Origin of the sequence: Streptomyces xiaopingdaonensis (genome assembly GCF_000262345.1) — a bacterium.
GTDB lineage: Bacteria > Actinomycetota > Actinomycetes > Streptomycetales > Streptomycetaceae > Streptomyces > Streptomyces xiaopingdaonensis.
On record NZ_AJTQ01000186.1, the window covers coordinates 1 to 57,438 of the forward strand.

Below are 57,438 nucleotides of genomic sequence, written 5' to 3' on the forward strand. Positions count from 1 at the left end.
CAACTCGGTGTCCTTGGCGGTGATCGCGCCGCCCGCGCTGTGCGTGTTCACCGAGACGGCGAGGGAGTCGTAGCCGAGCGTCTGCTCGGAGTGGTGGTCCAACTCCTCCTGGATCGCCGATACATGGACGACCATCGCGGCGGCGGCGAGGTGTCCGGGGAAGGAGTAGGTACGGCGCAGCGCGCCGCCCGAGACCTCCCAGCCGGGCAGCGCCCCGAGTGCCTCAGCGGTCTCCTGCTCGGTCAGCGGCTCGGGTGGCATCACGGCCCCCTTTCCGGACGTACGCACGCCCTGTCGGCTCCCGCGGGCCGCCCGACGCGGGGCAGCCCGACTCGCGACGCCACCCTGCCATGCGCGCGGCGGTCCGACGGGCAGGCGGGAGCGGGGAGTTCGGCCGTCACCGTCGACACCCGCCCACCCACCGAGGGTGACCGCCCAGAAGACACGCGTCCCCGCACTGGTGCCAGCCCCCCAACCGATGGGCGGGCCAAGCGGCTGTCCGCGACCTCCCCTCGGCGGAGAGGCTCGACGGCATGACGACAGCACCACACCTGCCGCCGCCTGCGAGCGAACAGCCCCCGAGCAGGGGAAGCGACTTCGCCGGCCTCTCCCGACAGATCGGCGCCGCGGACCTGCTCCGCCGCCGCCCCGGCTACTACGCCGCACGCATCGCCCTCGTGGTTCTCGCGGCGGCCGGATGCGGCGCCGCCTTCCTCCTCCTCGGCGAGAGCTGGTGGCAGCTCGCGGTCGCCGTCGTACTCGGACTCGTCTACGGGCAACTGGCACTGCTCGCACACGACGTGGCGCACCGGCAGGTGTTCGCCTCGCGCGCCTGGAGCGAGCGCGCCGGCCGGCTCCTCGGCAACCTCGGCATCGGGATGTCGTACGGCTGGTGGATGAACAAGCACACGCGGCACCACGCCAACCCCAACCACGAGGAGCACGACCCGGACGTCGCGCCGGACATCCTGGTCTGGTCGCGCGAGCAGGCGGCGCAGTCGCGCGGCGTCCCGCGGTTCATCGGGCGCCACCAGGCCGCATTCTTCTTCCCGCTCCTCACGCTGGAAGGGTTCAACCTCCACGTCTCCAGCGTCCGCGCGCTCCGCCGGCGGCACATGAAGCGCCCGTTCCTCGAAGGTTCGCTGCTCCTCGTCCACTTCGCCGGCTACCTCGCCGCGCTCTTCGTCCTGCTGCCGCCCGGCACGGCCGTCGCCTTCCTGCTGGTGCACCACGCCGTCTTCGGCGTCTACCTCGGCTCGATCTTCGCGCCCAACCACAAGGGCATGCCCACGCTCAAGGGCGACGAGCGCCCGGACTTCCTCCGCCGCCAGGTCCTCACCTCGCGCAACGTGCGCGGCGGCCCCTTCACCGACGTCCTCCTCGGCGGCCTCAACTACCAGATCGAGCACCACCTCTTCCCGAGCATGCCCACACCCCACCTGCGCCGCGCGCGCCCGCTCGTCCGCCGGCACTGCGCCGAACTCGGCATCCCCTACCACGAGACGGGGCTGTTCACCTCGTGGTGCGAGGCGCTCCGGCACATGCGGGAGGTGGGCGAGCCGCTGCGGAACTGAGCGGGGCCCGGAGGCGACCGCGCCCGTCAGGACGGGCGCGCCGTCCGCTTCTCCGGCTCCCGCACCGCCGTCGCGCCCCACAACTCCCCCGCGTAGGCGGCGGACTCCGAGAGCCAGCGCCGCAGCACCGCGTGGATGCGCTCGGCGCCGACGAGTTCGTCGCCGTCCTCGGTGGGCGGGGAGAGCGTGAGCGGCGAGAGCAGGAACGGCTCGCTCTGCTCGCCGCCGAGGCCGCCGTGGGAGCCGATCTGCTCCTCGAAGGCGTGCACGGCACCGCTCCCGTCGACCGCCGAGTTGACCATGACGTCGGCCACGTGCGGGAACCCGGCGGTACGCCGCACCGCCGCAGCGGCACCGGGCCCGAAAGGCGCGAGCGGATCGCCCGGTCCGACGACCTCCCCGGTCGCGAGCCGGTGCTCGCTCCCGCCCGCACCGAGGACGACGGGCCCGTGCCGCTCGCTCCGCACGAGGACGAAACCGACGCCCGGATGGTCCGCGAGGGCGCGCAGCAACGCCGGTGAGCGCATCCCGAGTTGCTCGCGGGTCATGCGCCCCGGCACGTCGGGGAAGGAGACGAGGCCGAGGTTGCCCGAGCAGAGGACGACGGGCCCCGCCGACCGGGGCGGCTTGCGCGGCACCTCCTGCCCGTCCTCCTCGGGCCGGTGGAGCGCCGTGCGGGCCGCGGTGCGGGCCTCGGACCCGCTCACCGTCCGCCGCGCGCGGCGCCGTACGGGCAGGCCGCAGCCCGCGCGCACCAGCTCCTCCAGCGTCAGCCCGTACGCGCTCTCGAAGGTCTCGCCGAAGCTCTGGCCGTGGTCGGAGAGGAGCACCAGCCGGTAGGGCCGCGGGGAGCGTTCGGCGACCTTCGCGATGAGCGCGATCGACCGGTCGAGCCGGCGGAGCACCTGCCGCGCGTCGCGGCTGCGGGGGCCCGAGTGGTGCGCCACCTCGTCGTAGGCGACGAGGTCCGCGTAGACCGCGGTGCGCCCGCTGAGGAGGTCGCCGAGCACGGCGGTGACGACGACGTCGCGCTCCACGACGGTCGCGAAGGCGCGGAGGAAGGGGTACAGCCCGCCCCTGCTGACGCGCGGCGCCTCCCGCCGCAGCCGCGACCGCGTGGCCTGCGCCAGCTCGCGGAACACCTCGGCGACGAACGAGACGACCGTGCGCGTCGCGTTGGCCGGGTCGGAGAAGTAGGCGAAGTACCCGGCCCTCGAACGGGTCTCCTTGCCGCGGCGTGCGGCGATCGAGAGGACGAGCGCGACCTGTGCGGCGCCGCCGCTGAAGAGGTTGCCCCTGCTCGCCCCGTCGAGCGCGAGCAGCCCGCGGTCCCCGGTGCGCGCGACGGCCCTGCGCTGGAGCTCGACCGCGCTGGAGGGCCGGTTGCTCACCATCACCTCGCCCGTCTCCTTCTCGTACCAGCGGAAGGCGGGGACGTCCTCGTTGCTGCCGTGGAGGATGCCGAGCTGGCTGGCGCCGGTCTGGCTCGACCAGTCGGTGCGCCAGCGGCTGAGCCGGTGGGTGCTTCCGCACATCGCGGCGACCGTCGGCATCAACGGCTCGGAGCCGTCGGGCGGCTCGACCGCGTCGCGGAGGACGGCGTGGCCCACGCCGTCGAGTTGGAGGAAGACGATGCCGGGCGTGACCGGGCCGCGGCGCGGTCCCTCGCGTCTGCGCCTGCGGTAGGCGAGGCGGGAGAGGCGGCGGCGGTACGCGCCGTCGTCCCTGACCGTGAGGAAGGTGCTCGTCGCCGAGGAGGTGGCGGACATCACCGCGGCGACGACGACGGCCGTCGTCGGGTCCGTGCTGCCCCGCCCGTAGGGGATGAGGTTGATCGCCAGCCACAGCAGCGACCCGTTGAGGAAGAAGACGAGAGCGCCGAGGACGGCCGCGGGGACGAGCAGCAGCGCCCGCACGAGGACGGGCCACACCAGCGCCCCCAGCAGGCCGAAGGCGCCGGCGCCGATCGCCGCCGTGATGCCGATCCGGGTGGCGCTGTCGCCGTCGGCCGACTGGAGCCGGAAGTCCGGCAGGACGGCGGCGAGCACCAGCATCGTCAGCGTGCCGACCGCCCAGACGGCGCAGACCCGCAGGAGGCCCGCACCGAGGGTGCGCCACGGTGGCAGCCGGCGTCGCACTCCGTCTCCCCTCTGGGGTACGGCACTTGGGCAGGGGGCCGTACCGTCGCGTTGCGGTCTCGATCAGGCACCCGGCTCCTCCCCGACGCGGGCACTACGTCCACTTTTTCACAGTCCGGTGCGCTGCCGGGCCCCACCCGGAGCCGCGGGGCCGGTCCCGGTGTGCGCGGGGGCGCCGTAGGGTCGTGGAGTGGAAGGGTCGGCCGGGCAGCGGCGGCCGGCGGCGCAGGAGGAGGTTCCGTGGCGGTCGAGGTCACCTGGTGGGGTCACGCCACCGCGACGGTGCTGGACTCGGGGACGACGGTCCTCACCGATCCGCTCCTCGTCCACCGCCTCGCCCACCTCCGGCGCAGGCGGGGCCAACTGCCGCCCGCGCGGGCCGCGGAGGCCGACCTGGTCCTCGTCTCCCACCTGCACGCCGACCACCTCCACGTCGGCTCGCTGGCGCGGCTGGCGGCCGGTACCCGTGTCGTCGTCCCGGCCGGAGCGGTGCGGGCGGTGCCGGGGCTGCGGCGGCTCGCCAAGGTGCTGCGGTTCGAGGAGGTCGCCGCCGGCGACCTGGTGCGCGCGGGAGCGCTCACGGTGCGCGCGGTGCCGGCGGCGCACGACGGCCGGCGCCTGCCGTACGGCCCGCACCGTGCGCCCGCGCTCGGCTACGTCATCGAGGGCGAGGCCCGCACCTACTTCGCGGGCGACACCGGCCTGTGGGACGGCATGGCGAAGGCGGTCGGCCCCGTCGACGTGGCGCTGCTGCCGGTCGGCGGCTGGGGGCCCTTCCTCGGCAGCGAGCACCTCGACGCGCGCCGGGCCGCCGACGCCGCGGCGCTCCTCGCGCCGGCGTGCGCCGTGCCCGTCCACTACGGCACGTACTGGCCGATCGGCCTCGACGCGGTGCGTCCGCACGAGTTCCACTCGCCCGGCACGGAGTTCGTGCGCATGGCAGCGCACCATGCGCCCGCCGTCGAGGCCCACCTCCTCGGGCACGGCGAACACGTGCGGTGGGGTGCTGCCGGGTGACCGAGTTCCTGGAGCAGCTCGCGCGTACGGGCCGCGAGCTGCTCGCCGCCGCGGGCGAGGCGGCCGTGCCGCCGGAATCCACGCAGCAGGCGGTGGGGTATCCGTCGCTCTTCCTTCTCGTGGTGCTGGGTTCGCTCGTGCCCGTCGTGCCGACAGGGGCCCTGGTGAGCGGTTCCGCCGTGGTGGCGCTCCACCAGAGCGTGCCCGTCCTCTCGCTGCTGACGGTCTTCGGCGTCTCCGCCTTCGCCGCGTTCCTCGGCGACCTCGGACTCTACTGGCTGGGGCAGCGGGGCGTCGGCTCGAAGAACGGCTCGCGGTGGCTCTCCCGACTCCGCGAACGCGTCGCGCCCGACCGGCTGGCCCAGGCCCACGACCAGCTCCGCCGGCACGGCGTACTCGTCCTCGTGCTCTCGCGGTTGCTGCCCGCCGGGCGCATCCCCGTGATGCTCGCCTGCCTGCTGGCGCGGATGCCGGTGCGCGAGTTCGTCCGCGGCGACGTGCCCGCCTGCCTCGTCTGGGCCGCCGCCTACCAGGCGATCGGCATCCTCGGCGGCGCGCTCTTTCCCGAGCCGTGGGAGGGGGTGGCCGCGGCGGTCGGGCTGACGCTGCTGGTGAGCGCGGCGCCGTCGCTGTGGCGGCGGCTGCGCCGGGGCCGGAAGAGGACGGGCTGATCCGGCGGGTCCCGACACCCGTGCGCCGGGCGGCAGTCGGCCGCCCGTCCCGGTGAGAGAGAGCCGCGGCCCGCGGCCGCCGCCGTTCTCCTACAGTGCCGGGCCCCGAAGCAGAGGAGGCTCGCGTGTCCGAGAGCCGGGACGCCACCGCGACCGCGGCGGCCCTCAGAAGAGGCGAGACCGACGCGCGCACCGTGGTGGAGGACGCTGTCGCGCGGATCGAACGGCTCGACCCCGTCCACAACGCGGTCGTCCACACCCGGTTCGAGGAGGCGCTCGCCGAGGTGGACGCCGGGCTGCCGGACGGCCCGCTGCGCGGTGTGCCGGTCCTCGTGAAGGATCTCGGTACGGAGGTCGCGGGGGTGCGGGCGACGGGCGGCAGCCGGCTCTTCGCCGAGGAGGTCGCGGCGCGCGACAGCGAACTCGTCGCGCGCTACCGCCGCGCCGGCATGGTCGTCCTCGGTACCACCAACACACCCGAACTCGGCCTCAGCACCAGCACGGAGCCGACGCTGCACGGGCCGACCCGCAACCCGTGGAGCGCCGTCCACTCGGCAGGCGGTTCCAGCGGTGGCTCCGCGGCCGCGGTGGCGTCCGGCATGGTCCCCGTCGCGCACGGCAGCGACGGTGGCGGCTCGATCCGCATCCCGTCGGCGGCGTGCGGGCTGTTCGGCCTCAAGCCGAGCCGCGGCCGGATCTCGCCGGCACCCCGGCCGACCACCCTGTCAGGGCTGGTGTCGGTCCACCACGCCCTCACCACGACGGTGCGCGACAGCGCGCTGCTCCTCGACGTCGCGGCAGGACCGCTCCCCGGCGACGCGTACGCCGCTCCCACGCCGGCCGCTTCGTTCGCCGCGCTCGCCCGCCGGGAGCCGGGGCGGTTGCGGATCGGCCTGCTCGCCGGGCTGCCCGACGGCCCCGAGGTGCACCCCGAAGCGGTCGGTGCGGCGCTCGCGGCGGCGCGGTTGTGCGAGGGCCTCGGCCACGAGGTGACCGAAGCACCCGCGCCCTACCGGCCGTCGGAGGTGGCGGCGACCTCGTCCGTGCTCATGGGGTGCGAACTGCTCGCGCTCCTCGACGAGCGGCTCGGCAAGCTGGGACGGGCGCTCGCCGACGACGACGTCGAACCCTTCACGCGCGTCGTCCACGAGCACCACCGCACGCAGTCCGCCGCGGACGTCGGCCGTGCGCTGCGGCGCGCGCAGCAGATCGGCTGGGAGGTCGGCGCCGCCTTCCGGACCTACGACGTGCTGCTGGGCCCGACCCTCGCGCAGCCGACCCCGCGGCTGGGCGTGCTCGACACGCGGCGGCCGGAGACGATCTACCGACACGGCGCCACGTACTCCGCGTTCACCAGCGTCCACAACGTCACCGGCATGCCGGCGATGTCCGTCCCGTTCGGCCACGGCGCCGAAGGGCTCCCGCTCGGCGTCCAGTTCGCCGCCGACCTCGGCGGGGAGGGGCTGCTCCTGTCGCTCGCAACGCAGTTGGAGCAGGCGGCGCCGTGGCGTCGGACCGTGGACGGCTGAGGGGATCGACGACGGACGCGAACTCGCGGGCGTGGCAGTCCGGCCCGAGCCTCCCGGTACGCGGTCGGCCCGGTTCACGCCGCACACCGCAACTTCCCTGCACCCAGGCGAAGTTCGACCGTCCCGGTAGCCGGGACCGAAGGCGAGCGCGTCCGCCCTTCTGTGTCTCACTGAGTGTCCCGCCCCGACCGACGGCATCGCCCCGCTCTCCGCGGTCCGGCAAGGCACCCGCGAGCCCGCCCGTCTCCTCGACGAAGGATCACGATGGCACCCCACTCGAAGACCGTGCTCGGCGAAGTGCCCAGGCGCCGGGTGTTCGCCGTGCTCGCGCTGATCGTCCTCTTCTCCGAGATCGCCACCTTCGAAATCCTCATGGTCTACCCGGCGCTGCCCGCCATGACCCGGGAGTTCGAGACCGTCCACATCGCCTGGGTCTCCTCGATCCTGACGCTGGCGGGGGCGACGGTGATGCCGCTGATCGGCAAGGCCGCGGACAAGTGGGGCAAGAAGCGGGTGATCGTGCTGCTCGGCGGCGTCTTCGTCGCCGGGAGCGTCGTCTGCGCGGTGGCGCCCTCGCTGCCGGTGCTGCTGGCGGGCAGGGCGCTCCAGGGGTGCCTCGTCGGCGTCGTGACGATGTCGTACAGCCTCGTGCGGGACATCATGCCGCGGGAGTTCGTGCCCATCGCGCTGGGGACCGTGGTGACCGGCGTCGGCATGTCCGGCATCGCGGGGCCGTTCCTCGCCGGCTGGCTCCTCGACGACTACGGGTACACCGGCATCTTCTGGTTCCTCGCCCTCTACGTGGCCGTCCTGCTGCCGCTCTTCGGAGCGCTGGTGCCGGAGAGCCCCGTCCGCGTCTCCCGGCCCATCGACTACCCCGGGACCGCGCTGCTCGGCCCCGGGATCGGTGTGGTGCTGCTCGGCGTCACCCAGGGAGGCGACTGGGGCTGGAGCTCGGCGCGCACCGTGGCTCTCCTCGTCGCCGGGGTCGCGATGCTCGCCGGCTTCGTCTGCTGGGAACGCGTCTGCCGCAACCCGCTGATCGACCTGAAGGTGCTCACGGGACGCAGGTTCGGACCGACCGTGCTCGCCGTCTCCTGTGTGGCGTACATGATGAACGCGCACTCCTTCCTCGTCCCCACGATGCTGATGACGCCGGGCGAGACCCCGGGGATCGGCTACGGCGCCGGGCTGTCGGCGACCGAGTACGCGATCTGGACGTGCCCCATGGGCCTCGCGGGGATGTTCCTCGGGCCGCTCGGCGGCTACCTGTCCAAGAAGGTCGGCGCGCGCCAGGTCCTCCTCGCCTCCGCCGTGCTGTTCCTGCTCGCGATGTACCTGGGCTCGCGGTTGTTCACCGTGCAGTGGCAGGTGGGGCTCGTGAGCCTGACCGTCGGCTGCGCGGTGGGCTTCCTGCACTCCTCCAACGCCAACCTCGTCCAGGACGCGCTGCCCGAGTCGCAGAGCGGTGTGGGCAACTCGATAGGCGGCATGAGCGCGCTGTTGACCGCCGGGATCGCCACGGCCGTCACCGGGGCGATCATGTCGAACGACGTGCTCGGCGTCGATCCGCGCACCCACTCGGTGCTCTACGACGACCGTGCGCTGACCAACGGCTTCCTCGCCGCGGCGGCCGTGGGCACGGTCGGCCTGGCGGTCGTCCTCCTCATGCGGCACGGGCGGGCTCCCGCGCAGGGGGGCCTCGTCGAGCAGGAGGACGGCGTCCGCGGGACCTCCCCCGCCGAGCCCGTCGGGTGACCACTGACTCGCGGGGCCACCGGCCGGACCGCCGAGACCGGAAGCGCCCCTCCGTCTCCGGGCATCCGCCCGCGGGGCGCGCGCCGTCCGGCGACGCGCCGCACGGCCGGTGCCGGACGTCCGACCCCGACCGGGCGCGAGTATCACCTCCCGGGACCCGAACTCCCCTGCCCCCGGCCGCCGTCGGGCGTCCCGTGGACGGCTCCGGCCGGCTCCAGCACGCGCGAGGCTCCGACCGGCAGGTCCCACAGGTCGTCCCGGTCGAGGCCGGCCGCGCGCCAGGCGGCCCGGACGCGCCGCAGCGGCTCCAGCGGCGGCTCGGCCGAGAGCAGGAACGTCGCCCAGTGCATGGGGGCCATGCGCCGTGCACCGACGTCGAGGCACGCCTGGACGGCCTCCTCGGGATCGGTGTGGACGGGTCGGAGCATCCAGCGCGGGTCGTAGGCGCCGATCGGGAGCAGGCCGAGGTCGATCCCGGGGAAGGCTTCGCCGATCTCGCGGAAGAAGTGGCCGTACCCGGTGTCGCCCGCGAAGTAGACGCGGCGGCCGTCGGGTGCGGTGAGGACCCAGCCTCCCCACAGGGAGCGGCAGGTGTCGGTGAGCGTCCGCTTCGACCAGTGGTGCGCAGGGACGAAGTCGAACCGCACACGGGGCCGCTCGCCGAGTCCCGCCGCGCCCTCGGCCGCGGGGAGTTCGGCGCCCTCCCACCAGTCGAGCTCGGTGACGGTGGTGAAGCCGCGCTTGCGGCACCAGCCGCCGAGCCCGGCCGGGACGAAGAGCGGTGTCGCGCGCGGCAGGCGGCGCAGCGTGGGCGCGTCGAGGTGGTCGTAGTGGTTGTGCGAGAGCACCACCGCGTCGATCGTCGGCAGGTCCTCCCAGACGAAGCCGACGGGCGTGATCCGCACCGGTGTACCGAGGATGCGGCGGCTCCAGACCGGGTCGGTGAGGACGGTGAGCCCTCCGATGCGCAGGACCCAACTGGCGTGCCCCGCCCAGCCGATCGCGAGCGCACGGGCGTCCACCTGGGGGAGCGGCGCCGGCGCGTACGGCAGCTCGGAGAGCTCCGCGCGCAGGGACGTCGCGCTCGGGCGCATGGCGCCTTCGCGCGCGAGGCGCGCGAACGCCCGTACGCCGGGCAGCGGATCGGTGAGGCGGTCGGCGAAGGAGCGCGGCCAGTGCCGCTTGGCGCCGAGCGGATGCGCCTCGTCCGACGGGCGCTTGGGCGCGGGGTGCGCCGACGGGGCGCGGTCGCGCTCGGCGGCGCGGCTTACGGAGTCGTCGTGCGCACCGCAGCCGCACGGCTCTTCGGCCCACCGCAGCTCCCGTGGCTGGTGGGTGCCTTCGGGCAGGCCGGGCGCCACCCGCCCGGCGCCGCCCGTTCCGTCCGCCGGACTGCGGGGGTCCCGGTCGCGGGCGACCCGGGGGTCGGTGCTTCCCGGGTACTCGGGGGCGCCCGGGTGCTCGATGTCCTTCCGGTGGCCTTCCGCCTGTCCGTCCGCGCGTTCTGTCACCGAGCAGAGCTCCCATCCGTGAGTGCGCCGAGTGCGGTGTGCGCGGCGGCGAGCGCCTCGGCCACCGCCGGCTCTTCGAGCGGGTCCACTGCGGGGACCGCGTCCCACGCCTCCGGTGGCAGGCCGGCGGCGAGCGCATCCGTGGAGAGGCGGACGCGGAGGGCCGCCGGGTCGTCGCCGAAGCGGTGCCCGCCTTGCACGTACGGGCCGAGGCAGCTGACGAGCGCCGCCTCCAGCCGGGGCGCGTCGGTCACGCCTGCGGACGCCAACTCGCCCCTGCACGGCTCGAAATCGGCGTAGAGCCCGCGCGCCGCTCGCGGGGGCCGGCAGACCGCGCCGGCCGCGGTGACCGCGCCGTGCAAGGCGCGGGCGAGGGCGCCGTGGAGCGCGGCCGACGCGGTGCGCCGGGTGCGCAGCGCCGGAGGCTCCGCGAGCGCCTCGGCCGCCTCCCGCTCCGCCTGCGCCGTCGGCTCGGCACGCAGCGTACGGAGGACGCCGGCGGCGCCGGCGTGGAGCGCCTCTCCCCGCTCGGTGTCGGGGAAGCGGGCGAGCCCGGCGCGCCCGCCGGGCGGCAGGAGTGCGGCACCGAGCTCGACGAGGACGACGACGGAGCCGGCGTACACGGTGTCGTGGAGCATCTCGGCCGGCGAGACGGTGACCGTGCCGTGCGTGTCGTGCGAGGCGTCGCGCCAGCTCTCGTCGCTGACGACGAGGAGGCCCTCGTCGGCGGCGGCTTCGCAGACCTCGTGGAGGAGCTCGGGCGGTACCGCGGTGCCCGTCACTTCATCGGCGATCGAGAGGACGAGGACGCGAGGGCGCTCGCCCTCCGCGCGCGCCCGCCGCACCGTCTCCAGCAGCGCGACCGGATCGGGTACGCCGCCGCACTCCGCGGGGGTGGCGACCCTCCGCACCCGGCGGTCGAGGAGCCGCGCCTGCGTCGCGTACCACGCGGGGCAGGGACTCGGGAGCAGGACGGCGCCACGTCCCGTCTCGCCCGGGGGTGCGGAGGCGGCGGCGGACGCGAGCGTGGCGAGGAGGAGCAGCGGGGCCGAAGGCGCTGCGAGGGTCTGCGCGGGGGCGGTGGCGATCCCTCTCCGCTCCCAGTAGGCGCAGGCGGCGCCCGTCACGGTGTGCGGCGCGGCGGGTTTGGGCACCGTCTTCTTCTCGCTGCTCCGCATCGCCTGCCGCCTCCGTCCCGCCTGCGACCGTACGGGCGCCCGTAGATCAGACAAAACGCCCAGTGGCACCACCTTGGCAGAACCCCATGGCACGCGGAACGGCGACACCGCCCCGTTCACCCGCCGGCGCGCGCCGGGGTGCCGTCCGCAAGCGGGGCACGCCGGGGCGCGGGGCCACCCAGGGGATCGACCTGACGAGGCGCCGAGACGCCAACTACCCTGCTGGGCATGGATATTCTGGGGACCTCGCTGCGAGTCTGCGTCGACGATCTGGATGCCGCCGTACCGGTGTACGAACGGCTGGCGAACTCCGAGGCGGCCAGATTCCGCCAGGGCCCCGTCGAGGTCGCGGCGGTGGGGCCGTTCTTTCTGATGAGCGGGCCCGAGGGCCACCTCGCCGTGCTCGGCAAGGTGGCGGCGACGCTCGCCGTGAAGGACGTCGGCGAGGCGGTGAGCGATCTCCAGGCGGTCGGCGCGGAGATCGTCGCGGGGCCGAGTGCGACGCCGATCGGGCGGAGCCTCGTCGCGCGCCACCCCGACGGCACCTTCTTCGAGTACGTGGACCGGCAGGGCGGCTGAACGCCGCAGCGCACCGGCGCCGGCTCGGGGGCGGCGCCGGTGCGCGGGAACCCCCCGCCCCGCGGGCGGGGGATGCGGCGTCAGGGCTGGACGACGATCTTGCGTCCCTGGCCCGCGGCGAACCGCTCCATCGCCTGCGGGTACTCGTCGAGCGGCATCCGGTCCGAGATGAAGACCTCCGGGTCGAGGACGCCCGTCGCGAAGAGTTCGGCCGCCCGCTCGTAGCTGTGGAGCACCGCCATCGAGCCGGTGATGGTGATCTCCTGGTTGTAGATCCGGTACGGCTCGATCGTCGCCCGCGTCGCGTAGTCGGCGACGCCGAACTGGAGGAAGGTGCCGGCCTTGGCGACGCGTTCGAGCCCGTCCTGGATCGCGGTGCCGTTGCCGGTCGCGTCGATCACCAGGTCCCAGCCGCCGGGGCGGTCGAGCTCGTCGGCGCCGGCCGCCACTGCGGTGCACCCCAACTGGTCGGCCGTGGCGAGGCGTTCGGGGTTGACGTCGAGGACGTCGACGGTCGCGGCGCCCGTGCGCTTCGCGAGCTGGAGCATCATCAGGCCCATCGTCCCGCTGCCGTAGATGAGGACGTGCGAGGCGAGGGTCGAGCGCAGGACGTCGTAGCCGCGGACCGCGCAGGAGAGGGGCTCGATGAGCGCCGCGTCCTCGGTGCGCACGTGCTCGGGGAGCCGGACGCAGTTGGCGACGGGTGCCACGGCGTACTCGGCCGCGCCGCCCGCGGTCGTGACGCCGATCGCGTTCCAGCGGTCGCAGAGGTTGTTGTGACCGGTCCGGCAGTAGCGGCACTCGAAGCAGTAGAGCGAAGGGTCGACGGCGACGCGGTCGCCCACGCCCACCTCGGTGACCGCGCTGCCCACGGCGGCCACCTCACCGGCGAACTCGTGCCCCGGCACCAGTGGCAGCGAGGGCGCGAACTCCCCCTGCAGGATGTGGAGATCGGTCCCGCAGATCCCGCAGGCGGTGACGTCGACGACGACCTCGCGCGGCCCGGGCGTCGGGTCGGGGACGGTGGTGAGGGAGACCTTGCCGGGCTCCTCTACGAGTGCGGCCTTCACTTGACTGCTCCTAGCGACAGGCCCTGGACGAGTTTGTCCTGGGCGGCGAACCCTGCGGCGAGCACCGGCAGGGAGATCACGAGGGACGCGGCGCACACCTTCGCCAGGAAGAGCCCCTGACTGGTGATGAAACCGGTGAGGAAGACGGGCGAGGTCTGCGCCACTACGCCGGTGAGCACCCGCGCGAAGAGCATCTCGTTCCAGGAGAAGATGAAGCAGATCAGCGCCGTCGCCGCGATCCCTGGCCCGGCGACGGGCGCCACCACCCGTGCGAGGACGGTCGGCAGCCGCGCCCCGTCGATCTGCGCCGCCTCGATCAGCGAGACCGGCACCTCGGCGAGGAACGACTGCATCATCCACACCGCGATCGGCAGGTTCATCGAGGTGTAGAGGATGACGAGGAGCCAGACGTTGTCCAGAAAGCCGGTGTTCTTGGCGAAGAGGTAGATCGGCAGCAGGCCGGCGACGAGCGGCAGCATCTTCGTGGAGAGGAAGAAGAAGAGCACGTCCGTCCACCGCTTCACCGGGCGGATGGAGAGCGCGTACGCCGCCGGCATGGCGAGGAGGAGCACCAGCACCGTCGAACAGATCGACGCCGTCGCGGAGTTGGCCAGCGCGGGCCAGGGGCTGGCGCCGCCGCCGACCCCGAAGAAGTCGCGGTAGCCGTCCAGGGTGAGGGGGGCCGCGAGGGAGGGCGGGTTGGTGGCCGCGTCGCCCTCGGAGTGGAAGGAGGTGAGGAGCATCCACAGCATCGGCAGCACGAAGAGGATGCCCACGATCCACGCGAGCAGCCCGAGCGCGGCCCCCGCGGTGCGGTTGCGCCCGACGCGCGTGGTGGGCGCGGGCGGGCCGCCGGTGCTGACGGCGGCGGGAGGAGCCTGGGTGGGGGCGCTCATGAGCGGGCCTCCTCGCGGAAGAGGGACGAGACCACCCGCAGCGCGAAGGTGGCGATGATCAGCGAACCGATGACGACGAGCACGCCGGCCGCCGAGGCGAGTCCGTACTCGTGGCCCTGGTAGAAGGTCTGGTAGATGGTGTAGGGCAGGTTGGCCGTGCCGAGGCCGCCCGAGGTGATCGTGAAGACGGCGTCGAAGTTCTGCACGATGTAGATCGAGCCGAGCAGCACGCCGAGTTCGAGGTAGCGCCGCAGGTGCGGCAGCGTCAGGTAGCGGAAGATCTGCCAAGTGCCGGCCCCGTCGACGCGGGCCGCCTCGATCACCTCGGGCGGGCGGGACTGCAGCCCGGCGAGCAGGATCAGCATCATGAACGGCGTCCACTGCCAGATCAGCGAGACCTCGACGGCGACGAGCGGCATCTCCGCCACCCAGTCCGGCTGGGGCGCGTCGCCCCCGAAGAGGTTCCACACGGCGTTGAGGAGGCCGTTGACGAGGCCGTACTCAGGGTTGTAGAGGACGTGCTTCCACAGCAGCGCCGCCGCCACGGGGACGAGCAGGAAGGGGGCGATGAGCATCGTGCGGACGGCCGCGCGTCCCCGGAACTTCCGGTCGAGGAGGAGCGCCAGGAGGAGGCCGAGCACCAGGCTGACGAGGACGACGACGACCGTGAGGACGATCGTGGTCAGCACCGACTTGCGGAGTTCGGCGTCGCCGAGCACCTCCGCGTAGTTGGCGAAGCCGTCGAAGCCGCGCGCCTGGGGGTACAGCGCGTTCCAGTCGAAGAGGGAGATCACCACCGTCGCCACCATGGGGAGCTGGGTGACGATGATGAGGAAGACGAGCGCGGGCAGCAGCGGGGCGCGGGTGACCCAGGCGCGGAGCTTCTGCGGCGGCGCCGGCCTGCGCTCGCCCGAGGCGGGCGCAGGGGGCGTGGTGGTGTGTGTGGTCATCGGCCCTCGTACTCCTCAGCGACCTCGTTCGCGAGCTGCTGTGACTTCTTCAGCGCCGACTCGACCGACTGGCGTCCGGCGATGGCCGCGCTGATCTCCTGCGAGACCTTGGTCCCCAGGTCGGAGAACTCGGGGATGTCGACGAACTGGATGCCGATCGTGGGGCGTTGCTGCACGCCGGGATCGCGGGGATCGGCCTCGACGACGGCCTTCCGCGTCACCTCGGCGAAGGCGCCGGCCGCCTTCCGGTACTCCGGGTACTCGTAGGTGGAGGCGCGCTTGCCCGCGGGGACGTTCGCCCAGCCGCTCTCCTCGCCGACGAGGCGCTCGTACTTCTTGCCCGAGGCCCAGGAGATGAACTTCCACGCCTTGTCCTTGTTCTGGGACGCCTCCTGGAGCCCCCAGGCCCAGCTGTAGAGCCAGCCGGAGGCGTCGGTGCGCACCACGGGCGCGGGCACGTACCCGATCTTCCCCTTCACCGGCGACTTCGCCGCCTCCAGGGAGCCGGCGCCGGCCGTGGCGTCGTACCACATGGCCGTCTTGCCCTGGGTCATGTTGTTGAGGCACTCGGCGTAGCCGGACTGCGCGGCGCCGGACTGGCCGTGCTTGCGGACGAGGTCGACGTAGAACTTGGTGGCCTTGTGGAAGGCGGGCGAGTCGAGCTTCGCGTTCCAGTCCTTGTCGAACCAGGTGCCGCCGAAGGTGTTGACGACGCTCGTCAGCGGGGCGATCACCTCGCCCCAACCGGGCAGCCCGCGCAGGCAGATGCCCTTGAGGCCCTTCTTCGCGCCGTCCGCCTTCGCGGCGAGCTCGGCGACCTGGGGCCAGGTGGGCTTCTCCGGCATCTTCAGGCCGGCTTCCTCGAAGACGTCCTTGCGGTACATCAGGAAGGAGGACTCGCCGTAGAAGGGCTGCGCGTACATCTTGCCGTCCTCGCCGCTGAGGGACTGGCGGATGGAGGGGAGGACGTCCTTCTGGTCGAAGTGCCGGTCCTTGCGCGTGTACTCGTCGAGCGGGTGCAGCCAGCCGTTCTTCGCGTAGATCGGCGTCTCGTAGTTGCTGAGGGTGGCGACGTCGTACTGGCCGGCCTGGTTGGCGAAGTCCTGGCCAATCTTGTCGCGGACGTCGTTCTCGGGGAGCACGGTGAAGTTGACCTTGATGCCGGTCTCCGCGGTGAAGTGCTTGGCCGTGAGCTTCTGCAACTCCACCATCTGCGGGTTGTTCACCATCAGCACGTTGATGGTGTCACCGCCGGAACCGGCGCCTCCTGCTCCGGCGCAGCCGGCGAGCAGCGCGCAGGCTGCCGCCGACCCTATGACCGCGCGCGCCCTGTAGCGGCTCTGGCTGCGCATCGTTGGACTCCTGGGATCGAGGGACGTGAAGGGTTGGCTGAGGGAGCGGTCCGCCGTCAGACACGGACGACGTTCGGCCCCTGGAGGGAATAGCGGTGGGCCTCGGCGGCGGGAAGGCCCGTGTCGGTGACGATCGCCTCGAAGGCGCCGACGTCGGCGAAGCGGCAGAAACTCACCGCGCCGAACTTGGTGTGCAGCCCGGCGAAGATCCGCCGCCTGGAGGCGCGCAGCGCCTGCGACTTGACCTCGGCGACCGCGGGCGAGGGCGTGGTGAGGCCGTGTTCGCGGGAGATGCCGTTGGCGCCGAGGAAGGCGAGGTCGATGACGAACCCGGAGAGCATGCGCGTCGTCCAGTGGTCGACGGTGGCGAGGGTGCTGCCGCGTACGCGCCCGCCGAGGAGCAGCACGGTGTAGGAGTCGACCCCTGCCAGCGCGCCCGCCGTCGTCAGGGAGGCGGTGAGGACGGTCAACTCCCGGTCGCGGGGCAGGGCTTCGGCGATCAGTTGGGGGGTGAAACCCTCGTCGACGAAGACCGTCTCGGCCTCGCCGACGAGGTCGGCCGCGGCCGCAGCGATGCGCCGCTTCTCCGGTACGTGCATCGTGGTGCGGAAGGCGAGCGTCGTCTCGAAGCCCGCGCTCTCCACCGGGTACGCGCCGCCGTGCGTGCGGCGCAGCAGGCCGCGCTGCTCCAGGACGCGCAGGTCACGGCGGATCGTCTCGCGTGCGACGCCGAGCGCGGAGGAGAGCTCGGAGACGTCGACGGACCCCGCCTTGCGCGCCGTCCCCACGATGCGCCGCTGGCGCTCCTCGGCACCGCTCACGCGCCCCACCTCCGTACGTCCCGCCGTGCGCCGGACACCCGCGCACGGGTCGACCGGGCTCCGTTCGGTCAACTCGCTGACCGAACGGGCTTGCATGGAGAGTTGTACCGGGGCGGCACGGGCGTGACCAGAGCCGTTGCTCCGTAGATCGTGCCCGCTTCTGACCGAGCGGGCGCGCCTGATGCGTCGAAGCGGGTCTGTTTCGTGCAGTGTTGACCGAGACGGTCCGGAGCGGACGCCCGATTCCCCCTCGGCGCCCGCCCGTTCGGAGTCCGAGCAGGCCCGGACGGCGACCGACGGGCCCGGCCGCGTCGGCAACACCTGCCCGCCGCGGCCTTCAACTCCCGCCCGGCGAGGACCCGTCGGGATGACTCAGCCGGGCCGCATCCGGAAGTCGTACGCGTCGGGAAGCGGGCGATCGGTGACCGCGGACCACACCTCGCCGAGGACCTCCTCGCCCTCCCGCAGGTCGTCCACCTCGAACCCGTCCTCGAAGACGGCGAGCGCCGCCGCGTTCCGCCCGCGTGCGGCCGCGACCTGTGCGTGCAGGAGGCGGAACCGGCCGCGTGACGCCGCAGCGGGCGGCAGCTCCGCGAGCGCCTCCTCCGCCTCGGCCGGGCGCCCCGCTGCGAGCAGCGCCGCCACCGCCTCGCGTACGAGCGCCGGCAGGGCCGCGCCCGTGTGCACGGCAGCGGAGCGGAGGTCCGCCAGCGCCGCGCCGTACCGGTCGGCGGCACGCGACGCGTCGCCCTCGACCGAGGCGGCGACGGCGAGGCACCGCAGCGCCGGCCAGCCGGCGCCCGCCCGCGCCGCCCGCTCCCAACTCCGCACCGCCTGCGACCGATCGCCCGCGTGCCACTGCGCGACGCCGAGGTGGTGGTCGAGCCAGGCGCGCCCGGACGCCGTGCCCTGCGCCGACTCCAGCAACTCGCGCCACTCCGGCGAGACGAGCGTCCCGCCGGGCGGCTCCCCCGGCTCCGGCTCCGGCGGCTCGCCCGCCCTCAGCAACCGCAGCCACGGCTGCTGCTCGGGTCCCAGGTCCTCCGGCGCGAACGGCGTACCCGGCAGCGAGTACCCGGCGCGCTCCACCTCCAACGCGCCCCAGCCGGAGCCGAAGGCGAGGCGCCCACCCGCCGGCTCGGCGTCCGCGATCCGGCGCCACCTGCCGTACGCCTCGTCCACCGCGGCACGCGGCAGCGCCTCCTCCAGGCGGCGCTCCGTGTGCGCGACGGCGCCGGACCAGTCGGCGTGGACCCGCGAGGGGTCGGTCGAGAGCGGCCCGTACGACTCCAGCCACGCGAACTCCTCGCCCGCGTCGAGCGGCACGTGCTCCAACTGCGTCCGCGCCAGGCCCGCTTGGATCTCCGCGTAGCCGCCGGTACCGGGCTCGGTGAGCCACCGCTGCCAGCGCCTGCCGCCAGGGCCCGAGCCCCAGACGAAGAGTTTGCGGCCGCGCAGCACATCGGTCGAGGTCTGCACGAGGCCGCTCCCCCGCTCGTCGAGGGAGGCGATCCACTTGCGGGAGTCCTCGGGGACCTCGTGGAAGTAGTCGGCGGGGAAGACGCTGCCGAGCGGATAGCTGCGGTCGGCGCCGTCGAACCGCGGGAAGGGGACGCGGCGCAGGGCGCGCTCGTACGCGAAGTACCAGGTCTCCTCCGCCGGTGCCACGACGCGGGTCGACGGCTCCTCCGGGACGGCGATGTTCGACCACCAGTAGACCGGCACCCTGCGGTGGTTGGGGTTGCGGATGCGTACGCCGACGTGGAGGAAGTCGGAGTCCTCGGGAAGCCACAGATCGACCTGGAACGGGGTGTCGCGCAGCCGTTCCCACTCCCAGAGGCGGAGCACCGCGCCGTCGTTTTCGGGAGCGGGCACCTCGGCCGCGTGGAGAGGGGCGCAGGAGAGCGCGGTGTGGCCGGTGGCGCCGATGTTCCACTCGATGCCGCCCGAGTACCAGGCGCCGTTGAGCGCGAAGTTCGCCGGCTGGAAGACCGGGTTGACGTACAGGAGTTCGCGGCCCGTCGGCTTGTGGAAGAGGGAGCGCACGCGCCCGCCCGAGCCGGGCAGGACCTCGGCGCGCAGCCGGGCGTTCTCGATCACGAGCGTGTCGAGGACGCCGTTGCCGCGTTCGCGACCGTAACCGTCGCGGACCGGCTCGGGCAGCACCGAGCGGAGCGGCTCGTACCCCACCTGCCGTGCCATCTCCTCGGGGAGCAGGGCGCGTTCCTCCCGCGAGAGGGTGTGCGCCTCCTCCGGCGGGAGCAGCGCGGGAAGCGGGTTGTCGGCGCCCAGCGGCGCGACGGGCAGCGTCACCGTGCTGCGTCGTACGGTCGTGGCCACGGCACCCCCACAGCTCGACGGAGACCACCGGGCGCCGGCGGTCCATCGGTCCATGGAACAGGCTCAGCGATTCGTTGACCAGGGGACGTGCGGGGTGGCGAGCGGGGCCGGGGCGGATGTGGGGGTGCGGGCGGTGACGTGGGCCTCGGTCAGTCGGTGGGCGTCCCGCCCTCGCCGGGTTCGGGGCACGCGCACGTGCGGTTGGCCTGAGAAGTCTGGGCGGTCAACGTACTGCGACTACGGCCTCCCCGGTACCGGACCGGTGAGGTGGGCGCGAACGGCCGCTGCTCAAGGATCGGACAACGTGCGGGCGTCCGAGTCACCCCGAGAGGACTGGACGGTGAACACGCCGCGGCTGCACGGTGGTTGCGGCACGGAGCCGGTGACTTCTCATCGGCTCGGCCGGGCGGTGAGCATGGCCGCTCGCCGCACGAAGGCGGAAGCCCGGGCGATCGGGGCGTCCGGGGCACTCGGAGAGGGCGGGCCAGGTGCTCGCGTCCCCGGGGGGCTCACCGGCTCAAGGGAGCGGGCAACCGGAGACGCACCGGCCATCGGGTCTCGGCAACCGACCGGAGAATCACGGTCGTTGAGCAGCACCCACGGAGCGGCTCCGGACGGAACGGCGGCCGTTCTCCCGCGTCAGCGCCTGCGTGCGAAAAGCAGCGCTCCGCAGAGCCAGCCGATCGCCGCCATCGCGAGGAGAGCCGTCCAGAGGGGGACGGTCACCTCCGGGACCAGCAGCCGCACCTTCACGGGACGGGTGTTCTCGCCGACGAAGACGATGGCCGCGAGCGCGAGGACGACCGCCGCCACCCTGCCCGGCGTCACCGTCCTGCGCCGCTCGCGGTCGTCGGCGTTCCCGGAGTACGCGCGCCTGCGCCTCATGCGCTCCACGGTGCCCGTGAAGGAGACGGGCACACCCGCGCCGCGCGGACCCGCGGGCGGCGACGTCACCCTCTCGGGGCAGGGTCACTCGGCGTACGCCACCGCCGCCGCGTACCCGTCGGCAGCGTCGACGTCCGCGATCGGCCAGCCCGGCGGCCGGCCGGGGCGGTCGCCGGTGCCGACGTAGCAGACGGCCGGGTCCTCGCCCAGGCCGACGCCGCGGGCCTTGAGGTACGCCTCCTTGCGGGTCCAGCACCGTGCGAAGGCGGCGGGTCGCTGCGGTGCGGGGAGGGAGGCCAACTCGGCGCGCTCGTCCGGGTGCAGGGCCCGCGCCGTCTCCGCCGTCGTGGCCGCGCTCGGGTGGGACTCGACATCCGCCCCGACCGGAACCGGGGCGAAGGCGAGGAGTACCAGGTCGCCTGCGTGCGACAGGGAGAAGTGGAGCTGCGCGCCGGCGGCTCCGGCGACCGCGGGGCGACCGTGCGCCCCGCCGCAGAGGGGGCAGGGGAGCCGGGTGAGCGGGACCGCGTCGGGCGCGAGGCCGAGCCGTGCGCCGAGCTCCCGCCTCAGGCCCACGTGCGCGACGAGGTAACGGTCCCGGTCGACCGCGCGGACGAAGGCACCGTGACGCGTCCGCTCCTCGTCGCAGAGCACCTCTCGCTCGGCCTCCGCATCCGCGCGCTCCTCCGACACCCGCAGCAGCCGCACGGCGACGGACGGCGCCGCGACCCGCAGTGGCAGGACCATCGCACCTCCTCGGCGCGGGAGTTTACGGCAGAACCGCCCGCCGCGTGAGGGAGACTGGACGGCCGACCACCGGGCCCGTGCGCCCACGAGGAGAGGCGGCGCATGCCCGAGACACTCTTCCCCACCGACCATCCGGCGTTCGCCCGGCTGCGGGGCAGTGACGGGGGGCGGGCGTGGGTGGAGCGGCTGCCCGCGCTCGTCGAGGAGGCGCGGACCACCTGGGCGCTGCGCATCGATCCGCCTTTTCTCAGCGGGAGTTGCTCGTGGACGGCACCGGTGCGCGGAGCGAACGGGGAGCCGGCGGTCCTCAAGATCGTCTGGCCGCACCGCGAGGCGCGGGGCGAAGCCGCCGCGCTGCGCCTGTGGGACGGCGACGGCGCGGTACGGCTCCTCGCGCACGCTCCCGAACGGCACACGCTCCTGCTGGAGCGGTGCCTGCCCGGCACCGAACTGGGGGCGCATGAGGGGCAGTCAGCCGAGGAGCGTCTGCTCGCCGCGTGCGCCGTGCTGCGCCGGCTGTGGGAGGCGGGCAGGCGCTCCGGCGGCCCGGGCCTCGGCGGCATCGAGCGGCTGACCGATGTCGCGGAAGAGTGGGCCGACCTCGTCGAGGAGCGCGCCGGCCGGCTGCGGACGTGCGAGGCGGACACCGGGCTCTTCGCGCACGGCGCACGGCTCCTGCGGCAGTTGCCGCGCACCGCGTCGGAACCGGCGCTGCTCCACGGCGACTTCAACCCGGGCAACCTTCTCGCCGCCGCACGCGCACCGTGGCTCGCGATCGACGCCAAGCCGATGCTCGGCGACCCGGCGTACGACCCGTGGCCCCTCATCACCCAGCTCGGCGACCCGTACGCGCACCGCCTTCCCGTGACCGTGCTACGGGCGCGCACCGCGCTCGCGGCTGAGGCGCTCGGGCTCGATGTCGCGCGGTTGCGGGCCTGGACGCTCGCCCGACAGGTGGAGGAGCTGCTCTGGGCGTGGGAGCGGGAGCAGCCGCGGAACAGGCAGGAAAAGCTGCGCCGTGCACGGGTGTTGGCGACGGTCGCCGAGGCTTGAGCCGGGGCACGGTGCGGGCGCGTCGATGCCTGCTCGGGAGCTTACGGTGCACCGTGGCGGGGCGGCGGCGTGGTAGCGGCCCGGGTGCGTGGCGTCCGTCTCGGCCGTCCTCCGCACGTGCCACGACATCCCGCGTCTCTCGCCGCCCACAGCCGTGGGGCCGCCGACGCGCCCAACGGATCGGCGGTACACGTGTGTTGACGGCTCCCCTTCATGGCTGTGCTGCGTGGCGAGGGACAGCGCCCCCCGCGCGTAGGCGTGCGGCTCGGCGGAGACGCGGCTCAGCCCTGCGGTGCCGGCGCCCTGCCCCGACGCGGGTGCGCTGCGGCCTGCACCCCCCGTCCCTGACCGTCATCGGGGACCGCGCCGGCGGCCTCCGTGGACCTCCCCACGCGCAGGCCGAGTTGGAAGCGGCTCTCCGCCCCCAGCAGCTCCATCAGGGCAGCGATGCGTCGGCGGTAGGTGCGCACGGAGACGCCGAGGCGGAGCGCGGCGCGCTCGTCGGTGTAGCCGCGCGCGAGCATCCGCAGGGTGCCCCTGGTCTCCTTGTCGAGCGGCGGCGCTTCCGCTCCGAAGCCGTCACCCGGGGTGAACTCCCGTGAGACCTCCCAGGCGGAGACGATCAGCGCGCGCACCCCCTCCACCACGTCGGACGCCGTGACGAGGGTGTAGCTGCGCCCGCCACCGGTGCGTCCGGCGAGGAGCGCGAACCGGCGGTCGACGACGATCGCCTCCTGTGGCAGCGGGGCGCCGGCGATGCGTACCCGCGCACCGGCCTCGGCCGCCTCGGTCAGGTGCCGGCGACCGGCGGGGTCGCCTGTCACCTCGGGGGTGGAGAGCTTGCGTGCGGTGAACCCGCGCGAGCGCGGTCGCGCCCGGGTGTGCGAGGCGAGAGCCCGCCAGGTGTCGGGATCGGCGGTGGCGCAGAGGAACTCGTGCCGTACGTCGGTGAAGAGGTGCCCGGCGCGCTTCAGCAACTCCTCGGTTCCGTGCAGGGTGAGTATCTGGGCAGCAGACGAGTCCATGGTGTCGACAAGTCTGCTGCGCCCCGCCCCCTCGCGTCAAAAGGTGACAGCTTCCTGCCACCTCCCCCCGTGCGTCGGCCCGCTTTGGCACCGTCGCACTCATGACACCTCAGCACACCGGAACACCCGACCCCGCCCAGGCGGCGGGGGTATGGCAGCTCGGCGGCGACACCCCCGTCTCACGGATGGGGTTCGGCGCGATGCGGCTGCCCGTCAAGGACCTGCGGGGACCGCAGCGCGACCCGCGGGACGGCATCGCGGTGCTGCGCCGCGCGCGCGAACTCGGCGTCAACCACATCGACACCGCCGCCTTCTACTTCCAGGGCGAGGTCCGCGCGAACCTGCTCATCAAGGAGGCGCTCGCCCCCTACCCGGAGGGGCTCGTGCTCGCCACCAAGGTCGGGCCCTCACGCAGCCCGGACGGTGCGTTCCTGCCGGAGGCGACGCCCGAGCAACTGCGCGGGCAGGTTGAGCAGAATCTCACCGAGTTGGGCGTCGATCGGCTCGACCTCGTCAACCTGCGCGTCGGTACCGCGCTCGACCGCGACGAGGCGCCCCTGGGCGCACGCTTCGAGGCGCTCGCCGCGCTGCAGGAGGAGGGGTTGATCAAACACCTCGGCGTCAGCAACGTGACCGGGCCCCAGCTCGCCGAGGCCCGCCGAATCGCTCCCGTCACCTCGGTACAGAACAGGTACGGCATCAGCGACAGGGGGGACGAGGAGCTGCTGCGGCAGTGCACCGAGGCGGGGATCGCCTACGTCCCGTTCTTCCCGCTCGGCGGCAAGGACGGTGCGCAGGCGGCACGGATCGCCCGGGTCGCGGAACGGCACGAGGTCTCCCCCGCCCAACTCGCCCTCGCCTGGCTTCTGTCGACCTCACCCGCCGTGCTCGCGATCCCCGGCACCGGCTCCCTGACGCACCTGGAGGAGAACGTGGCGGCGACCGGGGTGCGCCTCACCGAAGAGGAGCTCGCCGAGGTGGCGGGGGACTGAACACTCGGGAGCGCGGTGGGTGTTGCTGCGGCCGTCGCTGTCCGGCGCGAGACGGCGTCGGGGACGGCCTGGTAGCGCGGGGCCGGGCATCGCACGGGGCCTGGTGCGGCGCCGGGAGCTGGATGGTGGCGGGGCGCACTGCGGCGGTCGAACGGTGGGGCGGCTGCCGGTTACACGTCAACTCGACGGCGTTCCTGGGGAGTTCGTCGGCAGGCCGGCTCGGACCGACGCAGGCTCCGCGCCACGACGCGAGTCAGCGTGCGAACGGCGTGAGGGGTGCAGGACTCACCCGGCTCAAAAACGGCGAAAGGCTCCGCGCCGTGTCCGCTCCGGTGCGAGGTACGGGGGCGTGCCGGCGCGGAGAGGGCCGAGCTCGCCTCGACGGGACGTCTCCGGCCCCCGGGAGTCGGGGCCCAACCCGCCACGGTTCGCTCGATGTTGAGCTACCGGCACCCACCGCGCTCCGCCGTCGCTCCCCCACCGCGCCGTCCGACAACTCCCTCACCACGTCGAGCCGCCCGAGGTGGCGGGCGTACTCCTGGAGCAGGTGGAAGAGAATCCAGGAGAGCGTCGGCGCCTCCTCCGCTGTGCCGAACCTGCCTCCCACCTCCGGCCGTCGACGCAGGTCGACCCCTTCGCACACGGACCGGGAGCGTGCGCACTCGGTGCGGAAGGTGTCGGGTACTTCAGCCGCCGTCATCCCGGGCGGGACCCGCCACCGTTCGTCGGCGTCCTCGTCGCCCAGGATTCGGCGAGCTGCTCGGCGCGGAATCCCCAACGCAACCATCGGCGTTCGACGTAAAGCAGGTGCCAGACAAGCTCCAGCGGGCTCCACCCCGACGGCAGCAGGGAGCTGCGCAGCTGCTCCTCCGAGAGACCCGCGAGCTTCGCCTCCACGCTGCCGCGGAGACGGTCGAGGTGCCCGGCGAGAAGATCGGCCGGTTCGACGATGTGACGGGCGGCTCCTCGGAGGAGCGCGGTGGGCTCTGGCCGGTACCGCCCGCCGCGTCCGGAAGCGTCACGTCAGCTCCACTGCGGGGACATCGGGGCGCGAGAACGCGAATGTCCGGGCGTAGAGGGAGAGTTCGGCCTCGACGGCCGTCACTATCGTCTCCGCGCGGCGGAAGCCGTGCCCCTCCCCCTCGAAGGTGAGGTAGGCGCTGCGCGACGGGCCCTCCGCCGCCTCCCTGAGGAACCGTTCGCACTGCGCGGGCGGGCAGATGGGGTCCTCCGTCCCCTGGAGCAGGAGGAAAGGCGCCGTCACCTCCCGCGCCCTGCGCAAGGGGGAGCGTTCGCGGTACCTGCCGGGCACCTGCTCGGGAGGGCCGATCAGGGAGTGGAGGTACTGCGACTCGAAGTCGTGGGTCTCCCCCTGCGACCACTGCTCCAGGTCGAGGACGGGATAGCTGATCGCCGCGCAGGCGTAGAGGCCGGAGACCGTAGGGGAGGTGAGGGACGAGGCACTCGTCCAACCTCCGGCGCTGCCGCCGCGGATGGCGAGGCGCGCTCCGTCGGCGATCCCCTCCTCGGCGAGCGCCCGCGCGACCGTGGCGCAGTCCTCGACGTCGACGACGCCCCACTGGCCCCTGAGGCGGTTGCGGTAGTCGCGGCCGTAGCCGGTGCTGCCGCCGTAGTTGACCTCGGCGACGCCGATGCCGCGCGAGGTGAAGTACGCGATCTCCAGGTCGAGGACGAGCGGCAGCCTTCCCGTGGGGCCGCCGTGCGCCCAGATGACGTACGGAGGCAACTCGCCCTCCGGCGCGGTGTATTCGGGGTGGTGCGGCGGGTAGACGTGCGCGTGCACGTCGCGGCCGCCCGGACCGCTGAAGGTACGCAGGAGCGGTTCGGGGTAGTACGCCGGATCGACCGGGTCGGCTCGGGGCGCCGCGAGGGGGCGGGTGCGGCCCGTCCGCGTGTCCAGCTCCACCACCTCGTGGGACGAGCGGGGGCTCGCGGCGATTCCGACGACGCGGCTGTCGACGACGCCGAGGGACGCCATCCACTCGGTCCACGGCCCTGCCGCGTCGACCAACTCGCCCGTGTCCGGGTCGAGTACGCCGAGCTTCTGGCTGCCCCGCCCGTGCACGGCGGCGATCAGGCCGCTCTCCAGCGGCGCGAACCACCGGTAGCCGATCTTCCACAAGGCGCCGGCGAACTCCTCCTCACGGGGGCAGAGTCGCACGGGCGAGCCGGGCTCACCGTCCGTCAGGTCGAGTCTGCGGAGGTTCCACCAACCGTCCGCATCCGTGACGTAGAGCAGTGAACCGTCGGCCGTCCACTCCGCCTGCGCCACCGCCTCCTCCGGGCCGCCCGCGACGGTACGCACGGGGCCGAGCCCTCCGAACGGGTCCACGTCGGCGACTTGGAGCAGGGTGCCGTCCCAGGGCATCGCCGGGTGGTCCCAGGCGAGCCAGGCCACGCGGGTCGGTGCCCCGGCGCCGCCGTCGGGTGCGTTGGTACGCGGGCCCGTGACGAAGTGGTGGGTGTGCTGGGTGAGGACACGGACGCGGTCGGCGTCCTCGGCCGCGGAACCGTCGAGGGGCACGGCGACGAGGTCGCGGCGGACGTCAGTCGGGTCCGGTCCCGTGTACTCCTCCCGTACGCACCAGACCTCGCCGAGCAGGGGCAGCGGGCTCGGGTCCGCCCAGCGGAACCGCACCTGCTGCGGGGCGAGCCGGTCCTCGCGGCCCGCCGGTGCACCCGCGCCCGGACGCGGTTCGAGCGGGGTGAGCGGGAGCGGTGCGGCGTCTGTCCCGGGGCGGAGGCGGTAGAGGCGCTGATCCGCGTCGTGGGTGAAGACGACGAGGGAGCCCGTCGCTTCGGGGACGCCGGCCCAGGGCTTGCCGCCGTACTCCAGCACCCTGTTCCGCGCGTCCCACGGCTCGGGGAGCACCGTCTCCGGCTCGCCGCCGCGGCTGCGCAGGCGCAGCAGCGCCCGCCTCCCGCCCTCGCGCGGACGTGGCTCCGTCCACCACACCTCGTCGCCGACGGAGTCGAGGTATTCGGGCACGCCGTCGTGGGCGGCGACGAGGCCGGCGTCGACAGGGGAGGGCCAACTGCCGTACGGAACCTGGGGGGTTGCCATCTTCTTCGATCCTCCTGGATGACACGGACGGCGTGCGGGGACAGGGATGGGGCCACGGGGTGGCCGCCACGGGCGGCCGGGTGGCGAGGGGCGGGCGCGGCTACATGGCGAGCAGCGCCCGATCCATGACGCGGACGCCGAAGTGGAGCGCCTCGACGGGGACGCGCTCGTCGACGCCGTGGAAGAGCGCCTCGTAGTCGAAGCCTTCGGGGAGACGGAGCGGGGTGAAGCCGTAGCCCTCGATACCGAGCCGTGAGAACTGCTTTGCGTCGGTACCGCCCGACATGCAGTACGGGACGACGTGCGCGCCCGGGTCGAAGTGGAGCAGTGCCTCGCTCATGGCGGCGAACTCGGCGGACCCCGCCGAGGCCGCGAGCGGCACCTCGCGGTGCTCGAACTCCCACTCCACGTCGGGCCCCGTGAGGCGGTCGAGGGTGCGCAGGAACTCCTCCTCGCCGCCGGGGACCACGCGGCCGTCGACGAGGGCCGTCGCCGTCCCGGGGATGACGTTGATCTTGTAACCGGCGCTGAGCACCGTGGGGTTGGCGCTGTTGCGGACAGTGGGCTCGACGAGCTCAGCCGACGGGCCGAGGAGGGCGAGCACCTCGTCGATCTCGGCCGGTGTCGGGTCGGGGCCCGCGTCGTCCGCGAGCCCTGCGGGCGGTTCGACGCCGCGCACGCGGGCGAGTTCGCGGATTCCGGCGCGCACGACGGGGGTGAGCCGGAGCGGCCAGTCGTACTCGCCGATGCGGTGGACGGCCGCGGCGAGCTTGCTGACGGCGTTCTCCCCGTTGACCTTCGAGCCGTGCCCCGCTGGACCATGGGCGGTGAGCCGCAGCCAAGCCGTGCCGCGCTCACCCGCGGCCACCGGGTAGAGGCGCACGCCGCCGCCCGCGTGGAAGGTGAAGGCACCGGACTCGCTGATGCCCTGGGTACAGCCGGCGAAGAGCTCGGAGTGCTCCTCGGCGAGGAACTCCGAGCCGTAGGCTGCGCTGTCCTCCTCGTCGGCGGTGAAGGCGAGGACGATGTCCCTGCGCGGCCGCACCCCGGCGCGCGCCCAGGCGCGGGCGACGGCGAGGACCATGCCGACGTGGTTCTTCATGTCGATCGCGCCGCGCCCCCACAGGACGCCGTCGCGCACCTCGCCGGAGAAGGGCGGGACGCTCCACTCCCCCGCCTCTGCGGGGACGACGTCGAGGTGGCCGTGGACGAGGACGGCGTCGGCTCCCTGCTCGCTTCCCTCGATGCGGGTGACGACGTTGGTGCGACCCGGCGCCTTCTCCAACATCCGTGCGTCCAGGCCGGCTTCCCCGAGCCGGGCCGCGACGAACTCGGCTGCCTCCCGCTCGCTCCCCTCGCCGCCACCGTGGTTGGTGGTGTCGCAGCGGATCAGCTCGGCCGTGAACTCCACGGCCTCGTCGAGCGCGCGCTCGTCGATACGGGCGGCTTCGCCCGAGGGCGCTTCGACCTCAGCCATACTGCTCCTCCACGGCGGCGGAGACGACCGTGGTCACGGCCTTGAAGCAGCGGATCGCCTCGTACATCGAGGGGGAGGTGTAGACGACCCGGCGCTCGCCCGACTTCTCGACACCGGGGACGACCGTGGCCGCGCCGACGCAGTGCGCGGCGTCGAACTCGAGCTCCACGGTGTGGGGTTGGACGGACGGCGGGGTGCGCACGGCGAGCGCGGCGCCCTCCGCGGCGGCCGCTCGGATCGTCGACGCCGTCACCGCGGGGGTGCGGCAGACCGCGGCGTACCGCGAGACGTAGTCCTTCACGGCGGCCACGGGTGCCTGCGGTGCGTAACCCTTCGCGTCCTCGACGGCGCGGTCGTCGCCCGTGACGAGGACGACCGGCACGCCGAACTCGGCGGCGAGGAGGGAGTTGAGGTATCCCTCGCTGGCCCGGGTGCCGTCGGCCCAGACCCCCGTGACCGTGTTGGCGAGGTAGGTGTGGGCGAGGACGCCCTCCTCGCCGGCGCCCGCGTGGTAGCCGAGGAAGGCGACACCGTCGACGTCGTCGTGCTGAATGCCCTCCAGCATGCTCAGCTCCTTGTGCCGGCCCGTGAGCATCACGGCGCGGTCGTCGAGCTGTTCGAGGAGGAGGTTGCGCATCGACCAGTGGGCCTCATTCACCAGGACCTCGTCGGCGCCGGCGGCGAGGAAGCCGTCGACCGCGGCGTTCACGTCGGAGGTGAACATCGGGCGGCAGCGCTCCCACTGGGGCGTGCCCGGCAGGACGTCCGCCGGCCATGTGACGCCGGTGGCACCCTCCATGTCGGCGCTGATGAGGATCTTCATGAGAGGGACACTAGCCCCCCGTGAAACCCCGCGACACCCCTGTGGATAACTGCGCCGCAACCCGCCGCGGAGACTCCCCCGAAGCGCCCAACGCACGCCGCAGCGGCCCACTCCGCCGGCTCGGACCAAGGAACGGCGCGCGGACCGAGGCGCGTCCGGACGTGCCGTACCGGGGGCGCCTTCCGGCCCCGGTACGGCGCTCGGGCCGCCGCCTTCTCAGTCCTCGTGACCCAGTTGGAGATCGCGCTCCATCCGCCCGCCTCCCGCGACCTGAAGGACGGTCGCGACCGGCGGGTACCCGGCCGCGATGACCGTGTACTCGCCCGAGGAGAGGTCGACGAAGCGGAAGGCGCCGTCCGCTCCGGTGGTGGCCGTGTCGACGACGTTGCCCGCGGCATCGAGGAGGGTCACCCTCGCGTCCTCCACGGGACGGCCGCCGGTGGCGCGGACGGTGCCGCGGAGCACGGCGCCGCCGGCGAGCTCGATGTCCTGCCGCGTCTCCCTCGACGCCTGCACCGAGACCGGCAGCGCGGCGGGGCGGTGGACGGGTGCGCTCGCCGCGAGGGTGTACTCGCCCGCGACCAACTCCGTGATCACGTAGCTTCCTTCGCGCCCGCTCCGTGTGGAGGCCACGACCTCCCCCCGCACGTCGGTGAGGGTGACGGTGGCGTCCTGCACCGGCTGCCCGTCGGCGGTGAGCACCGCCCCGGCCAGACGCCCCGCACCGCCGAGGACGACGTCCACTTCGACGGGCCGCTCCCCCACAGAGACGCTCACCGCGCGCGGCTGGTGGCCGCCGGCCGACGCGATGAGGACGTAGGCGCCGCCGCCCGGTGTGCTCAGCGCGTAACGGCCGTCCTCGCCCGTGGCGCCGCGACCCACCTGGCGCCCCGCCGTGTCGACGAGGGTGAGCGCCGCGCGGGGCACGCCCGTCCCGTCGTGGTGCCTGACGCTCCCGCAGACGGGGACGCCCGAGCCGTTGTGCGCGGCTGGCTCCGGTGGCGCCGCGGGCTGTTCGGACGTGCGGGCCGCGGGGACGGAAACATTCTGGGACACGAGGGGCTTCTCCTTCAGGAAGCAGGCGAGCAGGAGACCGAGCACCAGCACGGGCACGAGGTAGAGGAAGATGCGCGGCATCGCTTCCGCATACGCCGAGACGTACGCCTCCCTGAGCGCGCTCGGGAGCCCGTGCACCAACTCCGGTGTGAGCGAGCCCGGATCGGGGAGGTCGGTACGGCGGTCGGAGGGCAGCTCCCACTCCAGCGCGTCGGTGAGCCGCTGCGCGAAGAGGGTGCCGAAGATCGCGGCCCCGACGCTGCCCCCGATCTGGCGAAAGTAGTTGTGCGCACTGGTGGCGGTGCCGAGTTGCGACGCCGGGACGCTGTTCTGCACCGCGAGGATGAGGACCGGCAGGACGAACCCGACGCCGAGTCCGAGGATGCCCATCCAGAGGCTGTAGACCTCGCGCGTCGTGCCGGAGTCGAGGCGGGAGAGGAGCCACATGCCCTCCGCCGAGAGCAGGCAGCCGAGGACGGGGAAGACGCGGTAGTGCCCCGTGCGGGAGATCAACTGGCCGGAGAGCGCGGAGGCGAGGACGACGCCGCCCATCAGCGGCAGCATCAGGAGCCCCGACTCGGTGGCGGTGACGCCCTCCACCATCTGGAGAAAGGTCGGAAGATAACTCGCGGCGCCGAAGAGGGCGACCCCGACGGCCGCGCCGACGAGCCCCGTGAGGTTGAAGACCGAGTTCCGGAAGAGCCGCAGCGGCAGGATCGGCTCCCTCGACCGGTGTTCGACGAGGACGAAAAGCGCCCCGCTCACCGCAGCTCCGCCTCCGAGACCGAGGATCACGCGGTCGTCCCACGCGTACTCCGTCCCGCCCCAAGTGGTCAGGAGGACGAGACAGGTGGAGAAGGAGGCGAGCAGGAGGGTGCCGAGGACGTCGAGCCGGGGGCGCCCGCCGGGCGGCGGGAGCTTCAGCACGACGGCCGTCACCAGGAAGGTGAGCGCTCCGAGGGGGACGTTGAAGTAGAAGCACCAGCGCCAGGAGAACTCGTCCGTGAGCCAGCCGCCGAGCAGCGGGCCTGCGACCGAACTGAGGCCGAAAGCACCGGTGATGAGGCCCATGTAGCGAGCACGCCTGGGGGGCGGCACGATGTCGGCGATGATCGCCTGGACGCCGATCATCAGGCCGCCCGCACCGACCCCCTGTACCGCGCGGAAGAGGATCAGCCAGTCCATCGAGGGCGACCAGCCCGCGAGCGCGGAGCCCGCGACGAAGACCACGATCGCGAACTGGAAGACGCCCTTGCGGCCGAGCAGGTCGCCGAGCTTGCCGTAGACGGGCAGGACGATCGTGGAGGCGAGGAGGAAGGCGGTGACGACCCAGGACATCTTGTCGAGGCCGTGGAGTTCGCCGACGATTTTGGGCAGCGCCGTCGCCACGATGGTCTGCTCCATCGCGGCGAGGAGCATCGCGAGCATGAGCCCCAGGAACGCCAGACGCACCCGCCGGAGGCTGAGCCCGGCGGGAGAGCCGGACTCCTCCGGACCGCCGCCGTCCGTCGGCGGCCGCGCGGCGACGGCCACGCCTTCGAACGCCTCCGGCCGCTCCTCGAAGAGCGAAGGCCCTCCCGCCTCGACCCGCGCCGGTGGTTCGGCCGGAAGGCCGGGACCGGGCCCGGGCTTCGGCACGTATGCCGTGGGCTGCTCGACCTCGGCCGGACGCGCCGGCCATGGCCCGACCGTGGCGGCACGCACCACCGGCGGCGCGTCACCGTGCGTCCGCCCCCGGTCGGCGTGCTCTTCGGCTCGGCTCGGCTGCTCCGGAAACTCCAGGCTCACTTCGACCGAGGCAGGCACCGCTGCGTCTTCGCCCTTGAGGGTCGCCCCGCCCATCCCACTCCCCTGTCCGTGGTTCAGGGGAGTATTTCTCGCATCGCGCGATATCGACGGCAAGTCCGACAAGCGCGGTCCGACGCCGACCAACTCCGTTGTCGCGAGCGTCTTTTCGGAGGTCACCCGCGTTCGCCGAGATGCCTCACCGCACGGCGCCGCACACATACCGGCCGGGAGAACCACCCGAAACGGTGAGCCGGCGCCCGATGCTGACGCGCCCTGCCGGCACCCCGGAAAGCGCCCGCACCGCCCAACGAGCGGTGCGGGCAGGCGCGTTCGGGGGCGCCGGGCTCCGGGCTACCCGCGCATGCGCGCGGCGAGCCGGTCGAGGATATCGCCGTAGATCCGGTTGAGGCCCTTGGGCGCGAAGGTCCGCTCGAAGAAGCCGCCGACGCCGCCGGCGCCGTTCCAGACGGTGTTCGCCGTGACGCGCGAAATGCCCTCCGCGGTCCCCGGCGTGACCCGCCAGGTGGTGACCATCGTGGAGTTGCGGTCGGTCTCGACGAGTTCGCCCTCGGTCGGCTCGGTCACGTCGAGCAGGCAGTCGCGGACGCGCTTGCTCGTCGCCTGGAGCTTCCAGTGGACGAGCGTGCCGGCGCCCTCGCCGCCCTCGCGCACCTCGTACTCGCTGAAGTGCCCGGGCAGCAGCTCGGGCCTGGTGGTGCGGTAGTCGGCGAGGGCCGCGAAGACCTCGTCGGGCGCGCCGGGGACCTCCTGCTGCGTCGTCGCCTCGACCTGCGCCATGTTGCCTCCTCGGGCGGCGGGCGCACGCGCCTCGCCGCCGGTGCCTGGGTGCCAGTGGAATGCGGTGGCCAGCCAACCACCGGCATCCGCGCACACAAAATCCGGGTTGACAGCACCCCATGGGAACGGTTGTTCTATTAATCGTACGCGACGGACCGACAGGCAGGGAGGCAGCGATGCGCTGGGACGCACTCAGCGGGGAGGACCCGGCGAACCCGGCCCTCTTCAGCACAGACGCGGTGACCACGAGGAAGTTCGATACGCCCGAGTTCCGCGGCATCACCTTCCACGAGATCCGGGCCCGATCGATCCTCAACCGCGTACCCGGCGCCTCCCGGATGCCGTTCGAATGGACGGTCAACCCCTACCGCGGCTGCTCGCACGCGTGCGTCTACTGCTTCGCACGGAAGACGCACAGCTACCTCGACCTCGACACCGGCGCCGACTTCGACTCGCAGATCGTCGTGAAGACCAACGCGCCCGAACTCCTCCGCCGGGAGCTGGGCTCGTCCCGCTGGCGGGGCGAGCACGTCGCGATGGGGACCAACGTCGACTGCTACCAGAGGGCGGAGGGGCGATACCGGTTGATGCCGGGCATCTTGACCGCCCTGCGCGACCACGCCAACCCGTTCAGCATCCTCACCAAGGGCACCCTGATCCTCCGCGACCTGGAGCTGCTGCGGTCCGCCTCGGCAGTGGCCGACGTGGGCGTCTCCGTCTCCGTCGGCTTCACCGACGAGGAGCTCTGGCGCTCCGTCGAGCCGGGCACCCCGGCACCGGAGCGCAGGCTCGACGTCGTCCGCACGCTCAGCGAGCACGGCATCCCCTGCGGCGTGCTGATGGCCCCCGTCATCCCGTTCCTCGGCGACTCCCCCGCCCAACTCCGCACGACCGTACGGGCGATCGCTGCCGCGGGCGCGACCTCCGTGACCCCCCTCACGCTCCATCTGCGCCCCGGAGCACGCGAGTGGTACCTCGCCTGGCTCGCGCGCAACCACCCGTACCTCGTCCACCACTACGAGGCCCTCTACGCCGACGGCGCCTACGCGCCGAAGTGGTACCAGCGACGCATCACCCGCCAAGTGCACGAGCTCGCAGCCGAGTACGGCATCGGTCCCACCGGCCCCGGCACGGCCCGCCGGATCGCCCCCGAAGCGGCCGACCGCGCCCCGGCGCCCACCCAACTGTCGCTGCTGTGAGAGCGGCGCCGGATCCGCGTCGCCAAGAACCGTCGACGGCCGACTCCCGGCCGGAGCCCGGCAGCACGGGCACACAGTGGTCCGTCGAGTGGCGCGAGTGCCGAGAGCGGGCCTCGCCCCCGCAACGCCCCGAGCGGGAACGACAGTCGGCAGAGAGGGGAGCGTCAGGACCCTCCCGCTGCCGCACCTCCGACTGGAGGACCGGCGACCGGGACGGAACACGCGCAACGGTCCGCCCGACCCGAACGTCCGGCAATGTCCATCGGGAAGGCCGAGCCGGACGGCCTGCTCGGCAAGGTCGCCATCGCGGTGTGGACCCCACCGACCGTCCGGAGCGCGCGGCCCCCGCGGACTCTCCGACGCGCCCGCCTCCCCAAGGGACACGCTGCACCAGATCCGCGTCGGCACGTCCGGAGGCCCGCGCCCACCCGGGGCGCTCAGTCCACGGGATCGGTCCTGGGAGCACTGTCGTCGTTCCCTCTGCGCACCGTGCGCAGACTGCGGGCAGGCGTCCAGATCCGGAAGACGATCTCCTCGCCCTCGATCGTGGTCCGCACCACCTCGCGCACGTCGGCGCGGAAGAGGTGGAACTTCTCGGGGACGGTGCCCTCCGGCATCGCGGCGGCGTACCGCGAGAGTTGCGCGCCGTCGGTGATCTCGACGGCGCGGCCCGAGACGCGTACGTCGCCGCCGTCCATGTCACCGGTGGCGCCGGGGTTGGCGTGGAGACCGAAGCGGGAGTCGCGGCGCAGGTCGAGGGCCTTGCGTGAGGAGGGCATCATGCCGAGGTACAGCTCGCCGTCGCGGAAGTCCGCCTCCAAGCCCGTGAGACGGGGTGCGCCGTCGGCCCGCAGGGTGCCGAGGACGTGGTGCCGGTAGGCGCCGAAGCGCTCGCGCACGCCCCGCGCGAACTCCGGTGCCGCCCGCTCGACTTCGCCCCACGGAACGTTCTCTTGTCGTTTCGGCTCGTTCATGGACGCCATCCTCGCGGCCATACCCGACATCCTCTGTCCGGTATGGCCACGCGCCGCCGGACGCACGAGGCCGCCGGCGTACGGGCGCACCCAACGGGGTTGCGGCGCGGACGCGTCGGCGACGGCTGCGCTGCGTGACGACCCGCGCGCTCCCCCGACCCGGGGGCGGTCGACCGGAGCGTACGACCGGCCTCACACCGGGCAGCCGCCTCCGGGTCGGTCAGGAGCGTGAGGAGACGTACGGAATTCGTGCGAGCGCCGCCTGCGCCGACGGTGTGAGCCGGTGGTGCTCGGTGGCGGCGTCGAGGACGGCGGCCGCCCGCCTGTCCCCGAGCGCGCCGAGCCCCTGCACGCACGCCTCCGCTATCGGCCAGTAGTGCAGGGGGCCGATGAGCAACCGCTGGAGCACGTTGATGAGCGTGGGCACGGACTCCGGGGCGCGGAGCGCGGTGAGCAGCCGGACGGGGTAGAGCGCGTACGCGGTGCGCAGTTCGTTGGTGGCGAGCGCTGCGGCCGCCCGCGCCGTCCGCGGATCCCGGAGCCGCTCCAGGGCCTGCGCGGCGGTGGCGCAGCAGACCGGGTCGCGGTAATTGAGCAGGAAGATCAGCGTCTCGAACGCACGCCTGTCCCCTGCGCTGCCCAGCGCGAAGGCCGCTATCTCCCGTGCCCACAGCGGCCGTTGGGGCTCGGTGAGCACCGCCGCGAGCTGGTCTCTCGCCTCCGGGCTGCGCTGCCGTGCCAGCGTCACCAGCCGTGCGTACTCGACCGGTTCGGCCTCCGGCCTCACCCGATCGATCAACGATCGGAACGCCTCGCCCACTGCCGCCTCCCCCACCGTGCTTCGTCCCACAGCCATGGGGCTGCTTCTACCCCTGGCACTCTGGTTACCCACGAGTTAAGGTGCTCAACAGAGCGGCACCCCCGCTCAGGCGGTTTGGTGACGCAGCCGCCTGAGAGTGCAGTCGGTTCGGCGGGGGCCCGGTTCCGTGGCGGTGAACCGACCACGGTTCCAGGAAAGCACGTTCCTGCGTGATCCGACCCCGGGACAGGTCGGATCGCGGACACGGTCCTACGGCGACGCCGCCGGCAACCGTGTCGCTTTCCACCGGACTCTCCACCCATCCGAGCACCACCGGATATCGCCCACCTTTCTCCTTCCCCCCGGCGGCCCTCTTCGCACCGCCGGCAGGCGACCGCCTTGCCGCGCACGGAGGGCCCAACGGGGCAGCGCCGCCCGCACGTTGGACGGCTCGACGGCGGAGACGGGGCCGGGCACGCCACAGCACCCTCGTCAGACGTCACCCTCTGGAGTCCCAAGATGGATCGTCCCCCTCTGCAGACCATCGCCGTCGTCGGCCTCGGCACCATGGGCACCGGCATCTCCGACATTCTCGCCCGTGCGGGGCGCGAGGTCATCGGTATCGACACCAGCGAATCGGCGGCGCGCCGTGCGCTGCGGTCGCTGGAGAACTCGACGGCTCGCACCGTCGCGGCGGGCCGGATGAGCGAGGACGAACGCCGCGGCGTCCTCGCGCGTTTCCGCACCTTCCCCGACCTGCGTGCCGCCGCCGAGGCCGAGTTGGTGATCGAGGTGGTGCCCGAGGAGTACGACACCAAGTGCCGCGTCTTCGCCGAGCTCGACACCCTGGTCAAGCCGGAGACGATCCTCGCCACGGGCACCAACGCGCTCTCGGTCACGCGTCTCGCCGCCGACACCGACCGGCCCGAACGCGTCCTGGGCCTGCACTTCTTCAACCCGGCTCCGGCGATGAAGCTCGTCGAGGTGGTCTCGTCCGTGCTGACGGCGCCGCAGGCCGTGGCGGCCGTGACCCGGCTCGCCGAGGAGCTCGGCAAGTCGCCGATCTCGGTGGGCGATCGGCCCGGATTCGTCGCGGACGGCCTCCTCTTCGGCTACCTCAACCAGGCGGCCGCCATGTACGAGTCGAAGTACGCGACGCGCGAGGACATCGACGCCGCGATGCGCCTCGGCTGCGGACTGCCGATGGGCCCGCTCGCACTCCTCGACCTCATCGGCGTCGACACGGCGCGTACGGTGCTCGACGCACTCCACGCGGAGTCCGGCGACCGGCTCCACGCGCCGGCGCCCGTCCTCGGCCAGCTGAGCGACGCGGGGCTCACGGGCCGCAAGGCCGGACGCGGCTTCTACACCTACGACTCCCCCGGCGGCGCCGAGTTGGTCCCCGACGGGCAGACGCCCGACAAGGACGCGGCGGCGACCGCGGGGAGGCCCGTGGCACGCGTCGGCGTCGCCGGTTCCGGGACGATGGCGTCCGGCATCGCGGAGGTCTTCGCGCGCGCCGGGTTCGCCACCGTCCTCGCCGCCCGCAGCGAGGAGAAGGCCGAAGCGGCGAAGGCCGCCGTCGCCGCCTCGTGCGAACGGGCCGTGCGCAAGGGCAGGATGAGCCCGGCGGAGCGCGACGCGGCGCTGGACCGCGTCACTCCGGCCGGCTCCTGGGAGTCGCTAGCGGAAGCGGACCTCGTGGTCGAGGCGGTCGCCGAGGACCTCGACGTCAAGCGGACGCTCTTCGCCCGGCTCGACGGCGTCTGCAAGGAAGGCGCCGTCCTCGCGACGACGACCTCCTCGCTCCCCGTCGTCGCCTGCGCCCGCGCCACGGGCCGGCCGCGGGACGTCGTGGGTATGCACTTCTTCAACCCCGCGCCGGCGATGCAACTCGTCGAGGTGGTGCGGACCGTGCTCACGGGCGACGAGGCGCACGCGACCGTCCGCGAGGTCTGTGCACGCCTCGGCAAGCACCCGGTCGACTGCCGGGACCGCGCCGGCTTCATCGTCAACGCCCTGCTCTTCCCCTATCTCAACAATGCGGTGAAGATGGTCCAGGACCACTACGCCTCGCTCGACGAGATCGACGCCGCGATGAAACTCGGCGGCGGGTACCCGATGGGACCCTTCGAACTCCTCGACGTCGTGGGCCTCGACGTCTCGCTCGCCATCGAGCAGGTGCTCCACCGCGAGTTCCGGGACCCGGGCCTGCAGCCGGCGCCGCTCCTCGAACACCTGGTGGCCGCCGGGTGCCTCGGACGGAAGACGGGACGCGGGTTCCGCGAGTACGCACGCCGGTGACGCCGCCTCCGCGGCCGGACCGTTGGGGCGGACTGCTGGAGCCTTCCGACTGTCCGCCCGCCGAGGCCGTCACGGCGTGTAGCGTTCGCTGCATGCCAGAGTCCTCGAAGACCTCCAGATCACCCGCGCCGAGAACGGTCGCCGCGGCCTCGCAACGCCTCAAGGTCCGCCGCGAACTGGCCGCTGCGGCAATGGAGTTGTTCGCCACGAAGGGGTACGAGGAGACGACGGTCGACGAGATCGCCTCCGCCGCGGGCGTCGCCAGGCGGACGTTCTTCCGGCACTACCGCTCCAAGGAAGAGGCGATCTTCGCCGACCACGACGAGACCCTCGTCCGCGCCCAGGCGGTACTGGAGGCGGCCCCTCCGCACGAGAACCCGCTCGACACCGTCTGCCGTGGGATCAAAGAGGTGATGCGCATGTACGCCTCCTCGCCGCAGGGCAGCGTCGAGCGGTACAAGCTCACCCGCGAGGTGCCGGCGCTGCGGGAGGCGGAGATCGCCTCGGTCGCGCGGTACGAACGCCTCTTCACCCGCTATCTGCTGGGGCACTTCGACGAGAAGCAGCACGAGGGCGGCGGCGACCTCGACGAGCCGCTCCTCGCCGAGGTGGCCGCCTCGGCCGTCGTCACCGCCCACAACCACGTGCTGCGGCGCTGGCTGCGCAGCGGCGGAGTCGGCGACGTCGAGGCGCAGTTGGACAAGGCGTTCGCGGTGGTGCGCCGCACCTTCGGCACCGGGTTCGGCGCCAACCGCGCGGTGGAGGCGACGCGTACGCCGGTGCCGGGCGAGGAGAGCGAGGTGCTCGTCACGGTGGCCCGTACCGACGCACCGCTCACCGAGATCATGGGCAGCATCGAGGAGGCCCTCCGCAACCGCTGAACCGCGAGGCGACACGAGGGCGCACGAGGAGGGGCGGCCGCCACCGGGCGGCCGCCCCTCCTCGTGCGCGCAACCCCGTGGCCGGCGCGAGGGATTGGCGCCGTCGGGCCCTGGTGGGCGTGAGAGCCATGCCACTTCAAAAGTCTGGCACTGCGTGCCGCACGCCTCGGTTGCGCGATGATCGATCACAGAATCGGTCAGACCCACTTAAATCGCAGCCGAGCGCGCTCACTTGAAATGGAAGCCCACCACTTGAGGGCGGTTACTCACGGGAAACATCTTGTGCGGTGGCACTCGGTGTCATACGTTGAGTGCAGTTCGGGCGACGTCCCAGCGGTTCACCCCGCGCTGCCCGCACGCCTGCGTCACAGGCACGGCTCCGCGCACACCCGCGCGGGACCGGCACGTATCACCCGCCGAACCGACGGCTCTGCCTCAGCACCGACGCCCCCCAGGCGTCCCCTCATCCGCGCATCGCCGGAGGCAACACCGTGAACCAGATACTCGATGCGATCCTCGCGTCCGACACGCCCGCAGCCGACTTCGCGCAGCTGCCGCTCCCCGACTCCTACCGCGCCGTCACCGTCCACAAGGACGACGCCGGCATGTTCGAGGGCCAGGAGAGCCGGGACAAGGACCCTCGCAAGTCACTCCACCTCGACGAGGTGGCGGTCCCCGAACTCGGCCCGGGCGAGGCGCTGGTGGCCGTGATGGCCTCCTCGGTCAACTACAACTCCGTCTGGACGTCCCTCTTCGAACCGCTGCCGACCTTCGGTTTCCTGGAGCGGTACGGGCGCCTCTCGCCCCTCGCCAAGCGGCACGACCTCCCCTACCACGTCATCGGCTCCGACCTCGCGGGCGTGGTGCTGCGCACCGGCGCCGGCGTCAACTCCTGGAAGCCGGGCGACGAGGTCGTCGCGCACTGCCTGTCGGTGGAGCTGGAGTCGGCGGACGGGCACGACGACACGATGCTCGACCCGGAGCAGCGGATCTGGGGGTTCGAGACCAACTTCGGCGGGCTCGCCGAGATCGCGCTGGTGAAGTCGAACCAGCTCATGCCGAAGCCCGACCACCTGAGCTGGGAGGAGGCCGCCTCACCCGGGCTCGTCAACTCCACGGCCTACCGGCAGCTCGTCTCCCGCAACGGGGCCGGCATGAAGCAGGGCGACAACGTCCTGATCTGGGGCGCGAGCGGCGGACTCGGCTCCTACGCCACGCAGTTCGCGCTCGCCGGCGGGGCCAACCCGATCTGCGTCGTCTCCAGCGAGCAGAAGGCCGAGATCTGCCGGCGGATGGGCGCCGACGCGATCATCGACCGGAACGCCGAGGGCTACCGGTTCTGGAAGGACGAGCACGAGCAGGACCCCGGGGAGTGGAAGCGGTTCGGCAAGCGCATCCGCGAACTCACCGGCGGCGAGGACGTCGACATCGTCTTCGAGCACCCGGGGCGCGAGACCTTCGGCGCGAGCGTCTACGTCACCCGCAAGGGCGGCACGATCGTGACCTGTGCGTCCACCTCGGGGTACCAGCACACCTACGACAACCGCTACCTGTGGATGTCGCTGAAGCGTATCGTCGGCTCGCACTTCGCCAACTACCGCGAGGCGTGGGAGGCGAACCGCCTCATCGCCAAGGGCAAGATCCACCCGACCCTCTCCAGGACGTACTCGCTCGAGGAGACCGGCCAGGCCGCCTACGACGTCCACCGCAACCTGCACCAGGGCAAGGTCGGCGTCCTCGCCCTCGCGCCCGAGGAGGGCCTCGGCGTCCGCGACCAGGAGAAGCGGCGGAAGCACCTCGACGCGATCAACCGGTTCCGCGATGTCTGAGACGCCCTCCGTCGAAACCGCGAGCTCCGCACGTCCCGCCAGGTCACGCGCCTGGCTGATGCGTACCTACGCGGGCCACTCCACGGCCGAAGCGTCCAACCGCCTCTACCGCCGCAACCTCGCCAAGGGCCAGACGGGCCTCTCGGTCGCCTTCGACCTGCCGACGCAGACCGGTTACGACCCCGACCACGTCCTCGCACGCGGCGAGGTCGGCCGGGTCGGCGTCCCCGTCTCCCACCTCGGCGACATGCGGCGGCTCTTCGAGGAGATCCCGCTGGAGCGGATGAACACCTCGATGACGATCAACGCCACGGCGATGTGGCTGCTCGCGCTCTACCAGGTCGTCGCCGAGGAACAGGGCGCCGACGTCTCGCAGTTGCAGGGCACGACGCAGAACGACATCGTCAAGGAGTACCTCTCCCGAGGGACGCACGTCTTCCCGCCAGGACCCTCGCTGCGGCTGACGACCGACATGATCGCCTACACGGTCAACCACATCCCGAAGTGGAACCCGATCAACATCTGCAGCTACCACCTCCAGGAGGCGGGCGCGACGCCGGTCCAGGAGATCGCGTACGCGATCTCCACCGCCGTCGCGGTGCTCGACGCGGTCCGCGACTCCGGGCAGGTGCCCGCCGAGCGGATGGGCGACGTCGTCGCGCGGATCTCCTTCTTCGTCAACGCGGGCGTCCGCTTCGTCGAGGAGATGTGCAAGATGCGGGCTTTCACCGAGATCTGGGACCGGATCACGCGTGAGCGGTACGGCATCGAGAACCCGAAGCAGCGCAGGTTCCGCTACGGCGTGCAGGTCAACTCGCTCGGGCTCACCGAGGCACAGCCGGAGAACAACGTGCAGCGGATCGTGCTGGAGATGCTCGCGGTGACGCTCTCCAAGGACGCCCGCGCCCGTGCCGTGCAACTCCCGGCGTGGAACGAGGCGTTGGGCCTGCCCCGCCCCTGGGACCAGCAGTGGTCGCTCCGTATCCAGCAGGTGCTCGCGCACGAGAGCGACCTGCTGGAGTACGAGGACCTCTTCGCCGGGTCGCACGTCGTCGAGGCGAAGGTCGCCGAGCTGGTGGCGGCGAGCGAGGCGGAGCGGGAGCGGATCGAGGAGATGGGGGGCGTCATGGCCGCCGTCGAGTCGGGCTACCTCAAGTCGCAGCTCGTCTCCTCGCACGCCGGGCGCAGGGCGCGGATCGAGTCGGGCGAGGAGATGATCGTCGGCGTCAACTGCTTCGAGGCGACCGAACCGAGCCCGCTCACCGCCGACTTGGACACCGCCGTGCACACCGCGGACCCGACCGTCGAGGCGCAGCTCGTCGACGCGGTGCAGGAGTGGCGCACCACGCGCGACGGACCGTACTGCCATCCCCGCGCGGCACAGGCGCTCCGGCTGCTCAAGGAGGCGGCGGCGAGCGACGCCAACCTGATGGAGGCGACGCTGACCTGCGCACGCGCCGGCGTCACCACAGGGGAGTGGTCGGAGGCGCTGCGCGAGGTCTTCGGCGAGTTCCGCGCACCGACCGGCGTGAGCAGCGCCCCCGTCGCCGTGCCGGCCGAGGCGGGCTCGTCCCTCGCCGAGGTGCGGCGCCGCGTCGAGGTGACGGCGAAGGAACTCGGCGTGGGCAAGTTGCGCCTGCTCGTGGGGAAGCCCGGGCTCGACGGGCACAGCAACGGCGCCGAGCAGATCGCCGTCCGCGCGCGGGACGCCGGGTTCGAAGTCGTCTACCAGGGCATCAGACTCACGCCCGAGCAGATCGTCACGGCGGCCGTCGCCGAGGACGTGCACTGCGTCGGCCTCTCCATCCTGTCGGGATCGCACGCCGCACTCGTCCCCGACGTACTGGAGCGGCTGCGTGACGCGGGAGGCGACCCGGACGGGCCGCCGGGCGGCACCGAGGTGCCGATCCCCGTCATCGTCGGCGGAATCATCCCCTCCGCCGACGCCGAAGCCCTGCGGGAGGCCGGCGTATCGGCCGTCTTCACCCCGAAGGACTTCGGAATCACGGAGATCATCGGCCGTATCGTCGACGAGATCCGCACAGCGAACAAGCTCGACCCCGTGGAGGTCCCCGCATGACCGCGCAACCCTCGCCCGGCACCTCGCAGGACGCGGCCCGGCTGCGCCCGAGGCGCTCCTGCATGGCCGTTCCCGGCAGCAACCCGCGCTTCCTGGAGAAGGCCCAGGAGCTCCCGGCCGACCAGGTCTTCCTCGACCTGGAGGACGCCTGCGCCCCGCTCGCCAAGCCGGAGGCGCGCCACACCATCGTCAAGTACCTCAACAAGGGCGACTGGAGCGGCAAGACCCGCGTCGTGCGGGTCAACGACTGGACCACGGAGTGGACTTACCGCGACGTGACCACCGTCGTCGAGGGCGCAGGCGCCAACCTCGACTGCCTCATGCTCCCGAAGGTGCAGGACGCGGGGCAGATCCACGCACTCGATCTGCTGCTCACCCAGATCGAGAAGACCATGGGGTACGAGGTCGGCCGCATCGGCATCGAGGCGCAGATCGAGAACGCACGCGGCCTCGTCAACGTCGACGAGATCGCCGGCGCCTCCCCGCGCCTGGAGACGATCGTCTTCGGCCCCGCCGACTTCATGGCGTCGATCAACATGAAGACCCTCGTCGTCGGCGAGCAGCCGCCCGGCTACCCCGCGGACGCCTATCACTACATCCTGATGCGCATCCTGATGGCCGCCCGCACCCACGACCTCCAGGCGATCGACGGCCCCTACCTCCAGATCCGCGACGTCGACGGCTTCCGCGAGGTCGCGGGACGCTCCGCCGCGCTCGGCTTCGACGGCAAGTGGGTCCTCCACCCGGGTCAGGTGGACGCAGCGAACGAGGTCTACTCGCCCTCCCAGGAGGACTACGACCACGCCGAGTTGATCCTCGACGCCTACGCCCACTGCACCTCCGAGGCCGGCGGGAAGAAGGGCTCGGCGATGCTCGGCGACGAGATGATCGACGAGGCGAGCCGCAAGATGGCGCTCGTGGTCTCCGGCAAGGGCCGCGCCGCCGGCATGCGGCGCACCACCTCCTTCCAGCCTCCGGAGGCGTGAGATGCAGTTCGGACGCACCTTCGAGGAGTTCCGGGTCGGCGACGTCTACAAGCACTGGCCCGGCAAGACCGTCACCGAGTACGACGACCACCTCTTCTGCCTGTTGACGATGAACCACCACCCGCTCCACATGGACGCCAACTACGCGGAGCGGACGACCGACTTCGGGAAGAACGTCGTCGTCGGCAACTACGTCTACTCGCTGCTGCTCGGCATGTCCGTGCCGGACGTCTCGGGCAAGGCGATCGCCAACCTGGAGGTGGAGTCGCTCAGGCACGTAGCACCCACCTTCCACGGGGACACGGTCTACGGGCAGACGGAGGTGCTCGACAAGACGCCGTCGAGGTCGAAGAGCGACCGCGGGATCGTCCACGTCGAGACGAAGGGCCTCAACCAGGACGGCACCGTCGTCTGCGTCTTCCGCCGCAAGGTGATGGTGCCGACGCAGGCGTACCTCGAGGAGCGCGCCGCCGTCGGCGACTCCGGCGACGGCGAGCAGCCAGGGCGTCCCGAGCCGGCACGGAAGGGGAAGTGAGATGGGCAGGCTCGCCAGGACCGAAGGGCTCACGGAGATCCAGCGGGAGATCGTCGAAACGGTACGGGGATTCGTCGACAAGGAGATCCTCCCCGTCGCGACGGAGCTGGAGCACAGGGACGAGTACCCGACCGAGATCGTCGAAGGGCTCAAGGAGCTCGGCCTCTTCGGGCTGATGATCCCCGAGGAGTACGGCGGGCTCGGGGAGTCGCTCCTCACCTACGCGCTCTGCGTCGAGGAGATAGCCCGCGGCTGGATGAGCGTCTCGGGCATCGTCAACACGCACTTCATCGTGGCGTACATGCTCAAGCAGCACGGTACGCAGGAGCAGCGGGACCACTTCCTCCCGCGGATGGCGACGGGCGAGGTGCGCGGCGCCTTCTCGATGTCCGAGCCGGGGCTCGGCTCCGACGTCTCCGCGATCGCCTCCAAGGGGGTGCGCGACGGCGACGAGTTCGTCCTCCGCGGGCAGAAGATGTGGCTCACCAACGGCGGCTCCTCGACGCTCGTCGCCGTCCTCTGCCGGACGGACGAGGGGCACCCGGAGGGGACGGCCCCGCACAGGTCCATGACGACGTTCCTCGTGGAGAAGGAGCCGGGCTTCGGCGAGGTGCGGCCGGGCCTCACCGTCCCCGGAAAGATCGAGAAGATGGGGTACAAGGGCGTCGACACGACCGAACTCCTCATGGACGGCGTGCGCGTGCCGGCCGATCGCGTCCTCGGCGGGACGACGGGGCGCGGCTTCTACCAGATGATGGACGGCGTCGAGGTCGGCAGGGTGAACGTCGCCGCGCGTGGATGCGGCGTCGCACAGCGGGCGTTCGAGCTCGGCATCGACTACGCGCAGCAGCGCGAGACGTTCGGGAAGCCGATCGCACGCCACCAGGCCATCCAGTTCAAACTGGCCGAGATGGGCACCAAGGTCGAGGCCGCGCACGCGCTGATGGTCGGCGCAGCAAGGAAAAAGGACTCGGGCGAGCGGAACGACCTGGAGGCGGGGATGGCCAAATACCTCGCCTCCGAGTACTGCAAGGAGGTCGTCGAGGACTCCTTCCGCATCCACGGCGGCTACGGTTTCTCCAAGGAGTACGAGATCGAGCGCCTCTACCGCGAGGCACCGATGCTCCTGATCGGTGAAGGAACCGCCGAGATCCAGAAAATGATCGTGGGCCGCCGCCTCCTCGAGGAGTACCGGGCGCAAGGCTGAATTGTGCGGTTCGGGGCGTTTTTCGGGGGCCGACGTTCGCCCCCGTGAGACGCTCCGGACCACGCCGGGACACTGACTGGCGCTCTGGCTTGCCCAGTTGCCGTCAGAAACCGATAGCATCCCGGAAAGCCGCCGTCCCCCGAGAAGTTGCGGCTCCCTCCGCTACGAAGGTCATCCATGCCCCACAGCCCCTACTCCGCATCCTCTGGTCGTCTCCGTCTCGCGCGCGGAGCGTCGCCGTGGCTTCTGCCGACGGCCGCCACCGCCGCACTCAGCCTGGCTCGCGCCGGCCGCTCCCGGCGGGCCGCCGCGGTGGCCGTGCCGGCCACCGCGCTCACCGCGGGGATGCTGTGGTTCTTCCGCGACCCCGAGCGCGAGATCGCTCAGGGGCGGGTGCTGTCTCCTGCCGACGGCGTGGTGCAGAGCATCATGCCGTGGCACGACGGGCGCACTCGCGTCGCGATCTTCATGAGCCCGCTCAACGTCCACGTCAACCGGGCGCCGCTCGCCGGCGAGGTGGTGTCGGTTGAGCACGTTCCGGGTGGGTTCGTCCCCGCCTTCAACAAGGAGAGCGAGCACAACGAACGCGTTGTGTGGCACTTTGGAACGGAGCTCGGCGACATCGAGATGGTCCAGATCGCCGGCACCGTCGCCCGACGCATCGTGCCGTACGTGGGAACGGGTGCCAAGGTCGAACAAGGCGAGCGCGTGGGCCTCATCCGCTTCGGCTCCCGGGTCGACGTCTATCTGCCCGAGGGACTCGAAGCCGCCGTCGAGGTCGGCCAGGCCACGACAGCGGGGGTGACTCGCCTTGACCGTGATTGATCCCGATACCCGGGCCTCCTGGGTCCCCGAGGCCCCGGAGGACGACGAAGCCGACGACATGCCGCTCTCCACGCGGCTGTCGATAGCGGACACCCTGACGCTCGGCAACGCCACGTGCGGCTTCATGGCCGTCTACTTCACCACCACCGGCGTCCTCATCCCCCACCTCACCGGCAGCGAGGACGGCGGGATGGCGCGGCACAGCGCGGCGACCGTGGTGGTGCTGATGCTCCTCGCCTCGGTCTTCGACCTCTTCGACGGCCTCGTCGCGCGGAAGCTGCGCAGCTCCGCGATGGGCGCCGAGCTCGACAACCTCTCGGACCTGATCAGCTTCGGGCTCGCGCCCGCGTACTTCGTCGTGGTCTGGGGGATGGTGGCCAACGACGCGCACCAGCGCGTTTCGGTGGTGGCCGCCGTCATCGTGCTGTTGGCGGTGGTGCTGCGGCTTGCGCGGTTCTCGTGCGTGCCGATACGGGACGGCGTCTTCCAGGGGATGCCGGGTCCGTTCGGTGCGCTCACCGTGATCTCGATCGTGCTCCTCGAACTCCCCTTCCTGCCCACGCTCCTGGCGATCTTCGGCGTCGCCTGGCTGATGGTGAGCCGGGTCGAGTACCCCAAGCCGCGGGGGCGCCTCGCGGTGGCGATGCTCGGCTGGATCATCGCCAGCATGGGGCTGCTCGCCGCGTGGGCGTTCGACGCACCCGGCGGCGAACTGCTGTTGCAGACGGGGTGCGCGCTCCAGGTCGTGCTCGGTGCCGTGATTCCGCTCTTCGCGACGGCGCGGCGGGTCAACGACTTCCGCGGCAATCGCAGGGAGGCGCGGGCGGCCGCCCAGTCCTGAACATCCTTCGGCGCGGAGCCGGTACGTCGGCGGCGGAGGGCCGGTCCTGGGGGCCGGCCCTCCGCCGCTGTCGTGCACGGGGTGCGGGCGGACACGCGATCGGGGCGTGCTTCCGGCAGTCGCTCCGTCAGGCGTGCCAGCGCGCCCGTGCGGACTCGACCTCCGCGCGGTAATCGGCGTAACCGCCCTCGTAGCGGCCGCGGTTGGCCGGGTTCGGCGACACGGTCCGGTGGTCCGCGTACCAGACGGACTCGTCCACCGGGTCGCCGAGCGCGGCCCGCGCGACGATCGCCGCGCCCTTCGCCCCGACCTCGGTCTCCCCGGGCACGCGCACCTCGCGGCCGAGGATGTCGGCGAACGTCTGCATCCAGCCGGCCGAGCGCGTACCGCCGCCGCACGCCGCGAGGGTCGCGGAGAGCCCGGCGGCCTCCAGGCAGTGGCGGGCGGCGTAGCCGACGGCCTCGCACATCGCGCGGACCAGGTCGCCCCGCCCGTGCGCCAGCGACATCCCCTCGAAGCGCGCCCGCGCGCCCGGCTCGACGAACGGCGCGCGCTCGCCCGCCTCGGAGAGGAAAGGCAGCGCGCGCACTCCGCCCGCGCCCGGCGGGCTCGACATCAGCAGGGACTCCAACTCGGAGGTGTCGGCCCCGACGACGGCGAGCGCCCAGTCGATACCCGCCGTACCGACCATGGCGGGCATCGCCCGGAGCCAGCGCCCGGCGTCCGGCGTGCACAGCCACATGCCGGCCGGCTCGGCCCCGGGGTCGACGTACGCGCTGTCGGTGAGCACCTGGCAGGCGAGCGTCGTCCCGACCGTCAGCAGGCCGTCGCCGACCTCCCGTACGCCGCTGCCGATGGCGCAGGCGGGGAGGTCGTAGGGGCCCGAGGTGACGGGCAACCCCTCGGGCAGTCCCGTGAGTTCGGCGCCGCGGGCGTCGAGGCCGAGCACCGTACGGGGCTCGGCCGGCTCGGGCAGGAGGTGGGCGAGGTCGGCGACGCCGCACGCCTCCAGCGCGTCCGTCGAGTAGCGGCGGGTACGCGCGTCGAGGAAGGGGAGGGTGGCGTCCGAGGCGTCGAGCGCGACGGTGCCCGTGAGTTGCTGCGCTATCGCGTCGACGCAGTACCCGGCGACGGCCGCCCGCTCCAGGGTCTGCGGCTCGTGCTCGCGCAGCCAGGCGAGGAGCGGCGCGTGGCACCCGGGGAACATGCCGGAACCGGTTCGCCCGTAGACGCGCTCGACGGTGCCGTCCTGCTGCCAGCCGGCGACGAGGTCGGCGGCGCGGCCGTCCATCCAACTGATCATGGGCCGGGCCGCGCGCCCCTCGGCGTCCCTGAGCCACAGGCCGTCGCCCTGCCCCGTGAGCGCGAGCGCGGCCGGCGGCCGCGGCAGCGCGGCGGCGACCTCGCGGACGACTTCGGCCACGCTGCGCAGGACCTCGTCGAGGTCCTGCTCGACGACGCCGCCCGGCTGCCTGAGCAGCGTCGAGCGGCGGCTCGCCGAGTGGAGCGGGCGCCCTGCGCGGTCGAAGGCGACGGCCTTGGTGACGGAGGTGCCGATGTCGACGCCGATGATCTCGGTCATGGCCGTGCTTCCTTGGCTCGGGGGCGGTTCTCTCCCGCGTGCGGCCGCCGGAGAGCTCGTTGGCTCCGTCGCCGATAACGCACACGCTCGTTGTTATATTTATATCCGCAGACGTTAAGAAGCAACGGCCGGGGCGTTCTCGCTCCGACCCGGGAGGAGACAGATGGCAGCGCGGCTGTTGCTGGTACGCCACGGTCGGACGGTGTGGCACGCGGAGAACCGGTACGCGGGGGTCTCGGACGTGGCGCTCACCGAAACCGGTATCGCCCAGGCCGAGGCGCTCGGCGCCTGGGCGGCGTCCCGCGGTATCGACGCCGTCGCCTGCTCTCCGCTCAGCCGCGCGAGGGCGACGGCCGAACCGGCCGCACGCCGGCTCGGTCTGACGCCCGTGGTGTGGGAGGGGCTGCGCGAGATCGACTTCGGCTGGGGCGAGGGGCGCACCGTCGCGGAGATGGCGGCGGAGGACCCCGAGGCGGTCCGCGCCTTCCGGGCCGACGCGGAGGCCGGAGCCTTCCCCGGCTCCGAACCTCCGTCCGCAGCCGCCGTACGCGTCACGGCGGCGCTCCGCGGGATTGCCGCCGCGCACGAGAACGGGACCGTCCTCGTCGTGGCGCACAACACCGCGCTGCGGGTGGCGCTCTGCGCGCTGCTCGGCATCCCTCTGAGCCGATACCGGCTCGTCTTCCCGAAGTTGGAGAACGCGGCCGTCACCGAGATCGGGATCGACGGCGAGCGGACGGCGCTGCGCGCGCTCAACCTCCCCACGGCGGACGCCGCGTGAGCGGCGCGGCCGAGCCCCGGGGCGTGCGCGCCGGGCGCCCCACCCGCTCGCAGGAGCACAGGCGCCAGTTGATCACCGAGACGGTGCTGGAGCACGGCACGGTCAGCGTCGCCCGGCTCGCCGAGCTCACCGGCGTCAGCGTCATGACCGTCCACCGCGACCTGGACGAGCTCGCCGCGCGGGGCGTGCTGCGGCGCTTCCGCGGCGGGGTCTCCGCGCTGCCCTCCAGCGTCTTCGAGAGCAACCTCGACTACCGTCTCGGGGTGCGCTCGGCGGAGAAGGCGGCGGTGGCGAAGGCAGCGCTCGACCTCGTGGAGCCGGGCATGTCGGTGATGCTCGACGACTCCACGACGACGCTCGCGCTCGCCCAGCTCCTCACGGGGACGGTCCCGTTGACGGTCCTGACCAACGCCCGCCGGGTGGTGGACGTCTTCGCGGGGCGGGAGGGCGTGCGGCTGATCGCGCTCGGCGGGGAGTACTCGCCCACGCACGACTCCTATCTCGGTGTGCCCTGCCTGGAGGCGATCGAGGCGATCTCCGTCGACCTCGTCGTCGTCTCCACCTCCGCGATGGACGCGCGGATGACCTTCCACCAGGAGCAGGACGTGGTTCTCGTCAAGCGAGCGATGCTCGGCCGCGGGACGCGCACGGCGCTGCTGATGGACCACTCCAAGCTCCCCCGCACCGCGCTCCACCGCCTGTGCCCCGTCGGGGACTTCGACCACGTCGTCGTGGACGCCGGGGTTCCCGACGCGCTGCTCGCGGAAGTGCGGGAGCAGACAGAACTGCGCGTCGCGGGCGCCTGACGCCCGCGCCACCAAGTACCGCACGCAGTGAAAGGAAGCGTCCCCATGGACACCACCTCCGGCACCCCCGCGCCCGTCGTCGCCGGGATCGACGTGGCGACGGCCGCCGTCCGCGTCCTGTGCGTCGACGCGTCGGGGAGGGTCCTCGCGGAAGGGAAGGAACCGCTTCCGCAGCCGGTGCGGAACGGCGACCGCAGTGAGCAGGACGCGGAAGCCTGGTGGCCGGCGGCGGCGCGGGCGCTCCGCGCGGCGCTCTCCCGTCTCGCGGGAGGCGGCCGGGAGGTCGTCGCGGTCGCCGCCTCCGCCACCTCGGGGACGTGCGTCCTCGTCGGCCCGGAGGGGCGTCCCCTCTCCCCCGCGCTCATGTACGACGACCGCAGAGCCGCCCGACTCAACGCGTACGCACAGGAGTCGGGCGCCGCGCGGTGGTCCGCGCTGGGTATCTCCGTCGGGCCGACGGCGGCGCTCGGCCGCCTCGCGTGGTACGCGCGGACCGACGAGGTGGCGCGGCCCCGCGGCAGCCGCCTGCTCCACACGCCCGACCTGCTCGCCGAGCGGCTCACCGGCGGGCGGACCGCCACCGACTGGAGTCACTCGCTCAAGACGGGCTACGACCCGCTGCGCGGCGAGTGGCCGGCCGAGGTCCTCGACGCGCTCGGCATCCCGCCGTCATGGCTGCCCGACGTCCAGGCGCCGGGCACCGAGGTCGGCACCGTCTGCTCGGCCGCCGCCGAGGAGACGGGGCTGCCGGAGGGCGCCTCGGTGCGGCTCGGGATGACGGACGGCTGCACCGGGCAACTCGCCACGGGCGCCGTGCGTCCCGGAGAGTTCGTCGGGGTCCTCGGTACGACCTACGTACTCAAGGGCGTCACGCGGGAGTTGGCCACCGACCCGTCGGGCGCCGTCTACAGCCACCGCCACCCGGACGGCTGGTGGCTTCCGGGAGGCGCCTCCAACACCGGTGGCGAGGCGCTCGGTTGGTTCGACTGGTCCAGGTTCCCCGAACTCGACGCGGCCGCAGCCGCGCGCGGTCCTGCCTCCTTCGTCAGCTATCCGCTGCGCCGCGAGGGCGAGCGGTTCCCGTTCGTCAGCAGCGCGGCGCGCGGCTTCACCACCGGCACGCCCGCCGACGACGCCGAGCGGCACCGGGCCGACCAGGAGGGCGTCGCCTTCCTCGAGCGGCTCGCGCTGGAGCGCGTCGCCGAGCTGGGGGTAGCGGTGGAGGGCCCGCTCCACGCGGCGGGCGGCGGCAGCCGCAGCGCGCTGTGGACCCGTATCCGGGCGACGGTGCTGGGGCGGGAGCTGCGCGTCGTCGACCGGGCCGAAACCGCCTTCGGCGCCGCCCTGTTGGCGGCGGCCGGCACCCTGTACGGGAACCTGTCGGAGGCCGCCTCCGCGATGGTGGGCCCGGGGCGCACCGTCGAGCCGGAGCCGCGCGAGCGGCAGGCGCTGGAGGAGTCGTACGGGGAGTTCGTCGGGGCGCTGCGGGAGCGGGGGCTGCTGTGAGCGCACGGCTGTCGCGGTCGGCGTGACTGGGGTACGCAGTCGGACGACCGGGTCCGTACCACGCGCAGCCGCTCACTACCGACGTCCGGCAGCGATCCCACGCACGGGACGGCGTACTGCCCACGTCCCGCAAGGTCGGTCCCTCCTCCGGGCGCGCCGCCTCTTCGATCGGCTGTCGCACATCTGCGCACCTCGCTAAATTACTAGTAGTAAGTTACGGTTGGTAGATTCCACGGAGGAGAGAGGACCGAACGATTTCTGCCACCACGCACCGGAGGCTCTCCAAACACGAACGTCACGCACAACTTCTGGCTGTCGCACGTGAGCTGATCCGCGAGATGGGCACGGACAGTTTCACTTTGGGCAAGCTTGCTCAACGGGCAGGGGTTACCAAGCCGTTGGTCTACGACCACTTCGGCGACCGGTCCGGGGTGCTCGCCGAGCTGTACCGCGAGTTCGAGGAACACCAACGGCAGACTCTTGCGCTCGCCCTCACGAACACGGCACCCGAGTTGCCCGCAGTGGCCGGTGTCATCGCGGACGCGCACATCGAGTGCTGTCTGGCGGAAGGGCAGGAACTGGCGGCTGTCGTCGCCGCACTCGAAGGTTCGCCCGCGCTCAGTCGGCTGCGCCAAGAGGCGGAGGACGCGTACCTCGTCATGTGTCGGAAAGCCCTGGAACCGTTTTCGGGCCCCATGGACACGGCTGGATTGCAGGCCGTCGCCGGCGCCGGCGACGCCCTGGCCCGCAGTGCCCTTGCCGGCAGGATCAGCTCAGAGCGTGCGCGCCAGGCACTCGGCCACGTCATCACGTCTGTTGCCACCCAGGAGAACTCATGACGATCACACGTCCTCCGCAGCCGGGCACAGCCCTCTGGGTGTCAGCGCACCCCCGGCAGAGGTCGCTCAACGGCCGCCTCACAAGGGAGGGGGTGGAGGAACTCTCGGCCCATCACGAGGTGCTCACCTCGGACCTCTACGCTCAGCGATTCGATCCCGTACTGGGCGATCACGATCTCGGGGACCTTGCAGGCACGCCAGGAAGCGTCGCCGAGCAGGCCGGCACGGCGTACGCCAGGGGACAGCTCTCCGCCGAAGTCAAGGAGGAACAGGCCAAGCTCGCCGCCGCGGAACTGCTCGTCGTGCAGTTCCCGCTGTGGTGGTACGGGCCCCCGGCCATCCTCAAGGGATGGTTCGACCGTGTCCTCACCGGCGGGTTCTCCCACGGCGACCTGGACCCCGTGCTCGGCGTGCCACGACGGTACGGAGACGGCGGCCTCACCGGGCGGAAGGCGCTGTTGGTGGTGACCGCGGGCGAGGACGAACGCACACTCGGTCCCCGCGGCGTCAGCGGCGACCTCGAATCGCTGCTGTTCCCGATCACGCACGGCGTGCTCTGGTTCGTGGGCATCGAGACACTCGATCTGCATGTCGTCCACGATGCTGACACGCTGGGGGCCGAGGGGTTCGATCGGGAGAGGGAGCGCCTGCGGGAGCGGCTTCGCACGATCGACGACGAGCCCGCCCGGAAGTTCCGGCGCCTGCGCGACGGGGACTATCACGGAACGCGCTCGCTCCACCCCGAACTGCTGCCCGGTCGCACCGACTTCGGAATCCACCTCGCTCACGCCCGCTAGTTTCCGCTCGTGGACCGCGACCGTAGCGCTTGTGCACGGTGTATGCCCGGCCGGACCCGGAACCCGGTGCTGCTGAGGCCGGGCCGCTCGGCGCCCGTCGGGTCGCTCCGACCGTGTGAGCAACGGCGCCCGGACCGCTCGAAGGCCGCGCCGGGCAGCTCCTCGGCCTCTCGCGCGACCCGGGACGTCGCCGCCCGGGCGTCGTCCGCCGACTTCAGGGCGCCTTGAGGTAGTCCTCGGCGACGCGGGCCGCGATGCGTTCCAGCAGTGGGCCCGCCTGGGCGAGGGCGGCGTCCGTGTCCGGCTCGATGTCGGCGAGTGCGTACGCGCGCTCGATGCCCGCGGCGCGGAGTGCCTTTCGGTCGATCCTGAGGCGTCCGCAGACGGCGACGACCGGCTTGCCCGCCTTGCCTGCCGCCGCTGCCACGCCGGCCGGGGCCTTGCCGTGGAGGGTCTGCTCGTCGAGCGAGCCCTCGCCTGTCACCACCAGGTCGGCGCGCTGCAACGCGTCCTGGAAGCCGAGGACTTCGAGGAGGACCTCGATCCCCGGGCGGAAGGCGGCGCCCAGGCCGACGAGCGCGGCGTACCCCACGCCGCCGGCCGCGCCGGCGCCCGGGGCCTCGGCCGTCGAGACGGCCTCGTCGCCGACGGACTCGCCGAGCACGCGCACGAAGTGGGCGAGAGCGGCATCGAGCACCTCGACGTCCCGTTCGGAGGCGCCCTTCTGCGGTCCGTAGACAGTGGCGGCGCCCTTGGGACCCGTGAGGGGGTTGTCGACGTCGCTGGCGAGGACGAACTCGATGTCCTTGAGCCGCTCGTCGAGCTGGGAAAGATCGGCCGAGACGAGCTCGACGAGGGGGCCGCCGCCGTGCGGGATCTGGTCGCCGTCCTCGTCGAGGAAGTGCGCGCCGAGCGCCTGGAGCATGCCGGCGCCGCCGTCGACCGTCGCCGAGCCGCCGACGCCGAGGACGATCCGCCGCGCGCCCGCCTCCACGGCGGCGCTGATCACCTCGCCGGTTCCGTAGGTGGTGGCGGTGAGCGGTGCGAAGACGCCCTCGGGGAGGAGCTCGAGGCCGGACGCCGCGGCCATCTCCACGACGGCCGTGCCCTCGTGGAGCGCGAAGGCCGCGGTGACGGGCGCACCGAGCGGGCCCGTCACCTCCGCCTCGCGGCGCTCGAACCCGGACGCGACGGCGGCCTCCACGGTGCCGTCGCCGCCGTCGGCCACGGGGAGCGCCTCCGTCTCGGTGCCGGGGGCGACCTTGCGCAGCCCGTTGCCGACGTGCTCGGCGACCTCGACGGCCGTCAGCGATCCCTTGAACTTGTCCGCGGCGATCAGCACATGCGCCGTCGTTGTCATGGTTCTGCCCCTGGGTCTCTCTTTGCTCGAACAGGCAGTCGTGCCCGGGTGACCCTATCTGCCGGAAGGGTGCCCGGACCATGGGCCGTCCGGCGGCGGGGGCCTGTTGTGCTGTCGCACGGCCCGACCCGCCCCGGCGCAGCCCCGGTTACTCCGTTCTTCGGAGCCGCCGCCACACGGCGCGGGCGGCGTTGTGTCCTGACATGCCGTGGACGCCGGGGCCCGGGGGCGTGGCGGAGGAGCAGAGGAAGACCGCGGGGTGCGCGGTGGAGTACGGGACTCGGGAGAGCTTCGGGCGGAGCAGGAGCTGGAGACCGGAGGCCGAGCCGCAGGCGATGTCCCCGCCGACGTAGTTGGGGTTGCGCTCGGCGAGCTCCGGGGGGCCTGCCGTCGCCCGGGCGAGGACGAGGTCGCGGAAACCCGGTGCAAAGCGCTCCAGTTGGCGCTCGACGGCCTCGGTGAGGTCGCCCTCCCAACCGTTGGGGACGTGGCCGTAGGCCCAGAAGGTGTGCCGCCCCTCCGGCGCCCTGGTGGAGTCGACGAGGCTCGGCTGCGAGGTGATCAGGAACGGCCGCTCGGGCGCCCGGCCGCCGACGGCGTCGCGGAGCGCGACGTCGATGTCCCGCACCGCCGGGCCGACGTGGACGGTCCCGGCGCGGCGGGCCTCCTCCGAGCGCCACGGGACGGGCCCCGAGAGGGCGTAGTCGAGCTTGAATACGCTGGCGCCGTAGCGGAAGTGCTCGTACGCGCTGCCGAGACCGGCGATGCGGGCGAGAGCCGTGGGCGAGGTGTCGAAGACGTAGGCGCGGGCGGGCGGGAGTTCGTCGAGCCGGCGGACCTCGGTGCCGGTGTGGAGGGTGCCGCCGAGGGCGCGGAGGTAGCCGGCGAGCGCGTCCGAGATCGCCTGGGAGCCGCCGCGCGGTACGGGCCAGCCGAAGGTGTGCGCCGCGAGCGCGAAGACGAGCGCGGGGCCGGCCGACGCGGGGTTCTCCAGCGGTGCGATGACGTGCCCCGCGAGCCCGGCGAAGAGGGCCTTCGCCTTCTCCGCGCGGAAGCGGAGGTTGAGCAGGGCGGCGGGGAGGAGCCCGGAGAGGCCGAACCTGGCGAGGAGCAGCGGGTGTTGGGGGAAGCGGCCGTCGAGGGCGGAGCCGAGTGCGAGGAAGTCTGCGGCGAGCTCGTCCCACCTGCCGATGAACGGTGCGACGAGGCGGCGGTACGCGCCGGCGTCCCGCGGTCCGAGCGAGCTCGCCGTCTCGCCGACGGAGCGCGCGAGGACGGCCGCGGTGCCGTCGGGGAACGGGTGGGCGAGCGGCAGCTCCGGGTCGAGCCACGTGAGGCCGTGCTCGGCGAGCGGCATCGAGCGGAACGCCGGCGACCCGACGCCCGTGGGGTGTACGGCCGAGCAGGGGTCGTGCCGGAACCCGGGGAGCGTCAACTCATCGGTCCTCGCCCCTCCCCCGACCTTCTCCGCGGCCTCGAAGAGCTCCACGGAGAAGCCTCTCCTCGCCAGCTCCACGGCGGCCGTCAGGCCGTTCGGGCCGGCCCCGACGACGACCACGTCACGGATCGTTGGCACTGTCGGCTCCCCTCGTGCCCCTGGCGCGGGGCTCTCACCGGCTCGGTCGCACAGCGTGGGCCACTCTACGCGGACGGTCCGACACCGCACCGGCGACCACCCGACGGAACCGCGGACGCACCGTCACCGAGCCGGCGGCGAGGCGCGATCCCGCGCGAGCCCGGGGAGCGGGTCCTGCGCCGGCTCGAAAGGACCCGGCACCGGTGCGAGCCGCATCCGGAGCCGCCTTCTGCACTCGGGCCCGAGCCCCCAGCGCCGGGAGACGCGGTCGCGCAGCGGGTGCCCGCACATCCGGCAGCGGAGCGGTTCGGGCTCGTCGGGGGCGGTGCCGGGGAGGGTCGGGAGGTCGTCCATGTGTCCACGGTGCCAGGCCTGTTGGGGTCGGCGCGGGGCAACGGGCGCTGCTCGTCGCCGTGGTCGGGCGGTGCGGCTCGGATCGTCCGCCGAGTGCGGGGTAGGCGGCCGCCATGGGGGAAGAGGGCGGTCGAGGGCGCGGCGTACGGAGCGTGGTGCGGGGCGGCGTGGTGGCTGCTCACCGGCTCCGCCTCGGACGCCGTCGCAGCGGGGACGGCGAGCGGTGCGGCCCGGTGGGCGCCCGGCCGTTCGTCGCCAGGGCCT

At 72.8% G+C, this 57,438-nt stretch carries 47 protein-coding genes and 1 pseudogene; 23 read left to right on the forward strand and 25 right to left on the reverse strand.

Going from position 1 to position 57,438, the window contains the following annotated elements:
• A partial coding sequence (locus UWG_RS0114985) for a 4a-hydroxytetrahydrobiopterin dehydratase (protein ID WP_016908034.1) occupies positions 1-261 on the reverse strand: 261 nt, incomplete at its 3' end.
• 272 nt (positions 262-533) lie between these two features.
• On the opposite strand from UWG_RS0114985, the gene UWG_RS0114990 reads away from it, so the two are divergent.
• Positions 534-1,574, forward strand: coding sequence for a fatty acid desaturase family protein (locus UWG_RS0114990; protein ID WP_016908035.1), 1,041 nt, complete (start codon positions 534-536; stop codon positions 1,572-1,574).
• Positions 1,575-1,600: 26 nt separating this feature from the next.
• Here UWG_RS0114990 and UWG_RS0114995 read toward each other — a convergent pair whose 3' ends face one another.
• Positions 1,601-3,712: a phage holin family protein gene (locus tag UWG_RS0114995; protein WP_016908036.1), complete on the reverse strand. Its 2,112-nt coding sequence runs from the start codon at positions 3,710-3,712 to the stop codon at positions 1,601-1,603.
• Positions 3,713-3,952: 240 nt separating this feature from the next.
• Here UWG_RS0114995 and UWG_RS0115000 point away from each other — a divergent pair, with 240 nt between their 5' ends.
• From UWG_RS0115000 to UWG_RS0115015, 4 genes are all read left to right on the forward strand, one after another.
• The gene (locus UWG_RS0115000) at positions 3,953-4,729 is read left to right on the forward strand and encodes an MBL fold metallo-hydrolase (protein ID WP_016908037.1); all 777 of its coding nucleotides are present in this window, start codon (positions 3,953-3,955) and stop codon (positions 4,727-4,729) included.
• Between the two features lie 38 nt (positions 4,730-4,767).
• A complete protein-coding gene (locus tag UWG_RS0115005; RefSeq protein ID WP_106429968.1) occupies positions 4,768-5,400 on the forward strand; it encodes a DedA family protein in 633 nt (210 codons plus the stop codon).
• A 125-nt stretch (positions 5,401-5,525) separates the two neighbouring features.
• Positions 5,526-6,929, forward strand: a complete 1,404-nt coding sequence (locus UWG_RS0115010; protein WP_016908039.1) for an amidase — start codon at positions 5,526-5,528, stop codon at positions 6,927-6,929.
• A 264-nt stretch (positions 6,930-7,193) separates the two neighbouring features.
• Positions 7,194-8,687, forward strand: coding sequence for an MFS transporter (locus UWG_RS0115015; RefSeq protein WP_016908040.1), 1,494 nt, complete (start codon positions 7,194-7,196; stop codon positions 8,685-8,687).
• Positions 8,688-8,830: 143 nt separating this feature from the next.
• On the opposite strand, the gene UWG_RS0115020 is transcribed toward UWG_RS0115015, so the two are convergent.
• The gene (locus tag UWG_RS0115020; RefSeq protein ID WP_016908041.1) at positions 8,831-10,198 is read right to left on the reverse strand and encodes an MBL fold metallo-hydrolase; all 1,368 of its coding nucleotides are present in this window, start codon (positions 10,196-10,198) and stop codon (positions 8,831-8,833) included.
• Entirely contained in the window at positions 10,195-11,376 is a 1,182-nt protein-coding gene (locus tag UWG_RS0115025; protein ID WP_016908042.1) for an aminotransferase class I/II-fold pyridoxal phosphate-dependent enzyme, read from the reverse strand. The genes UWG_RS0115020 and UWG_RS0115025 overlap by 4 nt, the downstream gene beginning before the upstream one ends.
• Before the next feature lie 228 nt (positions 11,377-11,604).
• On the opposite strand from UWG_RS0115025, the gene UWG_RS0115030 reads away from it, so the two are divergent.
• Positions 11,605-11,955 carry a VOC family protein gene (locus UWG_RS0115030; RefSeq protein WP_016908043.1) on the forward strand — a complete coding sequence of 117 codons (351 nt, stop codon included), beginning with the start codon at positions 11,605-11,607 and terminating at the stop codon, positions 11,953-11,955.
• 80 nt (positions 11,956-12,035) lie between these two features.
• Here the strand turns inward: UWG_RS0115030 and UWG_RS0115035 are convergent, their stop codons facing one another.
• The 8 genes from UWG_RS0115035 to UWG_RS0115070 all read right to left on the reverse strand — a co-directional run bounded on the left by UWG_RS0115035 (position 12,036) and on the right by UWG_RS0115070 (position 21,016).
• The gene (locus UWG_RS0115035; protein ID WP_016908044.1) at positions 12,036-13,025 is read right to left on the reverse strand and encodes a zinc-dependent alcohol dehydrogenase family protein; all 990 of its coding nucleotides are present in this window, start codon (positions 13,023-13,025) and stop codon (positions 12,036-12,038) included.
• Positions 13,022-13,921 carry a carbohydrate ABC transporter permease gene (locus tag UWG_RS0115040; RefSeq protein WP_016908045.1) on the reverse strand — a complete coding sequence of 300 codons (900 nt, stop codon included), beginning with the start codon at positions 13,919-13,921 and terminating at the stop codon, positions 13,022-13,024. Before UWG_RS0115040 ends, UWG_RS0115035 begins: the two co-directional genes overlap by 4 nt.
• Entirely contained in the window at positions 13,918-14,871 is a 954-nt protein-coding gene (locus UWG_RS0115045; RefSeq protein ID WP_016908046.1) for a carbohydrate ABC transporter permease, read from the reverse strand. The genes UWG_RS0115040 and UWG_RS0115045 overlap by 4 nt, the downstream gene beginning before the upstream one ends.
• A complete protein-coding gene (locus UWG_RS0115050; RefSeq protein ID WP_016908047.1) occupies positions 14,868-16,223 on the reverse strand; it encodes an ABC transporter substrate-binding protein in 1,356 nt (451 codons plus the stop codon). Before UWG_RS0115050 ends, UWG_RS0115045 begins: the two co-directional genes overlap by 4 nt.
• 56 nt (positions 16,224-16,279) lie before the next feature.
• On the reverse strand, positions 16,280-17,044 hold the full coding sequence (locus tag UWG_RS0115055; RefSeq protein ID WP_029391464.1) for a DeoR/GlpR family DNA-binding transcription regulator: 765 nt from the start codon (positions 17,042-17,044) through the stop codon (positions 16,280-16,282).
• Between the two features lie 372 nt (positions 17,045-17,416).
• The gene (locus tag UWG_RS0115060) at positions 17,417-19,384 is read right to left on the reverse strand and encodes a DUF5107 domain-containing protein (protein ID WP_016908049.1); all 1,968 of its coding nucleotides are present in this window, start codon (positions 19,382-19,384) and stop codon (positions 17,417-17,419) included.
• 639 nt (positions 19,385-20,023) lie between these two features.
• Complete coding sequence (locus UWG_RS0115065) at positions 20,024-20,269, reverse strand: LapA family protein (RefSeq protein ID WP_029391465.1); 246 nt, start codon at positions 20,267-20,269, stop codon at positions 20,024-20,026.
• Between the two features lie 84 nt (positions 20,270-20,353).
• The gene (locus tag UWG_RS0115070; RefSeq protein ID WP_016908051.1) at positions 20,354-21,016 is read right to left on the reverse strand and encodes a 4'-phosphopantetheinyl transferase family protein; all 663 of its coding nucleotides are present in this window, start codon (positions 21,014-21,016) and stop codon (positions 20,354-20,356) included.
• Positions 21,017-21,118: 102 nt separating this feature from the next.
• On the opposite strand from UWG_RS0115070, the gene UWG_RS0115075 reads away from it, so the two are divergent.
• A complete protein-coding gene (locus UWG_RS0115075; protein ID WP_016908052.1) occupies positions 21,119-22,069 on the forward strand; it encodes an aminoglycoside phosphotransferase family protein in 951 nt (316 codons plus the stop codon).
• A 281-nt stretch (positions 22,070-22,350) separates the two neighbouring features.
• Here UWG_RS0115075 and UWG_RS30105 read toward each other — a convergent pair whose 3' ends face one another.
• Positions 22,351-23,094, reverse strand: a complete 744-nt coding sequence (locus UWG_RS30105) for a helix-turn-helix transcriptional regulator (RefSeq protein ID WP_016908053.1) — start codon at positions 23,092-23,094, stop codon at positions 22,351-22,353.
• A 101-nt stretch (positions 23,095-23,195) separates the two neighbouring features.
• On the opposite strand from UWG_RS30105, the gene UWG_RS30110 reads away from it, so the two are divergent.
• Positions 23,196-24,086, forward strand: a complete 891-nt coding sequence (locus UWG_RS30110) for an oxidoreductase (RefSeq protein WP_050988578.1) — start codon at positions 23,196-23,198, stop codon at positions 24,084-24,086.
• Positions 24,087-24,339: 253 nt separating this feature from the next.
• Here UWG_RS30110 and UWG_RS34105 read toward each other — a convergent pair.
• The 6 genes and pseudogenes from UWG_RS34105 to UWG_RS0115110 all read right to left on the reverse strand — a co-directional run bounded on the left by UWG_RS34105 (position 24,340) and on the right by UWG_RS0115110 (position 33,113).
• Positions 24,340-24,983: pseudogene (locus UWG_RS34105) on the reverse strand (DinB family protein).
• A gap of 121 nt (positions 24,984-25,104) precedes the next feature.
• The gene (locus tag UWG_RS0115090; RefSeq protein WP_016908055.1) at positions 25,105-27,171 is read right to left on the reverse strand and encodes a S9 family peptidase; all 2,067 of its coding nucleotides are present in this window, start codon (positions 27,169-27,171) and stop codon (positions 25,105-25,107) included.
• Between the two features lie 100 nt (positions 27,172-27,271).
• A complete protein-coding gene (locus UWG_RS0115095) occupies positions 27,272-28,648 on the reverse strand; it encodes a M20/M25/M40 family metallo-hydrolase (RefSeq protein ID WP_016908056.1) in 1,377 nt (458 codons plus the stop codon).
• Positions 28,641-29,471 carry a M55 family metallopeptidase gene (locus UWG_RS0115100; RefSeq protein ID WP_016908057.1) on the reverse strand — a complete coding sequence of 277 codons (831 nt, stop codon included), beginning with the start codon at positions 29,469-29,471 and terminating at the stop codon, positions 28,641-28,643. Before UWG_RS0115100 ends, UWG_RS0115095 begins: the two co-directional genes overlap by 8 nt.
• 216 nt (positions 29,472-29,687) lie before the next feature.
• Positions 29,688-32,369 carry an MFS transporter gene (locus UWG_RS0115105; protein ID WP_016908058.1) on the reverse strand — a complete coding sequence of 894 codons (2,682 nt, stop codon included), beginning with the start codon at positions 32,367-32,369 and terminating at the stop codon, positions 29,688-29,690.
• Positions 32,370-32,666: 297 nt separating this feature from the next.
• A complete protein-coding gene (locus UWG_RS0115110; protein WP_016908059.1) occupies positions 32,667-33,113 on the reverse strand; it encodes an SRPBCC family protein in 447 nt (148 codons plus the stop codon).
• A 176-nt stretch (positions 33,114-33,289) separates the two neighbouring features.
• On the opposite strand from UWG_RS0115110, the gene UWG_RS0115115 reads away from it, so the two are divergent.
• On the forward strand, positions 33,290-34,312 hold the full coding sequence (locus tag UWG_RS0115115) for an Rv2578c family radical SAM protein (protein WP_016908060.1): 1,023 nt from the start codon (positions 33,290-33,292) through the stop codon (positions 34,310-34,312).
• 437 nt (positions 34,313-34,749) lie between these two features.
• On the opposite strand, the gene UWG_RS0115120 is transcribed toward UWG_RS0115115, so the two are convergent.
• Together UWG_RS0115120 and UWG_RS0115125 are read right to left on the reverse strand one after the other, a co-directional pair.
• On the reverse strand, positions 34,750-35,286 hold the full coding sequence (locus UWG_RS0115120; protein ID WP_033196157.1) for a pyridoxamine 5'-phosphate oxidase family protein: 537 nt from the start codon (positions 35,284-35,286) through the stop codon (positions 34,750-34,752).
• 220 nt (positions 35,287-35,506) lie between these two features.
• Entirely contained in the window at positions 35,507-36,106 is a 600-nt protein-coding gene (locus tag UWG_RS0115125) for a HEAT repeat domain-containing protein (RefSeq protein WP_016908062.1), read from the reverse strand.
• A 498-nt stretch (positions 36,107-36,604) separates the two neighbouring features.
• On the opposite strand from UWG_RS0115125, the gene UWG_RS0115130 reads away from it, so the two are divergent.
• From UWG_RS0115130 to UWG_RS0115170, 9 genes are all read left to right on the forward strand, one after another.
• The gene (locus UWG_RS0115130) at positions 36,605-38,389 is read left to right on the forward strand and encodes a 3-hydroxyacyl-CoA dehydrogenase family protein (protein WP_016908063.1); all 1,785 of its coding nucleotides are present in this window, start codon (positions 36,605-36,607) and stop codon (positions 38,387-38,389) included.
• A gap of 92 nt (positions 38,390-38,481) precedes the next feature.
• Positions 38,482-39,270 (forward strand): TetR family transcriptional regulator, encoded by a 789-nt coding sequence (locus tag UWG_RS0115135; protein ID WP_237720100.1) that lies wholly within the window; start codon positions 38,482-38,484, stop codon positions 39,268-39,270.
• Positions 39,271-39,761: 491 nt separating this feature from the next.
• Positions 39,762-41,099, forward strand: a complete 1,338-nt coding sequence (gene ccrA / locus UWG_RS0115140) for a crotonyl-CoA carboxylase/reductase (protein WP_016908065.1) — start codon at positions 39,762-39,764, stop codon at positions 41,097-41,099.
• Positions 41,092-43,179 (forward strand): protein meaA, encoded by a 2,088-nt coding sequence (locus UWG_RS0115145; RefSeq protein ID WP_078495659.1) that lies wholly within the window; start codon positions 41,092-41,094, stop codon positions 43,177-43,179. The genes ccrA and UWG_RS0115145 overlap by 8 nt, the downstream gene beginning before the upstream one ends.
• Positions 43,176-44,165, forward strand: coding sequence for an HpcH/HpaI aldolase/citrate lyase family protein (locus UWG_RS0115150; RefSeq protein ID WP_016908067.1), 990 nt, complete (start codon positions 43,176-43,178; stop codon positions 44,163-44,165). The genes UWG_RS0115145 and UWG_RS0115150 overlap by 4 nt, the downstream gene beginning before the upstream one ends.
• A gap of 1 nt (position 44,166) precedes the next feature.
• A complete protein-coding gene (locus UWG_RS0115155) occupies positions 44,167-44,700 on the forward strand; it encodes a MaoC family dehydratase (RefSeq protein ID WP_016908068.1) in 534 nt (177 codons plus the stop codon).
• 1 nt (position 44,701) lies between these two features.
• Positions 44,702-45,907, forward strand: coding sequence for an acyl-CoA dehydrogenase family protein (locus tag UWG_RS0115160; RefSeq protein ID WP_016908069.1), 1,206 nt, complete (start codon positions 44,702-44,704; stop codon positions 45,905-45,907).
• 177 nt (positions 45,908-46,084) lie between these two features.
• Positions 46,085-46,732 carry a phosphatidylserine decarboxylase gene (locus UWG_RS0115165; protein WP_029391466.1) on the forward strand — a complete coding sequence of 216 codons (648 nt, stop codon included), beginning with the start codon at positions 46,085-46,087 and terminating at the stop codon, positions 46,730-46,732.
• Positions 46,719-47,573, forward strand: a complete 855-nt coding sequence (locus tag UWG_RS0115170) for a CDP-alcohol phosphatidyltransferase family protein (RefSeq protein ID WP_029391467.1) — start codon at positions 46,719-46,721, stop codon at positions 47,571-47,573. The genes UWG_RS0115165 and UWG_RS0115170 overlap by 14 nt, the downstream gene beginning before the upstream one ends.
• 127 nt (positions 47,574-47,700) lie before the next feature.
• Here UWG_RS0115170 and UWG_RS0115175 read toward each other — a convergent pair whose 3' ends face one another.
• Positions 47,701-49,155, reverse strand: a complete 1,455-nt coding sequence (locus UWG_RS0115175; RefSeq protein ID WP_016908072.1) for an FGGY-family carbohydrate kinase — start codon at positions 49,153-49,155, stop codon at positions 47,701-47,703.
• A gap of 163 nt (positions 49,156-49,318) precedes the next feature.
• On the opposite strand from UWG_RS0115175, the gene UWG_RS0115180 reads away from it, so the two are divergent.
• The 5 genes from UWG_RS0115180 (at position 49,319) to UWG_RS0115200 (ending at position 53,884) form a co-directional block, all read left to right on the forward strand.
• Positions 49,319-49,936, forward strand: a complete 618-nt coding sequence (locus UWG_RS0115180) for a histidine phosphatase family protein (protein WP_016908073.1) — start codon at positions 49,319-49,321, stop codon at positions 49,934-49,936.
• Positions 49,933-50,742 carry a DeoR/GlpR family DNA-binding transcription regulator gene (locus UWG_RS0115185; RefSeq protein ID WP_016908074.1) on the forward strand — a complete coding sequence of 270 codons (810 nt, stop codon included), beginning with the start codon at positions 49,933-49,935 and terminating at the stop codon, positions 50,740-50,742. The genes UWG_RS0115180 and UWG_RS0115185 overlap by 4 nt, the downstream gene beginning before the upstream one ends.
• Positions 50,743-50,787: 45 nt before the next feature.
• Positions 50,788-52,248: an FGGY-family carbohydrate kinase gene (locus UWG_RS0115190; protein ID WP_016908075.1), complete on the forward strand. Its 1,461-nt coding sequence runs from the start codon at positions 50,788-50,790 to the stop codon at positions 52,246-52,248.
• 308 nt (positions 52,249-52,556) lie between these two features.
• The gene (locus UWG_RS0115195; RefSeq protein ID WP_272943199.1) at positions 52,557-53,087 is read left to right on the forward strand and encodes a TetR/AcrR family transcriptional regulator; all 531 of its coding nucleotides are present in this window, start codon (positions 52,557-52,559) and stop codon (positions 53,085-53,087) included.
• Positions 53,084-53,884 (forward strand): NAD(P)H-dependent oxidoreductase, encoded by an 801-nt coding sequence (locus UWG_RS0115200; protein WP_029391470.1) that lies wholly within the window; start codon positions 53,084-53,086, stop codon positions 53,882-53,884. The genes UWG_RS0115195 and UWG_RS0115200 overlap by 4 nt, the downstream gene beginning before the upstream one ends.
• A 214-nt stretch (positions 53,885-54,098) precedes the next feature.
• On the opposite strand, the gene UWG_RS0115205 is transcribed toward UWG_RS0115200, so the two are convergent.
• From UWG_RS0115205 to UWG_RS0115215, 3 genes are all read right to left on the reverse strand, one after another.
• A complete protein-coding gene (locus UWG_RS0115205; RefSeq protein ID WP_033196152.1) occupies positions 54,099-55,244 on the reverse strand; it encodes a glycerate kinase in 1,146 nt (381 codons plus the stop codon).
• A 148-nt stretch (positions 55,245-55,392) separates the two neighbouring features.
• Positions 55,393-56,820: a phytoene desaturase family protein gene (locus tag UWG_RS0115210; RefSeq protein WP_193386455.1), complete on the reverse strand. Its 1,428-nt coding sequence runs from the start codon at positions 56,818-56,820 to the stop codon at positions 55,393-55,395.
• Positions 56,821-56,943: 123 nt separating this feature from the next.
• Positions 56,944-57,174 (reverse strand): DUF6011 domain-containing protein, encoded by a 231-nt coding sequence (locus UWG_RS0115215; protein ID WP_016908080.1) that lies wholly within the window; start codon positions 57,172-57,174, stop codon positions 56,944-56,946.
• Between the last annotated feature and the right edge of the window lie 264 nt (positions 57,175-57,438).

Coding starts and splice junctions, on each gene's coding strand:
- UWG_RS0115075 (WP_016908052.1), top strand. CDS start 21,119: ATGCCCGAGACACTCTTCCCCACCGACCATCCGGCGTTCGCCCGGCTG.
- UWG_RS0115145 (WP_078495659.1), top strand. CDS start 41,092: ATGTCTGAGACGCCCTCCGTCGAAACCGCGAGCTCCGCACGTCCCGCC.
- UWG_RS0115070 (WP_016908051.1), bottom strand. CDS start 21,016: ATGGTCCTGCCACTGCGGGTCGCGGCGCCGTCCGTCGCCGTGCGGCTG.
- UWG_RS0115090 (WP_016908055.1), bottom strand. CDS start 27,171: ATGGCAACCCCCCAGGTTCCGTACGGCAGTTGGCCCTCCCCTGTCGAC.
- UWG_RS0115095 (WP_016908056.1), bottom strand. CDS start 28,648: ATGGCTGAGGTCGAAGCGCCCTCGGGCGAAGCCGCCCGTATCGACGAG.
- UWG_RS0115190 (WP_016908075.1), top strand. CDS start 50,788: ATGGACACCACCTCCGGCACCCCCGCGCCCGTCGTCGCCGGGATCGAC.
- UWG_RS0115175 (WP_016908072.1), bottom strand. CDS start 49,155: ATGACCGAGATCATCGGCGTCGACATCGGCACCTCCGTCACCAAGGCC.
- UWG_RS30110 (WP_050988578.1), top strand. CDS start 23,196: ATGACACCTCAGCACACCGGAACACCCGACCCCGCCCAGGCGGCGGGG.
- UWG_RS0115065 (WP_029391465.1), bottom strand. CDS start 20,269: ATGAGGCGCAGGCGCGCGTACTCCGGGAACGCCGACGACCGCGAGCGG.
- UWG_RS0115120 (WP_033196157.1), bottom strand. CDS start 35,286: ATGAACGAGCCGAAACGACAAGAGAACGTTCCGTGGGGCGAAGTCGAG.
- UWG_RS0115050 (WP_016908047.1), bottom strand. CDS start 16,223: ATGCGCAGCCAGAGCCGCTACAGGGCGCGCGCGGTCATAGGGTCGGCG.
- UWG_RS30105 (WP_016908053.1), bottom strand. CDS start 23,094: ATGGACTCGTCTGCTGCCCAGATACTCACCCTGCACGGAACCGAGGAG.
- UWG_RS0115100 (WP_016908057.1), bottom strand. CDS start 29,471: ATGAAGATCCTCATCAGCGCCGACATGGAGGGTGCCACCGGCGTCACA.
- UWG_RS0115205 (WP_033196152.1), bottom strand. CDS start 55,244: ATGACAACGACGGCGCATGTGCTGATCGCCGCGGACAAGTTCAAGGGA.
- UWG_RS0115155 (WP_016908068.1), top strand. CDS start 44,167: ATGCAGTTCGGACGCACCTTCGAGGAGTTCCGGGTCGGCGACGTCTAC.
- UWG_RS0115165 (WP_029391466.1), top strand. CDS start 46,085: ATGCCCCACAGCCCCTACTCCGCATCCTCTGGTCGTCTCCGTCTCGCG.
- UWG_RS0115150 (WP_016908067.1), top strand. CDS start 43,176: ATGACCGCGCAACCCTCGCCCGGCACCTCGCAGGACGCGGCCCGGCTG.
- UWG_RS0115015 (WP_016908040.1), top strand. CDS start 7,194: ATGGCACCCCACTCGAAGACCGTGCTCGGCGAAGTGCCCAGGCGCCGG.
- UWG_RS0115215 (WP_016908080.1), bottom strand. CDS start 57,174: ATGGACGACCTCCCGACCCTCCCCGGCACCGCCCCCGACGAGCCCGAA.
- UWG_RS0115040 (WP_016908045.1), bottom strand. CDS start 13,921: ATGAGCGCCCCCACCCAGGCTCCTCCCGCCGCCGTCAGCACCGGCGGC.
- UWG_RS0115135 (WP_237720100.1), top strand. CDS start 38,482: ATGCCAGAGTCCTCGAAGACCTCCAGATCACCCGCGCCGAGAACGGTC.
- UWG_RS0115025 (WP_016908042.1), bottom strand. CDS start 11,376: ATGCGGAGCAGCGAGAAGAAGACGGTGCCCAAACCCGCCGCGCCGCAC.
- UWG_RS0115030 (WP_016908043.1), top strand. CDS start 11,605: ATGGATATTCTGGGGACCTCGCTGCGAGTCTGCGTCGACGATCTGGAT.
- UWG_RS0114990 (WP_016908035.1), top strand. CDS start 534: ATGACGACAGCACCACACCTGCCGCCGCCTGCGAGCGAACAGCCCCCG.
- UWG_RS0115045 (WP_016908046.1), bottom strand. CDS start 14,871: ATGACCACACACACCACCACGCCCCCTGCGCCCGCCTCGGGCGAGCGC.
- UWG_RS0115115 (WP_016908060.1), top strand. CDS start 33,290: ATGCGCTGGGACGCACTCAGCGGGGAGGACCCGGCGAACCCGGCCCTC.
- UWG_RS0115180 (WP_016908073.1), top strand. CDS start 49,319: ATGGCAGCGCGGCTGTTGCTGGTACGCCACGGTCGGACGGTGTGGCAC.
- UWG_RS0115130 (WP_016908063.1), top strand. CDS start 36,605: ATGGATCGTCCCCCTCTGCAGACCATCGCCGTCGTCGGCCTCGGCACC.
- UWG_RS0115200 (WP_029391470.1), top strand. CDS start 53,084: ATGACGATCACACGTCCTCCGCAGCCGGGCACAGCCCTCTGGGTGTCA.
- UWG_RS0115110 (WP_016908059.1), bottom strand. CDS start 33,113: ATGGCGCAGGTCGAGGCGACGACGCAGCAGGAGGTCCCCGGCGCGCCC.
- UWG_RS0115105 (WP_016908058.1), bottom strand. CDS start 32,369: ATGGGCGGGGCGACCCTCAAGGGCGAAGACGCAGCGGTGCCTGCCTCG.
- UWG_RS0115160 (WP_016908069.1), top strand. CDS start 44,702: ATGGGCAGGCTCGCCAGGACCGAAGGGCTCACGGAGATCCAGCGGGAG.